A 57,671-nucleotide genomic window follows, 5' to 3' on the forward strand; every position below is an offset into this window, starting at 1 on the left:
AATTCCTGTAGGTGAGGGGAAAATACCTCCACCTAAGCGTCGCACTCCTTGTGAGTGCGTGGATTGAAATCTTTCCGGTCAGCTAAACTGACCTCAGAGAGATTTGTCGCACTCCTTGTGAGTGCGTGGATTGAAATCTCTTCCGGAGCCTGAACAATCTCTGAGATCGTGGGTCGCACTCCTTGTGAGTGCGTGGATTGAAATGATAAACTTAGGCAGCTCCCGCTCGATCTCTTTCGTCGCACTCCTCGTGAGTGCGTAGATCGAAACAGGAGCCGTACTCCGGATGACCGGATTCACTTGTTACTGATTACTCGGGAGTCAAAGTACAGACTGGTCATGGCATTTGTTTGCTTGTGCTCCGGTTGGGAGCGGCTGTTGGTTGATAATTTACAGGATCATAGTCTCGATGCAATGAATGGTCGCAAGTGTCTTTTTCCAAATAGGAAAAAAACTCCGCAAACGCATTGCGGGTATTGCGTGGATTTGTTGCAAAAGGGCGGCAGAATGGAGTGGGGGGCTGTAGATACTAGCCCCTGGAAAACATAGTTTCTTTCCGGAGGCTTTAAGCACCAAAATCTCTGACTTTTGATGCAAAAAGAACGAAATCTCCGAGGTGGTGATCAAGAATGGCCTGGACGATTTCGATTTGTATACTTCGATAATCGTGTACGGCTATGTTACGAAAACCAACCATGGCCTTCAGATTACGGTTAAGTTCTTTGTCAATCACTCCATTATCTAATAGAAGATCAAAAGCCTCCCGACTGCTCTGAGGGATTCCCCATTTATTTTCTGAGACCAGATGCATGGCTAAATCGATACAAGCTTCACAGGCCCGCTGTAGGTTCAAGATAATGGAATCCTGTTTGGTGTAATTTTCGAGGTTCTCTCGCTTTCCTTCATACTCTTCATGGATCCGTTTCAGGCAACGGTTGATCGTTTCTGTTTTGTTCGCTAGTATATCGCGGTTCAATTGGCTCCCCCTCTCTGGTAATTCTCCATGATTTCTTTGCGCTCGTCGTTAAGCAGGGCATATTCCTTGAGGGCTTGCATAAATGCGGTCTGCCGGACATAAGGCTCGACATCTTGCAATACCTCACCTGTTCCAATGATCTGTGCTTTGAAGACGGGATTCGCCTGGGGAAAATAAATCAGGTCTACCTCACGCCCTACCCGATTGGCTAGTTCAGAAGCAGCCATAAATAGTTCATACGCGGAGTGAGGTGGATCTTCAGAAATATAGGCAATATCTACATCGCTGTCTTGGCGCATCTCCCCCCTTGCTGCTGACCCGAATAATATCACGGTATGCGCATTGAAACGCTCGTTTAAATAATCGATTATGGCGGATATTTGTTGTGGTTCAAGTCTTGGATTAGGCATAAGACACCATCCATTCATTCTGTCAAATTGGAACCTTATCTTGAGCGTATCCAAATGTGCTTGAAAATACAAGTGTTTCGCAGATACGTACCACATGCGGCCACCGATTTTGCTATTCTTTTTTTTTCGATGCCATCCTTTCTGGAATCTCTCTACTACGGTCATCTCATCCCCGAGCAGATGGCCCCCAAAGACCCGCAATACCGCCAACTCAGCAACGCATTATCCGAAGCCAACAATGGCTTGGAGAGAGAAACGATCTGGTGAGGATTTTACCAAATTGAGGCGCTAATCGACTTACAGCAGCAAATTCAAGAGATGGAGATGGCAGCCGCGTTCGCGCAGGGTTTTAGGTTGGGTGTGGGGTTGATGATTGAGGTGCTGTTATTCGTGGAATGAAAAGAGGGGGCAATTTGCCCCTCCTAAAACACCCACAACACCACCCACAACCCCAACAACGTCGCAAACAAAATCGGGATCGTCAGCACGATGTCAACTTTGAAATACGTGCCCCAGGAGATGCGGACGCCCTTCTTGGCGAGGACATGGAGCCAGACGAGAGTGGCGAGTGAGCCGATGGGTGTGATCTTCGGGCCGAGGTCGGTGCCGATGACGTTGGCGTAGATCAGTGACTCGCGGATCGTGCCGGAGGTGGCCGTGTCGGCGATGCCGAGTACGCCGGTCATGACGGCCGGCAGGTTGTTCATGATCGACGATAGGAACGCCGAGATGTAGCCCATAGCCATCGTGGATACGAATAGGCCTTGATCTGCCACCGTTTGGAGGAGCTTGGCCAAGACTTCGGTCAGCCCGGCATTGCCGAGGCCGTACACGACAACGTACATCCCGATCGAGAAGACGACGATGTTCCATGGCGCGCCTTTCATGACGGCCTTCGTATCGACCGCTTGGCTTCGGCGGGCGATGGCCCAGTAGATCAAAGCCACGGTGTCGGCGAGCAAGGATACCGGAAGATGAAGGAACTCGCTCACGAGGTAGCCGATCAACAGGACTCCCATCACCACCCAAGATATGCGGAACAGGCGCTGGTCTTTGATGGCCTCAGATGGTGCTTTCAGCTTGGACGGGTCATAGGTGCGAGGAATACCTTTGCGAAAATAAAGCAGCAGCACCGCCACCGTTGCCCCGAGCGAGAACAGGTTTGGAACAATCATCCGAGCGGCATATTGCGCGAAGCCAATTCCGAAATAATCCGCTACACGAGGTTCACCAGGTTGCTGACAACCAGCGGTAAAGAGGTAGTGTCCGCGATAAACCCGCTCGCCATAATGAACGGGAAGATCATTTTCTCCTCAAAACTCAAATGGCGAACCATCGCCAGCACAATCGGCGTGAGGATTAAGGCTGCCCCATCATTGGCAAAAAACGCCGAGACCACCGCCTCCAGCAAGCTGACGTAAATGAACATGCGGATGCCGCTGTTTTTTGCAGCCCGGGCCATGTGCAGCGCTGCCCATTCGAACAAGCCGATCTCATCCAAGATCAGCGAAATGATGATGATTGCGATAAACGTTAGAGTGGCGTTCCACGTGATCTGCACGACTTCCCCCACATCGCCAAAGCCGACGACGCCGGCAAGCAGCGCCAACACCGCACCGCCGCACGCGGACCACCCGATATTCAGCCCCTTCGGCTGCCAAATCACAAAGGTTAAAGTCATTCCAAAAATAAGTGCTGCCGCAATGATGTCAAATCCCATCGGTTTCTCATCTTCCCCCAAAAATCTCTCTCTGTAAACAAGCCGTTTATCATTGTCTCACTGCTTTCCTTTTTTGTACATAGGGTGGAGGGGACTAGCGTCCCAATTCGGAGGATTTCTGATGTCAAATCAAATGAAATTTGGGATCGGCTTGAAGAGCCGGCGGCTGTTTTCTTTTGCTATAGAAGCCCCATTCGATCGAAGACGGAGCATCATTCCCAGCCAAGCCAGGACTAGCCGATGGTTGCTGGCTCTGTTTTACTTGTTATACATCGCATTTCCAAGGTACCGTTTTTTTGTGGTTTCAGTTTGTCCCCGATCCATCAACGACAAGTAATAACATCGTATGACTTCCCCCCTCTCGGCTTGTCACAAGGTGGCGGGTATTTTAAGATGAAAGTAGTTTTCTGAAAGGAACGGGGGGGCGAGAATGGAGTCTCATTTGCCGGGGTTGCCGGTGCAATCGTTGCGCGGGATACCCGAGTTGAAGTATGTCAATGCTGACAACGTGGTTCGCTACCGGGCGATCATGCGTTTTTTCTATCAGGAGTATAAAAGACTGCGGTATTGGCTGAAGCCGGAAGACGTCTTTGAAGCGGTCAAGGCTTGGAACGTGTGGCCGGATTATACACTTGAACTGTGCCAAGGCGACCTGGATCAATTGGTGGAGTGGCAAAACCTGACTGCCCGTCACGACGGTGGACGCTCCTCCACGCTGGAAGAGTATCTCAAAAAGAAGATGCAGTATTTGCTCCGCCCGTATTCCATCGAAATCGAACGGCTGCTGGAGACGCTGGAGAAGGTAACGGGGTATGGCGGTTCGCTGGAAGCTTCCTTATTCGACACGATTGCGGATAAACTGTTTGACATTCGTAGCCAGGTCGGAGAACTGGAGCCGGACGCGGCGCTGGAGCTGTGGAACGTCTTGTACCGTTCGTTTGTTAACCTCCATGAAAATGCGGCGGACTATATCGCTAGCCTGCATACGGCTCGGGCGGAAGAGATGATGGTGACGGAAGCTTTCTTGATCTTTAAGGAAAAGTTGACCGATTACCTGCAAAATTTCGTACAGGCGCTACAGCGGAGCGCTTATAAAATCGAAGGTAATTTGCAGCGAATTAACGATTCGGTACGGGATCTGTTTTTAGAGCAGGTCGTGGAAGGTGAGCTCCGAAAGCCGCGGCTGGAGGACGAACCGGATCGGGAGGAACTGCTGGAAGAACTTCGTCAAGGCTGGACGAATATCCGGCGCTGGTTTGTGGGCGAGGGGGCTGCGCCCAGCGAGCTCACCTTGCTGGAGCGGGCGACGAAGGATGCGATTGCCCGTATTGTACGCAGCGCGATTCGTATTCAGGAACGGAAGCGTTCGGGACTAAGCCGCAAAAAGGAGCTAGAGCACTTGGCCCGCTGGTTTGCTTCGATCGAAACGGTCGAGGAGGCGCACAGGTTGTCCGCATACGCTTTCGGATTGTTCCCGACGAGGCACTTGCAGGGCGAGGATCTGCGCGACTCGGACCGGGCGGACATGTCGTCCTGGGAGGAGCGGCCGATGGTGCGCATGCTGCGTTCGCGCAGCCGCAAGCGCGGAGAGCGTCAGCCGGCGGACGCGGTGCGTGACAACGAGCGGCGGAAGCAGCGGGAGCGGGAAGCGTTCAAACTGCGGCAGGCAGAGGAATGGCGGATGATCGCGGCGTTACTAGATCGGAGCTCCGTCAAAGTGTCGGAGCTCGGGCCGGTGACGGCCAAGGAGCGGCTACGGTTGCTGCAGTGGATCGGCCGGTGCATGACGACAGGAAATGGCCACTCGTTTGTTACGCCGGAAGGCGTGTTGATTCGGATGAGCAATCCGCGTACGGCGGAGCGGACAATCTTGCACGCGGAAGACGGCGAGTTGGAAATGGCAAACTACGAGCTGCATTTTAGGCTGACGGAAGCGGCGAATGGCTTGGCCGTGGGAACAGCCGCAAAGCAGGGGGCAAACGGGGCCGATATTGCCGCTGCGGAAGCGGCTGCGGCGGCCGATACGGCAGAAGTCGAGGGAGAAGCCGGATCAAGATTTGAATCGGAGGTCCGATCCGAAAACGAGGCGGAAAGGCAGGGGCGGTAGATGGCTGGAGGTGCGCTCAAAAGACTAAGCAAACGGGGAATAAACGCCGAGCAGGCGGCCGAACGAAAGCGCGCGTGCATGCACGCGCTCTTGAACCGTCCGTGGGTTGCAAAGGAGGAAGACCCGGACTTGTATTTTGCCATCCGGGACCATTACGAGGAGCTGCGCGACTGGTTTATGGATAAGGCAGGTTTTCCGCTGATTATGACCCGGACAATCGCCAAGCTGGACAAGACGCCTGTGAAGGCGCACCCGTGGATGGGTTTTCCTGAGTTTCGCGAAAAGCGGGACTACGTTTTTTTTACCTATGGACTGTGGTATTTGGAAGGAAAAACGGAGTTGGACCAGTTCCTGCTCACCGACATCGTGGAGGAAATCCGCGAGCAGATGCTGAGCGCGGGGCTGGAGGCCGACTGGCGGAATTACTATGACCGCTTGTCGATGGCCAGAGCGCTGAAGAAGCTGCGGGCGCTTGGCGTGCTGCACAGCGTCGACGGCGATGAGGGCCAGTGGGCGCAGGACGCGGAGCGCAATGCATTGTACGAGTGTTCGCCTTTGGCCCGATATGTGCTTCGGCGCTTTCCGCGCGATTTGACGGGCTGCTCGCGGCTGGAGGAGTTGGAAGACCCCATTCCGTACGCCGACACACAGGACGGGCAGTCGATGCGGCGGCGGCACCGGATATACCGCCGGCTGCTATTGGAGCCGGCGGTGGTGGACAGGCACTGGGATGAGGAAGATTTGAATTATGTGCTGTGGCAGCGGCGGGCGATCATCGATCAACTGGAAAATATGCTCGGCTGGACCGGGCGGCGTTACCGGGAAGGGCTGTGGTTTTTCCATCCCGAGCTGACCGGCGAGAGCGAGCTGTTTCCGACGATGTCGGCCGCTTCGGATTTGGCGCTGCTGCTTGCGAGCGAAATCCGCAAGGAACTGGCGGAGGGAGGCGTATTGTACGTGGAGGACAACGGCACGGTCCGGTTGACCAAGGCGGATATCGAGACGCTTCTGTACAGGCTACAGCTTAAACATAAAGAGTTTTGGAGCAAGGATCTTCGGGAAGCTGCCTCCCAGGAACTGGCGGAACTGTGTATGAACCATTTAGCCGAATGGGGGCTGGGAGAGTGGGAGGGCGAGACTTCGTTCCTGATCTCGCCCGTACTGGCTAGATGGAGTTCGGAATATGCAAATAACGATTTTGATACTTAGGTGTGATGGATCAACATCCAAACGGGAGGATTTAACTGATGGAACAGCAAATGGTGGAGCAGGAAAGCGGTCTGAGAGCGGACGGGGCTTCCGGTCAAGGCGGCCGAGCGGCCGCAAGGTGGCAGATGCATCGCGTCGGGATTTTGAATTTCTGGTATTACGATGAAGAGGAATTTCAACTCGAGGAAGGCCGGCTGATCTTGCGCGGCGCCAACGGGTCGGGCAAGTCGGTTACAATGCAAAGCTTCCTGCCGCTCGTGCTGGATGGCGACAAGCGGGCGCACCGGCTTGACCCGTTCGGTTCGCGGGACCGCCGCATCGAGTATTATTTGCTTGGCGAGGAGGACGGCGGTAAGACGGATACGACGGGCTACTTATGGATGGAATTCAAGCATGGTGCGACCGGAGCGTACAGAACGGTAGGCATCGGGCTGCGGGCGAGAAGAAACGCGGCCCAGGTGCAGTTCTGGGGGTTTTTGCTGGAGGATGGGCGGCGCATCGGGCGTGACTTCTGGCTTTACGACCGTAATGGATGGCTGGAGGACGGCGTACGCATTCCTCTCGACCGCAAGGAACTGGAAGCGAAGGTGGGAACGGGCGGCCAGGTCGTTTTGGATCAGAAATCGTATCAGGATATGGTGAACAAGCATATTTTCGGGTTCGCGGATACGGATGCTTATCAGGACTTGCTCCAACTCATGATTCAGTTGCGGAGTCCAAAGCTGTCCAAGGACTTCAAGCCTTCGGCGATCTATGAGATTCTCCATCAGGCGCTGCCGCCGTTGATGGAGGAGGAGCTGCGGCCGTTGTCAGAGGTGCTGGAGGACATGGACCAAATGACCGACCGGCTGGACGAACTGAAGCGGCATCGCGCCGAGATGGTGAAGCTGCAGGAGCGGTACGATTTTTACAACAAGCATGTGTTGTATACGAAATCTGAGGACATGTTGGAGGCCAAAGCTGCTTATGATGAAGTCGCTGCCAGAGTAAGAAGGTCCGAAGAGACGCTGGCGCAAGCGGAGGCGGAAAAGGCGGGGGCTGTGACAGAGCGCAGCGGCATCCAGAACCGGTTGCAGGAGATTGCCGTCGAGCGCGAATTGTTGGAGAAGCATGAAGCTATCGGCAAGCAACGGGAGTATGAGGCGGCCGCGGCGGCTTTGGCGGACACGGAAAAGCAGTTGGAACGCGCAAAGGAAAAAGCGGGCAAGGCCCGCATAAAGCAAGAGCAACTTGAGCGCGGGCTGCAGGAGGCCGAAGCCAAGCGGGACACCGCCGAACGGGAGCAACGGGAACTCCTGAACGAGTTGGAGGCGATTGCGGGCGACATGGAGTTTGCCGGGCATGTCGTATATCACCGGTATTGGACAGCGAACGTGCCGGTGGATGATCTGTGGAAAGAGGCGTGGCGAAAAGATCTGCGCACGCATCGCGATGCTGTGGAACGGGGCCTGGCCAAGGCGGCGGAGGAAAAAATGGCGGCTGCGCTGGTCAAGGAAAGCGAAATCGAGTTGGGTGAAGCGAGCCGAGCGCGGGATGAGGCGGAGCGCGAGCGCGGCGAGCGGGATAAGCGGTTTGCTGACAGCAAGGAGGCGTTTAAGGACGAGATTGTCGCCTGGCAAAGCGGGCTACGGCAACTGCCTTTTAATGAGGAGGCGCTGCGCGAGACGTTTGGGGCGCTACGCGAGTACGGACTGGAGCAGACCTCGCTGGAGCCGGTGCGGGGGCCGCTGCTGGACCGGTACGAAGCGGCCCGGGATCGTTTGGTGGCCCGCCGGCTCGATATGGAGAAGCAGCGGAGGGATTTGTTGGCGGAGCGCTCGAGCTTGCAGGAAGAGAAGCGCGGCTGGGAGCAAAGTCGGGAGCCGGAACCCGGGCGCAGCACAGCACGTGCGAAATTCCGCGAAGCTAATGCAGAGCGAGGCGGGGCGCCGCTCTTCGCTGCGTGCGATTTCCGGCCGCACGTAGGCGATGACACCAAGGCGCGGATCGAGGAAGCGCTGGAGCGTTCGGGGTTGCTTGATGCCTGGCTGTCCCCGGACGGCCGGGTGCAGGAGTGTGGCAATGACGATGAAGAAGCCTGGATCGTACCTCGTCCGCAGGAATTCGGCTATACGCTGGCGGACATGTTGGTTGCCGATCCACCAGAGGGAAGCGGGCTCACGGCCGCGGCGATCGATGCGGTACTGCGCAGCTTTTTGTGGGACGAGGAAGGCGGCCTACTGGATGACGGCGACTGGAGCGGCATGATCGCAGCCGACGGCTCTTACCGGCTTGGCCCGCTCGCCGGGAAGGCGGCGGTGAAGGAGCGGGCGGAGTATATCGGCAAGGAGACGCGCCGCCGTACCCGCATGATGGAAATTGCCCGGCTGGGCGAGGCGATCGCCAGATTGGACGCCGTGCTGCGAGAGCTGGACGAACGGCTTGCCGGTCAGGAGGCAGCGGAAAGGCAGTTGGCGGTAGAGCGTGAGCTTTTTCCCGGCGGGGCGGACCTGGCTGGAGCCCTGCGCGAACTACAGGCAGCGGATTATCGGCTGCAGGCTGCGGCCCGGCAGGAAGCGCAGGCCAATGAGCGGTTCAAGGCGAAGTCGGCGCAGTGGCGCGAACTGCAGCGAGAGTTGGTAGAGCTGACCGCGAACTGGACCCGGTTGAAACGCGAGCCGGATCTTGCGGCGGCGGTTAACGCCTTGCGCGATTATGAAGCGTCGCTTTCGGACCTGCATTCCGCCTGGCGGCAGTACAGGGACGCTCACGCGTCTTGGGAGCGGTTCAAGGATGAGTTGGACGCTTTGATCCTGGAACTGGAGGATGAAGAAGCACTGGCGGAAGAGCTCGGCGAGCGGCAGCGGGATCAGCGCGCTCAGGTGGATACGTTGCGGAGGCTGATCGAGGAGTTAGGGTTGGCCGATGTTGCGCGGAGGCTGGAGGAACTGAAGCGCGAGCAATCTGCGTTACTTGTCCGCGTCAAAGAACAGGAGCGGCTGCTCGATGCGGCCAAAGACAAGGCATCCCGGGCGGAAGCACAGCTGGTGCTGCTGCGGGAGCAGGCAGAAGTGCTGCACGTCGAGTTGGAACGAACGCTGGAGCAACTGCTAGCAGAGCTGCGCCAAGGTCTGGTTGACGAGTGGCGGAGCGTAGCGACTGAGGCGGATACAGCGAACGCGGCGAACTCGGGCGCAGCCACAACTCGGGCAGTTTTCCTGCAGGCCTCTGCCAAAGAAATTCTGCGGCAATACGAACCCTTGTTTACCGGGCGTAATGCCGAAAACATCGTTAACCGTTTGTTGGAGCAGTTTAATGCCGCGCGCATGCTGCTGACGGAGTATGTGCTGGAGACGGTTGCGGATGAAACAACCGGACGTTTGTTGCTGCTTTCCATGCGTAACCCCCGCCAGCCGCTGCCGCCGCAGGCGTTGCTGGAAGAACTCGAACAGCAGGAAGCGGAGCAAAGCGCTTTGTTAAGTGAGAAAGACCGCGAACTGTATGAGGAAATCATTCTCCGCAGTGTTGGCAAAGCGATCCGGCAGCGAATTCACCGTGCGGAGCAATGGGTGCGGGAAATGAACAAGCTAATGGAGGAGCGAGACACATCAAGCGGTCTTCGCTTGAAGCTTGAGTGGCAACCTAAAGTCGCGGCGGGGGAACAGCAACTCGATGTCTCCGACCTGGTCGAACTGTTGAAGCGGGATTCTCATAGGCTGCGCGAGGACGAAATCGACGCGATGATCGAGCATTTTCGTGGGCAAATCGTCAGCGCAAAACAGGCAGCCCAGGAGGAGCAGGAATCGCTGCGTCAACATCTCTACCAAGTGCTAGATTATCGCAACTGGTTCCAGTTTGAACTGAAATACAAAAAAGGTGAGCAGATTGGTTACCGTCCGCTCACCGATGCGCGCTTCAACGTGCTGAGCGGGGGCGAAAAGGCAATGGCCATGTATATTCCGCTGTTCGCCGCCACATGGTCGCGGTATTCCGACGCGAGAACCGACGCGCCGCGGCTTATTTCTCTTGACGAAGCGTTCGCGGGCGTGGATGAGGAGAACATGCGGGATATGTTCAAGCTGCTGACGGATATGGGCTTTGACTATATGATGACCTCCCAGGTGCTGTGGGGTTGCTACGATACGGTTCCAAAGCTGGCGATTTATGAGATTTACCGGCCGAAGGACGTCGATTTCGTTACCTTGTTCCGCTACCGTTGGAATGGCAAAATCAAGGAATATATAGAAAGCGGTGCAGAAGAATGAGCGGCGGGCGGATGAACGATCGTTCAGATCAGGCGGCCAAAGCCCGGGACTATTTTTCTCGTCCCGGGTTCAAGAGAATGCTCGAAGCCGTCTGGAAGCGATACGCCAGTCTGGAGAAGGCGGGCGGGCACGCCGTCATCAGTAGATCTACTGCAGCGGAATGCGAGGCGATCAATACCTTTTTTGGCTGGTACAAAAAACCGGGGGACGATATCCGAGTACCACTTGCGGATTTTGAACAGGAATTGCTGGAATCGGCATTTACCTTCACGATTACCGAACTTCATGAAGTCCTGACCGGCGAGCCGCTGCGAACCAAATCGGATCGGGAATTGCTGGCGATGCAGGAGTGGGGGAGGTTGTTTGAGACCCTGGAAGCCCAGTTTGCGGAGCAAGGAACGCCACTCCAGCCGGCTGTGGCGGAATGGTTAAGTGGTTTGCGCCACGGCCGTGCAGCCGGTTACCGCACCTTGCGTGAGCTGTGGCGCGCTGCTCCCGAGACGGCGCAAAGAGAGCTGGCGAGTGCCACATGCGCGTGGAACCTGCTGCTTGCGGGGGATGCAACAGCAGGTTTGGGCGAGAACGGTAGCCCACCATCAGCTGTCCGCCTACCGGTGCTGGCCGCGCAAACTACCGGCGATCCGCATGCGCTGGACCGGAACGTCCCGGCAGGGCGGCTGCTGTTCCAGGCCTTACGCTCCAAGGAGCTTGGGAAGCAGTTTGCCGAAACGGATCAAACTGACCCATCAGATCCCGAGGCGATACCCGGCTTGTCATCCGGAGTGGATACCTTGGAGGCGCGGGAGATTTACCGCAGCGCGGGAATTTTTGATGACGACATATCTTCTCTCGTTCATATTTATTGCCCTTGGGACGGCGGTAACGGGCCATATGTTTTATCGTTAAGGCAAGTTGAGATAACCAGCGTGCTTTCTCCGATCACCGATTTTTATGTGGTAGAGAATCCAGCGGTATTTTCCACTTTGGTTGATTTGAATGAAGCCAATGAATCCGCCTATACTGCGGGACCGATGCTAGTTTGCACCAGTGGACCGGCAAGCGCAGCGGCATTGCGCCTGATCGATCGTTATTTGGAGGAAAACCTGGTTTCCGGCCACCTATATTACTCTGGTGATTTTGATGTTAAAGGGATTTCGATCGGAAATGTTCTGGCTTCCCGTTATGGGGACCGATTTACCGCCTGGCGTTTTAACCGGGAAAGTTACATGGAGGGGTGTGCCTTGGCGCTTCCCAATGGCGTAACCTTATCAACAGAAGAGCGGCTTCGTTTGGCTAAGATGCAGGCCATTTGGGATAACTCGCTGTGCAACACGATGCGCGATGTAGGACGTAAGCTATTTCAAGAGCAAATAATCGTAAATTTGATCAATGATTGGCGAAAAGCGGTCATAGGAGGGGAGATCGGCGGCCGTTTGCATTCCAAATGAAGTGCGCAATATCATGCAACGGATGTACAGAATTAAGCTGGACATTTATGAGCGATATGACGTTAAAGTGAAAGCTGTAAATGTATTCTTCTTAAGACCGGTGCTGTGGTTCTGTCTAGGAGCTGCCTCGTGCTGGTCTTATTTTTGTTTTCTGTTCTTTATTCCCATTTCTCGCGCCAACCCTGCATTCCTGTCCATATCGAGCACAAAGGACGTTCTCATTTCGGCACCGATCCCGTATGCTTAAAGTAACTTTGGTGTGGACAAGGACGGAAAGGAAGGTGATCTGCTTGGGGAAGAACAAGATCAATCTGCTGACCAAGCTGTTGATTTCCTATTGGCTTGTGCTGCTGTTTCCGGTGCTGATCATTTTGTTCTATTATTATCCGCAGTCGGCGACGGCGGTGAGAGCGAAGGAAATGGATTGGAACGCTCATATCACGGAGCAGTTCATGACGTCGATGGACACGTTCACGCGATATGTGTACAATCTGCCGTTCGAGCTGGCGCAGAATCGGGAGTTCCGGCTGTACCAGGCGGAGGAGAGCGATTACCAGCGAGTGCTAATTGCGAATGAAATGAAAAAATACAACGCCACCGATGCCTTCATTTACAACACCCTGCTCTATGTGCGAAACATCGGCATGTTATTCTCCAAAACTGGAAGCGCATACAGTTTGGAGGATATGGCCACTCCCGGGATCGGCTTCACCTATGAGGATTGGCAACCCGCCTATATGAAGGAGACGTTGAACACGTTGGACGCGCCTCTCGTCCGGCCGGTGGAGGAGATCGTCATTCCCGGCAACAACCGGGTGCGGATGCTGACCTTTCTGCAGCCGTTGCCGGTCGGCGGGTCCCATTCCCCCGGCGTGGTGATGATCCTGGTTCGGGAGGATACGATTCTACGCATGATGCGATCGGTGTCCGAGCACTATCTCGGAGACTTTTTTATCCTCGACGGGCAGGGCCAGCCGTTGGTCGCTTCAAACGGTTCGCTGTACCGGAGCTCGGACGATCTGCCGAGTCTGGTGGAGCGAATGGAGCGGGAGAACGGCGGCGATCCCGTCTCCGGCATCCACCAAATCAACGGCACAACGTATATCGTCTCCTATGCGGTTTCGGACAAAAACGGCTGGAAATACGTCAGCCTGCTTCCGCTAACGGAATCGCTGCAGGATTTGCGCGCGATCCAGTTGAAAACCGCGCTGCTGGTCGGCTTCATCCTCCTGCTGGAGGTTATCGTGATTTACGTCTCGATCCGCAACAATTACCACCCGATCAAACGGCTGGTGGAGTTTGCCACCGGCTTGTTCGAGCCGCAGGAGCAAAAGCCGATGAACGAGCTCGAGACGCTCCGCTATACGCTTAGCGGCTTATCCGCCGCCAACAGCCGGCTGGACGAGGAAGTGAAGGGGACGCTTCCCTTGATGCGGGACAACCTGCTGCTCGAGCTGGTGAACGGACACTTCCTCGCTTGGGAGCCGTTCGCGAAGGAGGCGGCAAAGGTTGGGATCGGCCTGGACGGGCCGCTCCTTACGGTGGCCGTTATTTCCTGCGAAGCCGGGACGGAAGCGGCGGAGCGGATTTGGGGCGCTTGCCGAAGCGAAGAAGAGCGGTTTCCCGCAGGCGTGAAGGGGTATTTTTTCAAAAGCATCTATCACCACGAAATCGTGCTGGTCTGCGCCCATGGCGCGAATTTTGCACTCAAAGCGCATTTGGCGCGGCTGCAAGAGGAACTTCAGCGGCAGGCGGACGAAGTTGAAGATGATGGCGCCGGAGGAGGCCGGGCCATTATCGGCATCGGTCGTCCTGGCGAAGGGCGGAATCCCCAGGCCGCGCATGTTTCCTATTTGCAAGCGCAGCGCACAGCGGAGCAACTGAGGCTTCGCGGCGACAGCGCCTTGCTATGCTACGACGAGTTCGAAACGCCGTCAGCCGGGACGGTATCCTATTTCGCCGAGCTGCTGCAATCCCTGGAGCTGGCTATTCTGAAAAACGAAGCTGCCCAGGTGGAATCCCTGATTGAACGGCTCGCCGGTTACCTTAGCGGCAACGGGATGTCGCCGCACATGCTGCGCAGCGTGTACTTGAACACGGCAAGCGTGATCTTCAACGGGCTTCAGCGGTTCCGTCAGGACGACCAGAGTCTGCTGCGCCTGACCGACGCCGCGTTTGGGCCCCGCTACACGCTGGAGCAAATGGCCGGAATCTTGCGGGAGAGCGGGGACAAGCTGTGCGAGATGATCCGTGAGACGGTGCCCCAAAGCCGTATGGCTTCCCGGGAGGAATTGCTCGCAGCACTTGAAGAGATGGGCACGGACCCGAATTGTTCCCTGCAGCTAATGGCTGACTATTTCAGCATGTCGGCGTCTAACTTCAGCCATTATTTCAAGAAAACGGTAGGCCAGAACTTCAAGGAGACGCTCGACCGGCTGCGCATCCGGCAAGCTGCACGTTTATTACGGGAAAGCGAAGAGACCCTGGAGGCAATTGCTGCCCAGTGCGGATATACCAACCTCTCCAGCTTTATCCGCTCCTTCAAGAAGATTCTGGGCACCACCCCTGGCCAATATCGGCAAACCTACAAAGGCTAAGCATTCGTATCTATTTCTTTTTGAACTGGAGCCAGATCGGCGTTTTTTGAATATTTACAAAATTTGAATCGGGTTGAAAAGCCCGGTCCCGCAGTCTGGCTGATGATCCTAAAGTAATCGCTTTCAAAAAATGAAAATTGGTCCAAAACCGCCCGTTTACGCAGCTTGGCATTGCCCGTTAAAGTCTATGGTGCCTGGATTGGCCAGGCAAGGCAAAGACGGCGGCAGCCATCGTAGACGGAATCCGCGAAGAAATGTGAACGCTTTCGTACACGGCCGCCGCTCAAATCTAATTTGGGGGGAAAGGGAATGCGAAAAAAAGTAACCGTTTTCATGTCATCCGTGTTGGTCGTGGTGATGCTGCTGGCCGGATGCGGCTCGGGAGGAGGCAATGCTGGCAATACCTCGAGTACGCCGGATGGCGCAGCCGGTACGCCCGGGAACACCACCGGGGAGAAGGTGAAGCTGACGGCGATCATGACAAAGCACCCATTAACCAAGCCGCTCGCCGAAATGGAGTGGCTGCAACAGGTGGAGGACAAGGCCGGCGTGGACATTGAATGGCAGGAGATCACGGCGGATTGGGGGCAGAAGAAAGGAACGATGCTGGCGAGCGGGGATATCCCAGATCTGTTCATCGGGCCGAACGTAATCACCGACGCGGATTTCGCTCAGTTCCAGGGGTTGTTCCAAGACCTGTCCACGATGCTGGATCAGGCCCCGAACGTGCAGGCCATGTTCGAGGCCAAGCCGGAGACCCGGCTGATCGCTACTCAACCCGACGGCAAAATCTACGGTTTGCCGAAGTATCAGCGGTTTTGGCCGGCCGCGTCCACCAGACAATACATCAACCAGAAGTGGCTGGATCATCTGGGGCTTCAGATGCCGACGAACTGGGATGAGCTGTATGACGTGCTTGTGGCGTTCAAGGAGAAGGACGCGAACGGAAACGGCGACCCGAACGACGAAATCCCGATGGATTGGCCGGGTGGGATCGGCGGCTACTTCAACCCGGCCGTACTGCTTGGCAGCACGGGGATGACCTTGTCCGACGGGAACGCGGAAGGCTACTTCGTCGAGGACGGTCAGGTGAAGAATTACCTGATCGATGACCGGTATAAACAGATGGTTGCCTTCCTGAGCAAGCTGTACAAGGCCGGGTTAATCAACCGGGAAGTGTTCACTCACGATTACACGAAATACCAATCCGTCGCCCGCGGGGAAGGAGATACGGCCAAGGTCGGCTTTACCTGGGGCTGGGTGGCGTCGGACCGGTTCGGTGAGCAACTCGCTCCGCAATACACGTCCATGGCCCCGCTGAAAGTATCGGCCGCGGACACCGTAAAGCCCTCCTGGATGTACGATTACTACAACCTGAACTACGGCGTGAACCACATCGTCATGTCGGCCAAAGCGAAAAACAAGGAAGCCGCCATGCGCTTCATCAACGAGCTGTACGACCCCAAGGTCGGCATCCAGGTGTTGTTCGGCTCGATCGGCCCGAATATCCAGGACAACGGGGATGGTTCGTATAGCGTACTGCCGCCGGCCGATGCCAAGATGGACCCGGGTACGTGGAAATGGACGTCGACCATGGCGGACAACGGCGCTTTTTATATCTCGGACGATATGAAGCTGACCCTTGGCAAAGATATGCAAGAGGTGCTTGGCCAATCGGAACCGCTCAAGGAAGCGCTGCAGGTGGACCAGGAGAACGATATTTTCCCGGCGATGTTTATCAAATACTCTACGATGGACAACAACACGTTAAGCCTCAATAATACCAACATCATGAACCTCGCCAACGCTAATTTTGCCAAGTGGGTCACCAAAGGCGGCGTCGAGGCGGAATGGGACGCGTACGTGAAGGAAGCCCAGAAGGCCGGGATCACGCAGAATCTGGAGATCATGCAGAAATACTACGAGGAATACAAGAGCAAAAAGTAAGGGGGCCGAGTTGCATGCAGGTTCGCAAAGGGCTGCAGGCCCTCGTACGCGATTATCAATTATGGATCATGATCCTGCCCGCGATCGCCGTTATCCTCATCTTTAACTATATCCCGATGTACGGAATCCAGCTCGCTTTCCGCGACTACGATTTCAGCAAAGGGCTGACCGGGGGCGAGTGGCGGGGACTGGCCTACTTTCAGCAGTTTATCGACAGCTATCTGTTCACCGACCTGATGCGGAACACGTTTCTGATTAGCCTGGCGAGCATCGTGCTCGGCTTCCCGGCTCCAATCGTACTGGCGCTCATTTTGAACCAGATCCGGCGCAAAAAAATGAAGCAGCTCATGCAAACGACGGTGTATCTGCCGCATTTTATCTCGGTGATCGTGCTGGTCGGCATGCTGAATGTGCTGCTGTCCCCCGAAACCGGGGTGGTCGGCTATATGTTCAAATATCTGGGGCTCGGACATATTAATCTGCTGGCATCCACCGAGACTTTCATCCCGGTTTATGTGCTTTCGGACATTTGGCAGCACTGCGGCTGGAACAGTATCATTTACCTGGCTGCCTTGTCTACGGTCGATCCCCAGCTCTACGACGCGGCCAAAATCGACGGCGCCACCCGGTGGCAGACAGTTCGCTTTGTTGACTTGCCGGCGCTCGTGCCAACGATCATCATTTTATTCATTCTCAGCATGGGGAACATTCTCAGCACCGGATTTGAGAAGATTTTCCTGATGCAAAACGCGCTCAACCTCCCAGTTTCAGAAGTCATTGCCACCTACGTGTACAAAATCGGGATCGTGTCCAACCAGTTCAGCCTAGCTTCGGCCATCGGCTTGTTCAATACGCTGATTAACTTCGTGTTCCTGTTTGCCATGAACGCGATTTCGAAACGGGCCTCCCATAACAGCCTGTTCTAAAATCGGAAGGAAAGGAGGAGACGACAGGCATGGGCCAAATCGAAACGCAAATCGGGGGCAAGGGGCCTGCGGTGAGAACTGCCGGAGCGCGGTCGGGCGGCGGGGAGTTGGTGTTTAAAATCGTGCTCGGACTGGTCTGTACCGTCATTTTTCTGTTGATTGCTTATCCGCTGTATTTCATCGTCATCGCTTCGTTCAGCGACTCGACGCTCGTCTCGACGGGCAAGGTACTGTTCTTACCGAAAAACGTCAGCTTATTCGGCTACCGCGAGATTTTTCAGGACGGGCGAATTTGGACGGGGTACCGGAACACGCTGTTTTACACCTTTTTCGGCACGCTGGTCAACCTTCTGTTCACGCTGCCGGCAGCTTACGTGCTGTCCCGCAAGGAATTCAAGGCGAGACGGGTGATCATGTTCCTGTTCGTGGTCACGATGTTCTTCAATGGGGGACTGATCCCGACGTACCTGCTGATGAAAGACCTGCATCTGACCAATACGGTCTGGGTATTCATCGTGCCGTTTTGTGTGAACGTGTTCTACCTGATCATCGCGCGCACGTTCTTCGAAACCTCGTTGCCGCAGGAACTGCACGAGGCGGCAGTGATGGACGGGTGCTCGCATTTCACCTTTTTCGTGAAAGTGGCGCTGCCGCTGTCGAAGGCGCTGGTGTCCGTGATCGGCTTGTATTACCTCGTCGGGCATTGGAACGACTTCTTCACCGCGCTGATCTACATCCGGGACAACGACCTTCAGCCGCTGCAAATGGTCCTGCGGGACATCCTGCTGTCCAACCAGGTGTTCGCGAACGGGGCCGGCACGGGCGGCGACGCCGGCGGTTACGCGCAAAGGTATGCCGACCAGATCAAATATGGCGTTATCATCGTGTCCACGCTGCCGATCCTCGTGATTTATCCGTTCATTCAAAAATACTTCGAGAAAGGCGTGATGATCGGTTCGATCAAGGGGTGAGCGGCGGGTTGCCATGAGATTACGATTTGCAAGCCCGGGGGCGGAGGCCTTCCGGGCTTTTTTTGCATGAGCGTGCCGTAAGTAATAAAGGTAAAAAAGGGCCTTATTCGCTCCAAAGATAGAGTTTGGCTTGAAATAGCGGACATTTTTACCCTTATCTTTGAAAAATGGGCGGTGAAGAGGTGAGTTTGACGGGAGTTCAGGAAAATAAGGCCACAAAATTCCCTTATTCAACGCAAAAAGGGACCAAAAGGTGAAATAAGGCCATAAAAGTCTCTTATTTCCGCCTGGGGTGACAATGTGCATGATTATGATGATTTTAATAAACTTCGCCATCTCCATTAATCCGGCGTAAACAGTCAAAACCTATACTCTTCTTGGGTCGAAATCAACAGAAAAACATAGCGAACCCACAATAATCCACAGGGAGTGCATAGAAACCATGAAATTCGGATTAAAGAGGCAGTTAGCGCTGGGTCTGGTTTTATCCTTGTTTGTATTGATGCTGGCCGCTTGTGGTGCAGGGGGCAACGGAGGCAACGGGAGTAACGCAGCTGCAACGGATACAAGCGGGGCGGCGCAGGCGGAAGAGCTCTCGCTGGCCGATCTGGAAGCGAGGGCCAAAGAAGAAGGTTCCGTCGTGAGCGTTGGCATGCCGGACACATGGGCGAACTGGAAAGATACGTGGTCGGATCTGAAAACGAAGTATTCGTTGGATCACACGGATACGGATATGTCGAGCGCCGAAGAGATCGCCAAATTCGAAGCGGAGAAGGATAAGCCGACCGCGGACATCGGTGACGTCGGTATCGCATTTGGTCCGGTTGCGGTGGATAAGGGCGTAACTCAACCGTACAAAACCTCGTACTGGGACGAAATCCCGGATTGGGCCAAGGACAAGGACGGCCACTGGGTCGTAGGTTACCAAGGTTCCATCGCATTCTTCACGAACACGGACCTGGTCAAAAATCCGCCGCAAAGCTGGGAAGACCTGAAGAACGACGACTACAAAATCATCGTTGGCGATGTGACCAAAGCTGCGCAAGCGCAAATGGCCGTGCTGGCGGCCGCCATCGCCTACGGCGGGGACGAGACAAACATCGAGCCGGGGATTGCTTACTTCGAAGACTTGGCGAAAAAAGGCCGCTTGTCCAGTGCGGAAGCTTCGCTGGCCAACATCGAAAAGGGCGAAGTACAAGTGACCCTGTTCTGGGACTTCAATGCCCTGAACTACCGCGATCAACTGGGCGGCGCGGACAAGTTTAACGTGGCGATTCCGAAGGAAGGCAGCGTGGTCAGCGGCTACGCCACGATCATCAACAAATACGCGCCGCATCCGAATGCCGCCAAGCTGACGCGGGAATACATCTTGAGCGATGCCGGCCAAATCAACCTAGCGAAGGGCTATGCCCGTCCGATCCGCGATAGCGTGCAGCTTCCGGAAGACGTTGCTGCCAAGCTGCTGCCGGCTGAGGCCTATGCCAATGTGAAACCGGTCAGCGACTACAAGGCCTGGGAAGAAACGGCGAAGAAGCTGCCGCAGCTGTGGCAGGAGCGCGTGCTCGTTCATATGAACTAATCGGGCAAATCACGGGCCCGTGTTCAACCATTTGAAGGGGTGCGTCAAACGTCTTGGACGGGAGGCGCCCCTTTTTTTAACAAGGAGGGTGTGGCGTGAAGCGGAAAAATCGCCGGTATTTGCTTGGGCTCGTTCCTTTCGTCGTCATGGTGGCCCTGTTCCAGCTGGTGCCAATCGTGTCAATGATTACGGGAAGCGTCAGCCTGGAGGACGGCGCCGGAATGACGTTGGGGTATTACACCCGAATTTTTCAAAGCGAGTATTATCTCAAAGCGATTCAGAACAGCTTGCTGATTTCGGTCTTTTCAAGCGTGATCGGGATTGTCGTTGGATTGGCCTGCGCTTACGCGGTGACGCGATTTGCACCGAGGATGCGGGACCGTCTGATCATGGTGTCCAATATGACATCGAATTTCGCCGGCGTACCGCTCGCCTTCGCGTACATTATTCTGCTGGGGAGTAACGGGGTATTTACTTTGCTCTTTAAGCAGTGGGGCTGGGACGTGCTTGCCGGTTTTAACTTATACAGCTGGTCGGGGCTGGTGTTGGTGTATGTCTATTTCCAGGTTCCCCTGGCTTTATTGCTGCTGTACCCTTCGTTTTACGGCATTCGTGAGCAATGGAAAGAGGCGGCATCGCTGCTGGGTGCAAGTCCTTGGCAGTTTTGGAGAACGATCGGGATTCCGGTACTGCTGCCGGCCGTGTTCGGTACGCTGGGGATTTTATTCGCGAATGCCATGGGTGCTTACGCGACTGCTTATGCCCTCGTCGGAAGTAACTTCAACCTGCTCGCCGTACGGATTGGCAACCTGGTTTCCGGTGACGTTGTAACCGAGCCGCAGCTGGGGAATGCGCTGGCAGTAATCCTAGGCCTGTCGACGCTATTGGCGGTGTATCTGAACCACAAGATGACTCAGCGGCTGCACCGGTTCCAACCCGGCTCGGCGGAACAGAAGGTCCGCAATCAGCGAAAATGGACAAAGCTGAAGTCGCCTGCGCTGAAGGAGGAATTGTGATGCAGACTTCAAGCAAAAAAGCAGGCTGGGCCCCGCGCACCCTGATGTCGCTGCTCATGATTTACTTGCTGCTTCCCTTGCTGGCAACGATGATCTACGCGTTTGCGAAAGAGTGGCAAGCAACCCTTCTGCCGGAAAGCTGGACGCTGGAATGGTTTGGTGAGATGTTTCAGGATGCGCGTTTTCTGGATGCGTTATGGAAGTCGCTGTACCTCTGCGCGATCAGCATCGTGCTTAGCCTAGCCGTCATGCTGCCGGCAGTGTTCATTATCACCGTCTATTTGCCCCGGATGGAGAGCTTCATGAAGGGAATTGTCGTGCTTCCTTATGCTGTGCCCGGCGTCGTTGCCGCAGTGGGGCTGATCCGAGCGTATTCCTCCGGCCCGATGAATATTTCGGGGACCGCTTATATTTTGATCGGCGCGTATTTCGTCATCGTCCTGCCTTATATGTATCAGGGTATCCGCAACAGCCTGCTCACCGTATCGGCACCAGAGCTGCTGAATGCCGCGGAGATGCTGGGCGCCGGCCGCATAAAGGCGTTTGTGACCGTGATTTTGCCAAACATCTGGCCGGGGGTGGTGACGTCGACGCTGCTGTCTTTTTCCGTCCTCTTTGGGGAGTTTGTCATGACGAACATGCTGGTGGGCGGTCATATTCAGACGATCCAGGTGTATTTGTCGCGGCGGATGAATGAAAGCGGGCATTTGGCCAGCGCGATTGCGATTTCGTATTTTTTGTTTATTCTGGCGTTGTCCATGGTCTTGATGAAGCTCGGCAAACAAGTAAACAGGGGGATTTCGGAATGAAGCCATATCTGAAGCTGGAAGGGATCCGTAAGCAGTTCGGATCGGCGGCGGTGCTGAATCGTGTGAATTTAGATATCCGCGAAGGGGAGCTGGTTACGCTGCTCGGGCCTTCGGGTTGCGGAAAAAGCACGCTCTTGCGCTGCATCGCCGGCCTGACGGAGATCGACGAAGGGCAGATCTGGCTGGACGATAAGGACATCGTCAACCTGCCTCCCCGCAGTCGGGAGATCGGCATGGTGTTCCAATCGTACGCCTTGTTCCCGAATTTGACGGTCCGCGAAAATATCGAATACGGCATGCGGATGCGCGGCATGGCCAAGGAAGCACGCCGCCAGAGATCCAGCGAACTGCTCGAGCTCATCGATTTGACCGATAAGCGGGACGCTTATCCCGCACAGCTGTCGGGGGGACAGCAGCAGCGCGTAGCGCTCGCCCGTTCCCTGGCCGTCCGTCCGAAGGTGCTGCTGTTGGATGAGCCGCTCAGCGCGCTTGATGCGAAAATTCGCAAAAATCTGCGCACAGAAATCCGCGAGATTCAGAAGCAATTCAACATGACCACGATCTTCGTCACGCACGATCAGGAAGAAGCGTTAACCTTGTCCGACCGGGTCTGCCTGATGAACCAGGGGAATATCATACAGCAAGGGACCCCGGAGGAGTTGTACGCCAAGCCCGCAACGGAGTTCGTTGCGCGGTTCATGGGCAGCTATAACGTGCTGACGCGGGCCGAAGCGTTACGGCTATTCGGCACGGTGCCCGGCGATGCGGAGAGTTACGCCATCCGGCCGGAGGCGCTCTCGCTTATTGGACCGGAGCAAGCGGCTGACCCGGCCCATGCGGGCAAGCCCATCGTGGAGGGCAACGTTCACTCGGCATCGATCCTCGGCAACGTTATTCGTTACGCCATCGATGCCGCCGGCATCCGCCTGACGGTGGATGTGCTGAACGATGGACGCTCTCGGCGGTTCGAGGAGAACCGCCCTGTCACCCTCGTTATGGATCACGCGCAATTGCTGCAGCTAGAGAAGGAAGGGGCTTAGGCAAGTTGTCAATTTCATCTGAGGAGCGCAAGCGCGTCATTATGGAGCAGTTGAAGCAGGAGGGACAGGTGAAGGTCCCGGAGCTGTCGCATCGTTTTACCGTATCGGAGGAGACCGTGCGCCGCGATTTGATCCTGCTGGAGAAAGAAGGTTTGGCTAAAAGAGTCTACGGCGGTGCGGTCCTCCCCAAATTGACCAGCTACGAGCCGCCGTATTTGCAGCGCCAGAAGGACAAGGCGGAGGAGAAGGAGCGGATCGGCCGCGCTGCTGCCGAGCTGATCGAATCCGGGGACACCATCGCCATCGACATCGGGACGACAACGCTGGAGATGGCCAAGGCGATCGCCGGTCGGGAGCGGCTGACGATCCTGACGAACTCGCTGGCGGTGGCGTATCACCTGATGGAGTCGCTGAATGGCGGGAGGTTTTCCGGGAAGATTTTTGTGGTCGGCGGGGAATTAAATCCGGAGCAGCAGTCGTTATCGGGGACAATTGGCGAGCACATTCTGTCGCAATTCCGGGTCGACAAGGCGTTTATCTCCATTGGCGGAATATCCTTGGAGCGGGGGATCAGCGATTATGACGTCGATGAAACGGGCATGTCGCGCCGGATGATCGAGGCGGCATCCCGTACGATTGTGCTGGCTGATGCGTCAAAGCTGGGCAAGGAAGCATTCGTGGAGATCGTGCCGCTGAGCCAAGTACACGCCATTGTCAGCGACGTTGCCGCCCCGAAGGAATGGCTGCAGAAGCTGCGCGGCCATCGCATTCAATGGATCGAGGCCACTAACTGAAGGGAGAGAGAGATGGATGTCATTCGCAAAGGCAGAAGCAGAAGCCAAGAAGCTCGTTGTGGTTGTGCTGGATGGATTAAGATATGATGCGGCCCGCAAGTATCTCGGGTATATGGAGCATCTTGTAGAGCAAGGGGAGGCGGCCTGCTATCAAGTGCAGTCGCAGCTGCCGAGCCTATCGCGCCCGCTCTATGAAGTGCTGCTGACCGGTACGCCGGTGGCCCGAAACGGCATTACGGCGAACCATATCAGCAGGCTAAGCCGGGAGCAAAGCGTGTTTCACCTTGCCATCACCGCGGGATTACGAACGGCTGCCGCCGCGTACCACTGGGTTAGCGAGCTGTACAACCGTGCGCCGTTTAACCCGGTGACCGACCGGCATCAGCATGACGAGAAGCAGCCGATACAGCACGGGATTTTTTATTTCGAGGATCACTATCCGGACAGCCATCTGTTCCTTGATGCGGAGCATTTGCGCACAACGTACGACCCCAACTTCCTGTATATCCATTCGATGAACATCGACGATATGGGGCATAAGCACGGCGGGGAAAGCAAGCAGTATGAGGGCGCCGTCCGGACGGTGGATGGGATTCTGGCTACGCTGGTACCGCTGTGGAGATCGCAAGGGTATGAGATTATCGTCACATCCGATCACGGGATGAACGCGATGGGGCAACACGGCGGCACTCAGCCGGAGGAGCGCAACGTTCCGCTGTATGTGTTTGGTGAGCTGCCGATTCCTTCGCCGAAGCTCCAGGGCGATCAGGGGCTGTCACAGCTCTACTTGGCTCCGCTGATGTGCCATTATCTAGGAATCGAGCCTTCCGAGGCCATGGTGAAATGGGAGTAGACAGGAGGAGTTTGCGGATGAAGGTTGATATGCATTTTCATCTGGAGGAAGGTCCGTATTCCTTGCGCTGGCTTTCGCGTACACTGCAAGGGTTGGCGGCGACCGAGCCGGGGCCGGATCCGGCCTTGGGGCATCATACGATCGAATATGCCGAGGAAATGACAAAGCTGTTGTCCCGGCGGATGGAGAAGGGATGTTATAGCGAAGAGTGGTTGGATCGCTACTTGATCCGGGGACGCGAACGCGGAATTCAGGAGTTTGGCGTCGTTGATCATTTATACCGGTTCCGGGAGTGTCGGCCATATTACGAAAAACACATGCTGCTGGACGACAGCCGGGTTGGCAAGCTGCAACGGGCCTGGTTGGATCAGGTGTGCGTAGCTTCCATCCAGGATTTCGTTGACTTTGTGACGGAAGCGAAGAAGACGCGGCCCGATCTCGCGCTTGGCATCGAGGCGGATTTCTTCCCCGGCGGCGAAGCGGAGTTGGGCGAAATTTTGGCGGGTTATGATTGGGATTACGTGATTGGCTCGGTGCATTTCCTGGAAGGATGGGGGTTCGACAACCCGGAGGTCAAGACAGGCTTCGACGGCCGGGACCCCGTGCAAACGTACGCAGATTATTATGAATTGCTGCGGCAGGCCTGCGTCTCAGGGTTGTTTCACATCATCGCGCACCCGGATAACTTGAAGGTGTTTGGGTTCCGGCCGGCCGATGAGAAGAAGCTGCTGCCGTATTACCGGAGCATCGCCAAGGAAATGGCGCGAAGCGGCGTAGCCACGGAGATCAATACCGGTCTCGCATACCGCTATCCTATTGCGGAGAGTTGCCCAAGCCCATTGTTCCTGTCCGTATTAGCCCATTACGGGGTCCCGTTGACGTTATCCTCGGACGCTCATTTTCCGGACGATATCGGTACGCTGCTTGATACGGCCTTGGCCGATGCGATCGATCAGGGATACAAGGAGATGGCAGTGTTTCGAGACGGGAAGCGGCGGATGGTGCCGATCTTCGCAAATCACACAGCGGCCAAGTAGGGGGCTTGCCAACCTCGCCTGCATAGAACCACGCTTTTCCGCGCAAGTTACCTAAAAAACAGGGAGGAGCGTGCATCATGCAGCAAGATTACGTATTCACGGATCTGGAAGGCCGGGAGTCGTTAGTTCAGGAGATTCGGAAGCTGGAAGAAAAAATCGAGCAGTCCATCGGAGAGAAGGTCAATCTGATCGCATATTCCGAGAAAAAAGAGCAGCCAAATCACTAGAACGCCATTTGCGAATTTGAGGATCGGTTGATCCCATGGTTCATGCGGTCTGCGATAACGCTTGTACGGGATAACGCCCTTAGGGGCGTTTTTATTTTGCCCTGCCTTTGGTACCGCAATGAAACCAATCGGTTGGATCTGATGTATTATTAAGTAAGTGACCAACTGAAGGAGGGACGGGAAGTGGGGATGTTGTCGAGATTTAAAGATGTGATGCGGTCGAATCTTTCCGCCATGCTGGAGGGTTCGCAGGATCCGGCGGCGACGGTGGATGAATACCTGCGTCAATTACGGCTGGATTTAGGGCAGGTCAAGGCGGAGTCAGCTGCGGTTCAGGCGGCGGAAGACCGGGCGAAGCGCGCGCTGGACGAATGTGCCGAGGAAGTCCGGAAGCTGCAACGGTATGCGGAGAAGGCGGTGGAATCGGGCGATGAATCTGCCGCGCTAAAATTCCTGGAGCGGAAGGCGAAGCAGGCGGAACGGCTGCAGGAGCTGCAGACGGCCTATGAGCAAGCAGCGAATCAGGCCGCCCAGATGAAGCAGATGGAGGAGAGGCTGGTCTCCGATCTGCAGAAGCTGGAAGCGCGGCAAGCGACGCTTAAGAGCAAGCTGGCAGAGGCCGCTGCGTTGAACAAGGCCCAGGCTGCTGGGGGAACAGAAGCGGCGCTTCGCGAGCTGGAGGCGAAGGCCGATCAAGCGTTGAATGAAGCGATGGCTTTGGCGGAGCTTCGGGCGGGATCGCAGGAAGACGATCTGGACGCTATCTTCGCGGAGCTGGAGAAGAGCAATGCTGCGGGAGCGAAGCCGGAGGAAGCAACAGCATCGACTCCTGAAGATGAACTAGCGGCGCTCAAGGCGAAATTAAATAAATGAGCTACCTGAACTTGATTTTGGATGGATTGAGGTGAACGATTTGCCGGTCATTGAATACAAATGTCCGAGCTGCGGCAGCGGCATGACGTTTGACAGCACAACAGGTATGCTGTCCTGTCCAAGCTGCGGTCGCAAGGACAACATCGAACAACTTCCCGACCCATTGAAGCAACAGGTGTTCACGGAGGACGAGGTTCGGGAATACCACTGCGAAAGCTGCGGGGCGGTCATCGTAACGGAGCCGGAAACCAGCGCAACGACGTGCAGCTTTTGCGGTTCCGCTGTGGTGCTTAGCGATCGCCTGACCGGGAAGCTGGCGCCGCAGCAGGTGATCCCTTTTGCGATCAGCAAGGAAGAAGCGATGGCGGCTTTCAAGAAATGGTGCCGAAAAGGGCTGCTTACGCCCCGCGGCTTCATGACCGCGAACCGCATCCAGGGGATTACCGGAATGTACGTGCCGTTCTGGCTGTACGATTTGCTGAACAATATCGATGTTCGCGGCCGAGGAACGAAGGTAAGAAGCTATCGCCGAGGCGATTATCAATATACCGAAACGGATCATTACGAGTTTTACCGGAGAATTCGGCTGAATTATGTCCGGCTGCCGATCGATGCCTCGGCGAAGATGGACGATGAGCTGATGGATAAGCTGGAGCCTTTTCCCTACGACCAATTAAAGACGTTTAAGACGCCATATCTTGCGGGATACATTGCTGAAAAATACAACTATACCAGCGAGCAGCTTACCCCGAGAGCTCGGGAAAAAACGATGCCTTATATCGAATCCTATATTTCTTCAACCGTTTCCGAATACACGACGGTAAGCTACGTGGACAAACAGATCGACACGACGGTCAAACGAGCGAATTATGTGCTGCTTCCGGTCTGGATGGTCTATTACAACTACAAGGGGAAGCAGTACACGTTCGCGATGAACGGCCAAACAGGCAAAGTGGTCGGAAAGCCGCCGCTAAGCAAAGGGAAAATGGCGGCATGGTTTGCCGGCGTTTCGGCCCTCTCTTTTGTTGGACTTAAAATATTGGCCTGGCTGTGGGGAGGCGTATTCTTATGAACAAGCGATGGGTCGTGGTGTACTCGTTGCTGCTCTTGATCATGCTAAATATGCTGACCCCGTTAACGGCTCAGGCTGAATCGCCGCTTGCGAATAAGCAGCTGATTTATGACGAGGCCGAACTTCTCTCTCCGGGAGAAATTGAAGACCTAAACGCGTTGGCGAATGAATATGGGCCCAAAAGAGAGCTCGACATCATCATCTATACCACGGACAATCCTGAAGGCGAGGATGTTGTGAAGCTGACGGAGGATTTCTACGATGAACGGGCTCCGGGTTACGACAAACCGCATGGCAACGCCGTGATTTTGACGTTGGATATGCTGAACCGGGATCTATATCTGGCAGGGTTCTATAAAGGGGAGAAATACCTGGACGACAGCCGTTTGGACAAAATCCGCAACAAGATTACCCCGATGCTGTCCGCAGGCGATTATCACGGTGCGTTTGCAGAATACATACGCACGGCCTACCGGTACGCGGAGTTTCGGCCGGGGGTGAATCCGGATAACCCGCTGTTCAACACCGGCATTCAGCTTGTGATTGCACTGGTGATCGGGGCGGGGGTCGTCTTCATGATGGCGTTCCGAAGCGGCGGTCGGATCACGGTGAGCGGTCGAACCTATGAGGATTCGGCCAATTCTGGCGTCATTTGGCGACAAGACAATTATCTGCATACGACGGTAACGAAGACGAAGATTGAGAGCAGCAACAGCGGCGGCGGTGGCGGCAGTGGAGGTGGCGGCGGCGGTACAACCAGCGGCGGACACTCCCATAGCGGAAGCCGAGGATCATTTTAAAGGAAGGGGCAGGAAGAGCTGATGAGTTTTTTTAAGAGCCAATTTGCCAATGTCGTGGAATGGGAAGAATTCCGGGACGACATGATTTTCTGGAAATGGAGCAACCGTGAAATTAAAAAAGGGAGTAAGCTGATCATCCGCTCGGGGCAGGACGCGATTTTTATGAATAACGGGAAAATCGAGGGGATTTTTAAGGAGGAAGGCGAATATAACATTGCCTCGGAGATCGTGCCGTTTCTGTCCACGCTGAAGGGGTTTAAGTTTGGCTTCAACAGCGGGATGCGGGTTGAGGTGTTGTTCGTCAATACGAAGGAGTTTACCGTCCGGTGGGGCACGCAAAATCCGGTGTTAATCCCTACGCCGCAGCTCCCCGGCGGAATGCCGATTCGTGCGAACGGCACGTTTAACTTCAAGGTCAACGACTATGTGACTTTAATCGATAAGATTGCAGGCGTTAAGCAAAGCTATTTGGTGGAGGACGTCAAGCTTCGGATCACCTCCGTGCTCGATCAACTGCTAATGAAATGGATCAGCCGGGAAGGCAAAGATATGTTTAATCTGCAGGCCAACGCTGCAGAGATCGCGCGGGGCATCCGGGAAGACCTCGATATGCAGGTCATGGACGACGGGTTGGCCATCACAGGCTTCCAGGTGATGAGCTTCAGTTATCCGAAGGAAATTCAAGAGATGATCACGAAGACGGCGTCGCATGAAATGATCGGCAATTTAGCGAAATACCAGCAGGTCAGCATGACGGACGGCATCGCCTCAGGCAAGGTGCAAGGCGGCGGGGCCGCTTCGGATATGGCGGGGATGATGATGGGGATGAACCTGGCCAAGGAAATGATGAAAAACCTGAATCCGGAACCGGGTCAGGGGAAAGATCATCCGCAGCCGCAGTCCCAGTCGCAAAACTCGGGGGCGAGCCAACCGTCGCAACCTGCAGCGCCTTCCGCCTCGGAAGCGGACTCTAAGCGGCCGAACTTCTGTCCCAACTGCGGGAATAAGAACGAAGGCGCGAACTTCTGTCCGAATTGCGGGCAGAAGCTGGTGTAGGCGTCATACGAGAAAACCCGCCTGAGCGTAAACGGCTCGGGCGGGTTTTTTGGCTTCAAAGGAGTCACTTCTCCTCCAACGCTCTTTGCTTTAACAAATCACGGATTTCGGCCAGCAGCACCTCTTCTTTGGAAGGGGCGGGCGGCGCTTCGGACTTGGGCTCCTCTTTCTCTTTGCGTCTCAGTTTGTTGATACCCTTGACGAAGAGGAAGATGGAGAAGGAGACAATAAAGAAATCGATGACGGTTTGCAGGAAAGCTCCGTATTTCAACACCGTGTCTCCGTATTGAAACTGTAACTCTTTCAAGTTAATACCGCCTACCAGCAACCCGATAACCGGCATCAGCATGTCGTTGACCAGGGAAGTCACGATGTTTCCGAAGGCGGCACCAATAATCACCCCGATGGCCAGATCAAGCACGTTCCCTTTGAGCGCAAAGGCTTTAAATTCCTTCCACATGATGGAGTACCTCGCATTCGGCATAATATTAGCAGTATACCATAAGCGAACCGGAGGTAGTCCATAGGAGGGAAGGCAGGGTGTTCTAACGGACACTAGAGACGTTAATAGGGAGCCATCGGGGACTTCTGGAACGTAACGGACAGAGATGACGTTATTTCAGGGTAGTCACCGTGAATTGCAGCTCTCCAAGCCGAATAAGGCCCGTGAAGTCCGTTACACTGGGAAATACCCGGGAAATGTGCGAATAAGGTCATTACGGTCCGTTACGTGTTAAGGCAAGCAGTTACAGCAATAGCTACTGCGGCCAACTCGTTACGCGGCCCCTCACTCAGCCCCTCACTCGGCCCGATGCTCGCCTTGCCGAGGTCCCGCGCCTCACCCTACAGCTCGTCCGCCAAGCCAAGCAAGGCGATCCCCGCCAGCACGAGTACGATGACTGCATATTGCAGCCGGCTGAGCCGTTCTTTAAGGAACAGGCGGGATAAAATCACCGAGAAGACGCTGTACGAAGCGATCAGCGGAGCCGCCACGATGGCGTTGCTGGCCATAGCGAATACGTAGAAGAACTGGCCGGCCGTCTCGAAGATCGCGGCAACGCCTTTGACGCGTTCTCTCCAGAGGTTGAACCGCTGTTTTTTGACCGCAACCAAGTAGATATAGACCACCGCAGCACACAGGAAAAACGTGAACTCGTAAGCCAGAAGTGCAGCATCTTCCCCAATCAGCTTCAGCTCGTCCAGATAAATGCCGTCGGCAAACGTGCCTAAGCCGTCAAGCAGACAGTACAGCAGCGGAAAGGTGATCGCCATCACGCCGATTTGATATTTGGCGTTAAGGTTCTCAGTCCCGGATTTCAGAGCCATTCGCTCTTCCTGCTTCTCCAGAATGGCCAGCCCTACAACGCCGAAGGTAATGATCGCTACCCCTGTAATGTCCATCCATCCGAGATCATGGGGGAAGAACAGATACAGCAGGATCGCTGTCGCCGCCCCGGACGAGTTCTGTACCGGCGATGCGATGGAAAGCTCGATGTACCGGAGCCCGAAGTAGCCGATCGCCATCGATAAGATGTACAGCGCCGATACCGGCAAATAACGAATCATATCGATCGGATCAAAGGACAGCCCTTGGATCAACAGATAAGCTGTGCCGTGAATCCCCATCACCAGACCCACCATGACGACGATTTTCAGATGACTGAACGGGTCCCGGCTGTCGCTGCCTTTTTTATAGAACAGATCGGCACTCCCCCAAGCTAGAGACGTCAGTAGTGCAAATAGAAACCACATGTCTTTGCTCCTTCCATGAAAATAACAATCTTACTGATTATACAAACCAGCCTGCGGGGAGTGTCTATGAAAAAACTTACCGTGAGCCGGCCGCACCCCGTAAAAATGCAAACGCTCTCTACTTATGGTAAAATGCTACTAACATGAAATCATAGATTCGTTGAAAATAAAGGGGCAGGAGTGTCGCGGTATGAGAGGATATAACTTGTGGCGGCCGGTATTTTTGATCTTGATCGCGCTGCTGACCAACGGTTTGGTGACGAACCTTTGCATCTTGTTTGGAATGTCGACTGAAGCTGCCGGGAATATCGGATTCGTGGCGATGATGCTCGCCGCTTTGATCGTGTATACCCGATTTTCGAAGAACCGCCGCAAGTAATAGACAAAGAGACGCAGGATTTGCGTCTCTTTGTTGTTTGGAGCCATTCCTAATAGGTCAGACCATCAAGGCTTTGATGCCGTTAAACAACGGGATAATCGATTTGATGGCGTTATAGCCCATCTTCATCAGGGGCACGTATTTTTGCACTTTTTGCACCATTCCGAGAATGGCTGGCCGGCGGGGTCTTTCCAAAGGAGAGCTCTCCGTGTTCTGCTCCTGCGTTCCGCCGGAGCCCTCGCTTCCGCTTGATCCGCCAAAGCCAAACAGCCCGGGTCTGCGCGGACGCCCTGGCCCTCCAGCGAAGCCATAGCCATAAGGTCTGGGACCGGGTCTTCCCGGCATTCCGCTAAAGCCATAATAACCTTGAGGTCTTCCCCATCCTCCGTTAAAGCTTCCGCCATAGCTCAGTTCCCGGGGTCTACCCCAATTGCCGCCAGGGCCATATCCCATGGGCACGCCGCCTAAACCCCAGCCGACGCTGGGACGAATGCCCTCGACGAAGCGGGGATCCCTTGGGAAGCCACTGTCAAATGGCTGCTGGATGGCCGATGACCGTGCTTTTTTGCTGCGGGCTGCCGTTTTTTTCTTCGTTTTCTTCTTGCCGCGCGGGGGCACGGAGAGAAGCAGGCCGTTCGGATCCAGCCCGGCGATCCATCCGATATAAGAACGCCCGTCTTGCAATACCACGCGAACCGGCTGGCCCTTCAGCTGTTTCGCACGTTTGCGAATGTTTGCCGAACTTGCCATGCAAGGATCACCTCGGTGCTAAAATTTTTACGGTAGACGTTTTGCTCGATATATCTTACTTCCGAATTTGGTGCGCTGCCTGTGCTTGTTCCTCAGTTTTTGGCCCGTTTCGTGATATTTGCCGGCACCTGAATAAATTTTGGGCAACTTGGAAATTTAACTAATGAATAAAAAATTCGATCGAGGAGTTGGCCCGGAATGAAAACGTTAAACGCAATAGCGCTCGCACTACTGATTGTGGGCGGATTAAACTGGCTGTTGGTGGGGCTCTTTCAATATGACTTAGTGGCAGGCATTTTCGGCGGGCAAGATTCGACCATGTCGCGGATCATCTACACGCTCGTCGGCATTTGCGCCATCTATGCGTTTAAGTTCTTCAACGATGTCACGGACGATGAAGTCGCCAGATAAGCCGGGGAATCCGTGGAAGTATGCGGGAAGTCCGGGATGCGGGAGCATCCCGGCTATTTTTTCTTCGAAGACACATTGGTTTTAGGAAAAAGATAGGGCGCAAGGCCGCTCGCAATCACCCGATGCCCCCGATTGTTCGGATGAATCGGCAGCGTTCCGCCGAGGATGTCCTCCAATTGGCCTCCTCGGTACCCGTCGATCAGTTCTGCTTGCTTCCCTTCGAACCATTTGTGCGCCGGTGCGACTTTGGCGCCGTAAGCGGCGGCGATGCCATGAGTCGTCTGGTTCAGGCGGCCGATCCACTCGACGGCAAGTGAACTGCTCGGGAACGGGTTGTACTGCGTGCAGCATACGATCCGGGCGGAGCTGGTTTTGCGGATACGCTCCAGGATGGCGCTCAGATTCCGGCGGAATTGGAAGAGCAGCTCCATATTCGGAAACGGACCGCCATTCACAAGCGGCGTAATCGCCGAATTTGCCAAATCGACGCCGCCAATCCAGACCGATACGACAGAGGAGCTTCTAATCATGTCCGAGCCTTGCCACAGCACGGCGTCCAGCAGATTGCTGCTGGTCCAGCCGGACCGGGCTAATACATAACCCCGGATAGGCCGGGGGTTAGAGCGATTATAATCCGATACGATCAACTGAGGATAGGCCAGCCGCGGCGAGGAAGCGTTATCGCCATACGTAATGGAATCCCCAAGTGCGGTGTAAATCATCTCCAGGTCATCCACCTAAGATAGACTTTACAACTATAGTATTGCGAACAAGGTGGGGAGGTGCAGGTTATAAAAAAGGGCTGGCCCGATTCCATTCGGACCAGCCCTTAGGCATGATACCTGATAGATTTACCTGCGCGGCGCTAGCTGCTGCAACTCCACACGACCTTGCCGTGAGTGGCGTACCAGCTCCGCATAGTAGCCGCCGCGGGCCAGCAACGTTTCGTGCGTGCCCTGCTCGGCGATCCGACCGCTTTGGATCACGAGGATGCGGTCAGCGTGCTGGACGGTGGACAGCCGGTGCGCGATGACCAGCGTTGTCCGGCCAGCCGACACCACGCTTAAGGCATGCTGGATCAACAGCTCGGTTTGGGAATCCAGGTTCGCCGTCGCTTCATCGAGAATGAGGATTTTCGGACGGAAGACCAGGATCCGTGCGAAGGAGATCAACTGGCGCTCTCCGGCGGACAGTCCGCTGCCCCGATTGGACAACCGGGTGTCGTAGCCGTCCTTCAGCCGCGTGATCATGGGCTCTGCGCCGATGCGCCGGCAGGCTTCGATCACTTCTTCGCGGCTGATGTCTTCGCGGAAGAGGCGGACGTTGTCAATAATGGACCCGGCGAACAAGAACGGGTCCTGCTGCACCAGTCCGACGATGCGATGCAGCGAGGCTTGCGGCAGGCGGCGAATGTCCGTGCCGTCGATTTCGACGCTGCCATCGTCTACGTCATAGAACCGCGTCAGCAGGTTTACCAGGGAGCTCTTGCCTGCGCCGGTCGTGCCTACGATGCCGATGAACTCTCCTTCTCGCACATGAAGGTCGAGGCCATGCAGCACCTCCTGGCCTTCCGTGTATGAGAAGCGGATGTGATTGAAATCGATCCGCCCGCGAACCGCCTGGGCCGGCAACGTCTTGGCTTCCTCCGGCGCAGGGTCTTTCACCTCCGGCTCAGCGGAGAAGATTCGCCACAGGCGATCTACCGATACGATGGTGGACTGCAGCGTATTCCACTGCTGGGTAATCTGGTTGATCGGTTGAAAGAATTGGCGGATATAGCTGATGAAGGCGTACAGCACGCCAAATTCGATGCGATGGCCCAGCACCGCGAAGCCGCCGATCCAAACGACGAAGGCCACCGACAAATTGCCAAGCACATCAAAGGAACGGTTAAACAGGACCGTGGCCTGCACTTCCCGCAGATTCGCCTTCAAATAAGCGGTGTTCCGCTCCCCGAAGCGGGATGTTTGCTCCCCTTCTTGATGGAACGACTGAATCAAGCTCATCCCGCTCAGATTTTCGGCCGTAAACGCGATGAGCCGGGACAGCAGCGAGCGGGCCCGCTGATAGCTGGTGCGCAAATACTTGCGGAAGGCGATCGCAATGACCGTGATGATTGGAAAGAGAATTAAACAATATAAGGCCAGCTCGACATCTAGCGCAAACATAAAGACGACAACCAAGATGAGCGATAATCCGTCGCGGACCAGACTCAACAGCACCTGGGTAAAAAACTGGTTGATCGTCTCTGTATCACTTGACTCATTCGTGACGAGGCCGCCAGCCGAGTTGCGATCGAAGAAGGACATCGACTGCCTTGTGATCTGTTTAAACAGGTCTTTGCGCAGCAAGGCGACGATGCTTTGCCCGGCCCGTTGCAGCAGGTTTGCCTGCCAATAAGAGAACACGCCGCTCACCGCCTCAAGCGCGAGGTAGGCCAAAGCGAGGCCAAGCAGGATGCTTGGTCCGTGTACGCCAAACAGCACCTTCTCATCGATGGCATATTTGATCAGGAACGGCTGCAGCAAGTCAGCGGAAATGGCCAGAAATGCAAAGCCAAACACGGCGAGGAACGCTTTCCGGTGCGGTTTGGCATAGGCGAGCAGCGCCGCAAACGCCTTCCGCCGCTGCTCCGGAGTCACCTCGTATTTCCTGCGGGTATCGGCCGTTTCGGAATTAGTTGACATCGCGATCGTCTCCTTCCTGCAGGTGATGCAGGTCAGCGTACAAGCCCCCGGCTTGCAGCAGCTGCTCATGCGTTCCTTGCTCGGCAATCCGCCCGTTGTCCAGCACGAGAATGCGGTCGGCATGTTTCACCGCACTGATGCGGTGGGCGATGATCAGCGTTGTTTTTCCCTTACGGACTTCCTGCAGATTGGAGAGGATACGCGTCTCCGTTACGGAATCTACCGCACTGACGCTGTCGTCGAGCAGCAGGATCGGAGCGTCCTTGATCAGCCCTCGGGCCAAGCTGGTCCGCTGGCGCTGCCCGCCGGACAACGTCAAGCCGCGTTCGCCCAGCTCGGTATCAAACCGCTTCGGGAATTTTATAACGTTGTCATAGAGATCCGCCAGCCTTGAGGCATCCTCCACTTTGCGCAGCTCGGAGGTTCGGTCGAAGAAGGCGATGTTGTCGCGGAGCGTCGTGCTGAACAGGAAACCGTCCTGCGGCACGTAGGCAATCCGGGTACGCAGGCTCTCCAGCCTCAAGCTTCGGATATCGCGGCCGCCGATGAAGATCGTGCCGCGGGGAGGATCGTATACCCGCAGCAGCAGCTTGACGAGCGTCGTTTTACCGCTGCCGGTCCGGCCCACGATACCCAGCGTTTCTCCGGGGTTGAGCCGGAGATGAATGTCCTGCAGTGAGGCGCGGGCAGCGTCCGGATAGGTGAAGGTCAATCCGCGGATCTCGATGCTGAGGCTGCGCGGATCCTCCGGCAGCGGCAGGGCCCCGGTTTCATCGTAGATGTCCGGCTTCATAGACAGCAGGTGGTTCAGCCGGTCAAGTGAAGCACGCGCACGCTGCATGAAGTTAATCACGTTGCCGATGAGCCGAAGCGGGTTCATTATCATCCGCAGGTATAAGGTTAAGGCAACAAAATTGCCGAGCGACAGCTCGCCACGCGAGACGAGCAGGCCGCCGTAAGCGATGGCCACGGCCATGGAAACCGCGCCGGTAAACGGCAGCAGCACCTGAAATAGCGAGCTCATCCGGACCAGCGACAGCTGGCTGCTTAGGATGCGGTCCACGGTTTGCCCAAACCGGGCGCGGGCAATCTCTTCGGTCGCGAAGCTCTTCGTCACTTTGATGCCTTCAAATTGTTCTTCCGCGGCTTCCGTCATCGCTGCAAGCGACTCCTGCACCTTCCGCGAGTTATCGCGGATTTTGGGGCCGAATCCGCTTACGATAAACGGGATCGCAAGCAGCGGCAAAACACATACCACGATCAAAAGCGCCGGAATATCGCTGACTGTCATCATCGTAATGACGGAGATCAACAACACCGACGCATTGGTTAATTGGTTCAACCCGTTGGCGATCGACTCCCGCACGCCGGTGACGTCATTCATCACGTAGCTGAGCAGCTTGCCGATCCCGTGTTTCGAGAAGAACGCTTCGCTTAATTGAGTAAAATGCCGAAACAACTGGTTCCGGGCACGAAATTCGAACATTCGCCCCAGGCGATGATTCATGTACTGCCCGAATCCGAAGCACAGGCCATAAACGACGGCGATGGCAGCCAGAGTCAGCGCGTATCGGCCCACTCCGCTTCTCGTCAGCCCGCCTTGCTGGAGGTGATCCGTAAAATCCCCCAGGACCTTCGGGAAATACGAATACGTCACATTGGCGGCCGTCAGACATAGCGCAGCCGTCAAATACAGCGGAAAATGCGACTTCATGTGGCTAAGCAACAAGGTTTTTCCCCGCATCGGGCATCCCGTCCTTTCCGAGAAAAGGTTATTGTTATTCTTCGACCTCCTTGTATCTAGTCTCAGCTTTTTAATCATACTGCGAATTTCCAGATCCATCAAACCGTTGGACACGTTATTTTGTATATTTATGCATTGAAGATGCAGGTGTAGAGCGGGGAGGAAGAAGGTTAGGATAAAAGTAGGAGGCTATGCTACAATACGAAGGCAAATAACAAAGAAATAGCAGGAAGTTGTCAACAATCCCCCCTTTTCAAAGACATTCGATATGCTATGTTAGGTTCATATCCCCATGAATAAAGAAGGTCGTTTCCTATGAAAAGACTAAATGTTCCTTCCCGCTCGATTCGGGGGAAGATCTTGGTCTCTTTTTTTGTTTGCATCGTGATTCCAATCGTAACGATTTTTTATTACTACTATACGTCGTCGAGTCGTGTCGTCATGGACGAAGCCCGGAGCGGCAATGAAGAAGCGCTGCGTCAGGTGGTCGGCAATATGGACGATCTGAGTGAACGGGTGCTGAAGGCTTCCAACTTAATTATGAACGACCCGGAATTTAACGAATTTCTGGAGTCGGAGGCAGACTGGGAGACGAATTACATGTCCCTGCGACGTTATAACAACATTCAGCAAAAATTGGTTAATATTCGCGACATCCTGCTGGACAGCAATGCGATCATCGCGGTGATCGACGACCGGGGCTACGTGCATTCGACGGCTTACGGGCCCAATAACCGCAGTAGAAAGAAGGAGCTGCTCCATAAGCTAAGCGAAGAGTCGTGGGCGGAATTAACGAGGGCGCGCAAAGGCTGGCCAGTTTGGCAATATCCGTATACCGGGGAAATCAGCAAGCTGACCGACTTAAACGAGCCTTATTTCACGATGAGCCGCCGGATCATTGGGAGGCAGCAAGAAGGGGAGGACCTGCTCATGATTGGGATTCCCAGCTCGGCTTTTTTTGGGAATCTTCCGGCGCAGACGAAGGGCGGCGGGAGCTTCTTGCTGACGGATGGGGAAGGCCGCCTGCTTGGCGGAGCCTCGCCGCTAAACGATGAACAAACGACAAAGCTGCTGGAAAAGATTCGAAGTGCCGACACGCGTCAGGCTCAAGAGGGAGCGGCTTCGTTTGGCGATTACTCTGTAAACCGCGAGGAAATCCCTCGGCTGGGTTGGCAGGTGATCCAGCTCATTCCGCAGACGCTGTACCAGCAGAGGCTGGGCGGCCTGCGCAACCAATCGATCCTCTGGCTGATGGGCGCCTCGATTCTGTTTTCCATCGTGTTCATTTACTTTATGATTCGCTTCACGAAGCCTTTGCAACAGTTAGTCCGCTCGATGAACAAGCTAGGCGATGGCGACCTGCAGGCCTATGTGGAAGTGAATGGAGACGACGAAATTGCGATCGTTGGCAAGCACTATAATCGAATGCTAACGCGATTACAGCAGTTAATTGATCGGCTGTCCAAGGAGCAGCAACGCAAGGAGGAAGCTCGGTTTCAGGCGCTACAAGCGCAAATCAACCCGCATTTCCTGTTCAACACGCTCAACTCCATTAAGTGGATGGCCGCTTTGTCCGGCGCAGAGCATGTGGGCAAAATGATTACCAATTTGGGCCGACTGCTGGAATATACGATGAAAACACAGCAAGAGGTTGTCACCCTGGAGGAGGAATTAACCTATCTGAAGGTGTACCTTGATCTGCAAAAAATTCGCTTCCATGATAATGTCCAGTTCGAGGTGGATGTGCCGGATGAGCTCAGGTCCAACGCGATTCTGAAATTCACCCTGCAGCCGATCGTCGAAAATGCCATCATCCATGGCGGGCGGACGCCGCTTGCCATCGGCATTCAAGGCGAGGAGACGGAGCAAGGATTAGTGCTGACGGTCTCCGACAACGGCGTAGGGATCGCTGAGGCGAAACTGAAAGAACTGTCCAGTCAGTTGAACCAGGACCATTCGAGATACAGCGGTATTGGCATCTATAACGTGAATGAACGTATCAAGCTGCACTTCGGACAAGACTTCGGCCTGGAAATGAGCAGCATGATTGGGCAAGGAACTCGCGTCAAGATCCGGCTTCCGCGGTTGGATCGCCAGGCTCTTGCGGATCAGAATCCCTTCTCCCGCGATGCGGATCGAAAGGAGAACGATTGATGATTAAAGTATTGATTGTCGATGATGAAATCCTCGTGCGTATCGGGTTAAAGACGATCATTCCTTGGGAAGACAATGGATTTGAATTGATTGGGGAGGCCGCCAACGGGGAGGAAGCGCTAAGGCTGCTGAAAGACAATCCCTGCGACATCGTCCTGACTGATATCCGAATGCCCGGGTGTGACGGGCTGCAGCTGATGGAAGAGATCCGTAAGCTGTCGCCGCGAACGAAATGCTTGATTCTCTCCAACCACAACGATTTCGAATACGTCCAGAGGGCGTTGCGGCTTGGGGCGGCCGACTATATCCTCAAGCTAACGATGGAGCCCTCAGAATTAATGGATAAGCTCAACTCCATGAAGGAGATGATCCGCCAGGAAGCGGAGCAGTCGCTGGAGACTTCGCGATTGCAAGTCAAGGTCAGTAAATACAGCAGGGAAGCCAAGGAGAAGCGGCTGAGAGAACTCTTAATCAAACGGCAAGGCACGCGCGCCGAAGTGGAAGAAATGATGCAGGAGTTTGGCTTGCGTGCCTACGAGCCGCCGATTTACGTGATCAGCCTTCGGCTGGATCGGTATCCGAAGGTGCTGGAGGAGAACAATTTCCGCAGCGAGCACTTACTGCATTACACGGTTGCCAACATCCTCAGCGAGGTGTTCAAAAAATATTCCGATGGCGAACTGCTCGACATGGGAGACGGGCTGTTTACGATCCTGACCGACCGCTATCAGGAAGCGATGGTTCGGGAGATGCAGGATGCCGTGTCCACCTTCCTGAAGCTGTCAGCCAGCGTGGGGGTATCCAGTCCGTTTGAGGATATTCTGGACCTGCATCAAGCTTACGACCAAGCGGAGAAAGCCCTCGCATACCGTTTTTACGTCGGGACGGAAGCTTTGGTGTATTTTGACCGTATCCATTACGCCGAACCGGACGCCAGTTCAGCGCCGTGGCTTCAGGAGCAATGGGAGAAGTTGTTGGACATTCGCGACGAGGCAGCACTGTTGGATTATCTGGACCGGTGGTACCGTTCCGTTCTAGATGGTCCCAAATTGTCACCGGATGTCGAGCGGGAAAATTGGGTGCACTGGATCCATCTGATGGACGGCTTTGCCCGACGGCTTGGCGGGGACCTGTATTCGGCTCCGCTGCACGAGGAGATGTATCCGTATTCTGCCGTGCGCAGCCTGGAGACGTTGGAGGATATCTACTTGTGGTGCAGAGGCTGGCTGCCGATGTATCTCAATTATATTCGGTCGCTTTCCCATCAGCATGTCCGCCCGGAGATCCAGGTTGTTCTGGATGTCATCAGCAAGCAGTACAACCAGCCGCTGAAGGTATCAGAGCTGGCTAAGCTCGTCGGGTTTACGGAGAACTACCTGAGCATCCTGTTCAAGAAAGAGACCGGGCAAACGATCATGGACCATCTCACCCGAATCCGCATGGACCGGGCCCGGGAGCTGCTGAAGGACCAAACCTATAAAATCTATGAAATCTCCGAGATGGTCGGGTACGGGGATTCGAACTACTTCAGCAAGCAATTCAAGCGAATGGAGGGGGTGTATCCCCTCGAATTCCGCAGGTTGTATCTGGGGAAATAGATTCGATAAGAATTACCCTGTTTTGCCGAGGATTACGCCATGTTCTCCCCGGACAGGCTTTGTTACTTTATTCATAGCAAGAGAAACAATCCACAACCTGGGGGGACTTAGGAATGAAGCAATGGTTGAAAGGCGTTATGTCCTTGGCATTGGCAGCTACCATCGTAGTTACCGGTTGCTCCAATGGCAAGGAGAACGCAAATAGCAACACTGATGCAGGCGGCAATGGAGGCAGCAGCGGCGTCGTGAACTTGACTGTTTGGGGAGCGGTTCCAGAAGAGAATGGTCCGCAAACCGTCATCGACAAGTGGAACGCAGCTCATCCTGACATTCAAGTAAATTACGTGCGTTACATCAACGACGATTCCGGCAATACGAAGCTGGATACCGCACTGATGATGCAAAGCGACGCGCCTGATATTTTCTTCAGCTATGGGGAGAACAATCTGTTCCGCCGTGAAAATTCCGGTATGACAGCTCCGCTGGATGAGTTGATCAGCGCGCAAGGGTTTGACGTGGACGGCGTGATTGGCAGCGAAAACCTGCTGAAATACAATGATCAAATCCACTACCTGCCGGCTTATAAAAACATCGACTTCGTGGTGTTGAACAAATCAGCTTTGGATGAAATCGGCGAACCTGTACCAACGGACTGGACTTGGGACGATTTCGCTGACTTGGCCCTCAAGCTGAATAAGGACGGCCGTAAGGGCGCGTTTGTTACACCGGGTGCAGATTTGCTGATCGGCAAATTTACGCTGGTGTCCAGCCAACCGAAGGATTCCTTCTATAACGCGGAAGGTTTGTCGAACTTCAACAACCCGGCGATGAAGAAGGGCTTGGAAATTCAGAAGAAGCTGTATGATGAAGGCGCTATGGTGAGCTGGGGCGAAGGCATCGCCAACAAGCTGGATCCGGCAAACGAACTGCTGACGGGCAAGGCGGCGATGGTATACGGCGGCGCTTGGATGATGAGAAGCTTGAAGGATACGGACACTTGGCCGCGCGACTTCGCTGTAGCGTTCGCTCCGGCTCCGCAATACGAAAAAGGTACCAACGTCAACAACGGCGGCATGAACGATTTCATGTCCATCAATAACAACAGTGCCCATAAGGAAGAAGCGTTCCAATTCATCTCCTGGTATCTGCAAGAAGGCAATATGGACATGATTCCGGGCGGACGCATTCCGACGAACAAAACGGCAGATTTCGATCAAGTGACTCAGATGATCGTAGGCGACAAGCAGGACGTGATCGATCAGGAATCGTTGGGGAATGTGCTGAAGGCGAATTACACGTTTGCGGTTCGCGAGAAAGCGACGGCGTTCCCGCAAATCACCACGATCACTAAGGAAGAAGCGGAGAAATATTTCATGAATCAGCAATCGGTGGACGAGACGCTTAAAGCGATGCAAGAGCGCGCCGACAAAGTGATCCAATCCGAAAGCAAATAATTCATATCGCAAGACAAGACAAGGCAAGGAACCCCAACCGGGCTCCTTGTCTTTTTATATTTTAGGAGAGAATTCTTGACTTCCCCCTGCTATTTCTTTGGGCGCTCGTAAGTTCTTTGCGAAAGGAATCGGACGGAAAACGTCAAGTCCTGTCCATTCCGAGAGGGGGCGATTTTTCTTAGGATACGGTTATGAGAGAAGGGAGCTGAACCAACCGTGAAAAACGGAATCCGCAAAAACCGTTACAAGGATAATCTGGCGGGATATTTGTTTATTCTGCCGAATTTTTTGGGCGTCTTTATCTTCATCCTGTTTCCTCTATTGATCAGCTTAGCCATGGTGTTCATGGATTGGGACTATTTGCGAGGCTACGCCGGGATCGATTGGGTCGGGTTCGATAATTTTAAACAGTTGTTCCAGGACGAATATTTTTGGCAGTCGCTGAAAAATAACGTCATCTTCACCGGAGTCACCGTTCCGGCGGCGATGATCGTCGGGTTGATTGTGGCGGTCTTCCTGAATTCATTCGTCTATATGAAGAATTTCCTGCGAGTGTTGTTTTTCCTTCCGTACGTCAGCAGCATTGTGGCAATTTCCGTCGTATGGAGCGTCATGTACAACCCGTCGGAAGGACCGATTAACCAGTTTCTGCGGGGGCTTGGCCTCCATAACGTCCCGGGGTGGCTGGCCAGCCAGCATTGGGCGTTGCCGGCAATCATCATCATGGTCGCTTGGACTTACACCGGCTATACGATGGTTTTGTACATGGCCGGGATTCAGGGCATCCCTAAAGATTTGTACGAAGCGGCTGAGGTGGATGGGGCCTCCAGAATAAGACAATTTTTCAGCATTACGATCCCGCGGCTAAAACCGACAAGCTTCATGATCGCCATCACCTTGATCATTTCCACGTTCCAGGTTTTTGCTGCCGTATCCGTTATGACCAAGGGCGGGCCGCTGAATTCCACGATGGTGTTGTCCTACTACATCTACATTCAGGCCTTCCAATATTATAAGGTCGGCTACGCGGCAACCGTATCTTGGGCGCTCTTCCTGATCATCTTGCTAATCACGTTGGTGCAATGGAAGGGTCAAAAAAGATGGCAGGACGAGTTCTAAACAGGAGGGGACGAAAGAAATGACATTACAACGCAAGCTCATGAAGTGGGTTTTCACGATCGTGTTTGCCGCGCTGGCGGTCTGCATGATCCTGCCGTTCTTATGGATGACTTCGTCATCGTTTAAGCTGCAATCGGAAATGTTCCAGACGCCGATCGACTGGATTCCAAACACGTTCCATTTCGACAGCTATATCGAAGTGTGGGCCGGGAAATACCCGTTTGCCTTGTATTACTGGAACTCGATTAAAATTACAGCCATGACCGTGCTCGGAACGCTCGTGACCAGCGCTTTGGCCGGCTTTGCCTTCGCCAAGCTGGATTTCCGAGGTAAAGAAGTGATGTTCCTTCTTTACCTGTCGACGATGATCATTCCAACGCAAATTTTGCTCGTACCGCGATTCATTTTGTTTGACAAGCTGCATTTGGTGGACAGCCATTTGGCAATTATTCTGCCCGGCATGTTCTCTGTGCTTGGCACATTTATCATGAGGCAGTTCTTCAGTACCTTGCCGAACGAAATCTTGGAAGCGGCTAAGGTGGACGGCGCCGGTGTCTTCCGTACCTTCTGGCAAGTGTGTCTTCCTCTGACGAAACCGGCATTGGTCTCGTTGCTGATCCTTAGCTTCACCTGGCACTGGAACGAATACGAGGGACCATTGATTTTCCTGCGAACGAACGAGCTGTATACGCTGCCGCTGGCGCTGACGAACTTCGTGGACGAAAATACGACCAATTATACCGCGATCATGGCAGCTTCTGTTTCGGCTCTGCTGCCGCTGATTCTCCTGGTGGCGTTCTTTCAGCGCTGGTTCGTGGAGGGGATCGCCAGCTCGGCGGTCAAAGGCTGATTTAGGGCATATCGAAGCTGAAGCTTCAAGAAAGGGTGGTACTTTATGCATAGTATTTTAGAAGCGGATGTCGTTGTTGTTGGCGGCGGACCGGCGGGAATTAATGCCGCTTTGGCGGCGGGGCGGCAAGGGGCGCGAACCGTATTGGTCGAGCGCTACGGATTTCTTGGCGGCATGTCCACGATCGCGCTCGTCTATCCGTGGATGACGTTCCACACGATGGATGGCAAGCGGGTGATCGGCGGGATTGCTCAGGAGATCGTCGAACGGTTGGCGGCGCGAGGGGCTTCGCCCGGCCATGTCCGCGATACCTGCGGGTTCGTCCATACGGTGACGCCTTATCATCCGGAAGTGTACAAGCTGCTTGCGTTAGAGATGCTGCGGGAAGCCGGGGTCAAGGTGCTTGCCCATAGCTTCATGCACGAAGCGGTGAGCGAGACCGGAATTATTCGGGCGGTTCGTCTGGCGACCAAATCCGGGCCTGTAGAGTTGCGGGCCAAGCAGTTCGTTGATACGACGGGCGACGCCGACTTGGCCTTCTTTGCCGGTGTGCCGGTCCTGCAAGGCCGGGAGTCGGATGGCAAAACCCAGCCAATGACCATGAAATTCCGCATGAAGGGCGTAGATCTGCAGGCCGTTAAGCAGTACATGATCGAGCATCCGGACGAATTTTACCGTAAGACGCCGATTGACGAACTGGAGGAGCTTCCGTTGACGGCGGTGCAAGGCTTTTATAAGCACTGGAAGGAAGCCGGCCTGCCGATCAATCGCGATCAGGTGCTGTTCTTCACCGGTCCAGGCGAAGACGAAATCGTCGTGAACATGGTTCGCGTGCAAGGGCTGGACGGCACCGATGTGGAGCAATTGACCGAAGCGGAGGAGCTTGGGCGTCAGCAGGTCATGATGATCGCCGATTTCATGAAGCGGTGTCTCCCGGGCTTTGCCAAAGCCGAAATCACGCAGGTTGGTACGCAGATCGGCGTTCGGGAGACGCGCCGGGTCGTCGGCCGTTATGCACTGGCAATGGAGGATGTGGTAGAAGGACGCCGTTTCGAGGACGTGATCGCCCGCAGCGGGTATCCGATCGACATTCACGATCCGTCGGGCAAAGCGGTTCAAGCGGCTTGGATCAACGGAGACGGCGCCTACGACATCCCGTACCGCTGCTTGCTTCCAAAGGACATCGACAATCTTCTGATTGCGGGCCGTTGCATCTCTACAACGCATGAAGCGCTGGCTACAACCCGGTTGACGCCAAGCTGCATGGCAACCGGGCAAGCCGCAGGCACGGCCGCCGCAATGGCGGCAGCGCAGGGCATTTCGCCGGCAGAGGTGGATATCCGTTCGCTGCAGGAGACGTTAACCCAAAACGGGGCAATTTTGGTCTAGATCTAAGAGAGCCCGTCTTGGATGCGGGAGAAGGAGGAGAGAGAAACACATGCGGTCAGGACAAGTCATCTATCCATTTGAGCCTTGGACGGTAACGGAATCGTCATTTGATGTAGAGACGAATCAGCGGGATGAAACGGTATTTGCCGTTGGCAACGGTTATATCGGGATTCGCGGCAACTTCGAGGAGGGGTATGACGGCCCTCCGGGAACATCGTTGCACGGCACGTATCTGAACGGGTTTTACGATTCTTCTCCTATCGCCTACCCGAAGGCCCGGCATTATGGACATCCCCAGCTGCACCAGACGATGCTGAACGTGACGGACGGCAAAATTATCGAACTGTACGTGGACGGTGAGAAATTCAGTTTGTTCGCGGAGCGGATCAGCGATTACAGCCGCCGGCTGGACATGCGGAAAGGGACGGTCGTCCGGACGCAAGTGTGGGAAACGACGACGGGCAAACAGCTGCGCATTCGCATCGAGCGCTTTGCTGCCCTTAGCCGCAAGCATTTGGCAGCGATCCGTTATGAAGTGACACCGCTGAATTTCTCGGGAGAGATTCTGCTTGTGTCGGCGGTTGACGGGCGTGTGGCCAATCAGGCGGGGGGAGGTGACCCGCGTGCGGGCTCAGCCTTCAACGGGCAAGTGCTGCAGACGAAGGAATCGTATGAGCATCGGACGTTCTGTGCTTTGCTCCAATCGACGAGCATGACACATTTTGCGGTGCTGTGCGGCATCGAGCATGCTCTCAACCATGCTTACGAACTGGAAACGGTCGCGTTGGAGCAACGAATCGAGAAGCGCTTCCATGTACAGGCCGAGGAGAACGGCACCGTCGTCCTGGATAAATTCATAACTTACTTTACCTCCAAGGATGATCCGGAGGAGAAGCTGCTGCAGCTGGCCACGGATGAGCTGGAGGCTGCCATGACGATGGGATATGCCGAGTTGGCCGCCTCGCAACAAGCCTTCTTGGATGAGTATTGGAAGACCGCAGACATCCTGGTGCAGGGGGACGCCGAGCTGCAGCAGGCGCTGCGCTTCAACGCTTACCATCTGCTGCAATCCGTTGGACGGGACGGCCGGACCAACATCGGGGCGAAAGGCATCACAGGCGAAGGCTACGACGGTCACTATTTCTGGGATACGGAAACCTATATGCTCCCGTATTTCCTGTACATTCAACCGGAGATTAACAAGCAGCTGCTAAAATACCGGCATTACATTCTCCCTAAGGCCAAAGAACGGGCCCGGGAAATGGGCGAACAAGGTGCCCTTTACGCCTGGCGGACGATCGGCGGGGAGGAGACCTCGGCATACCCGTCCGCCAGCACGGCTCAAATCCATATCAATGCGGACATTTGCTATGCGTTGAAGAAGTACGTGGAAGTGACGGGAGACAAACCCTTCTTGTATGAGGAAGGGGCGGAAATCTTATTTGAAACGTCGCGTTACTTTGCTGGGGCGGGGGCGTGGATCGAAGGCCGCGGCTTCTGCTTTACCGGCGTAACCGGGCCGGATGAATATACAACGGTCATCGATAACAATACCTATACGAATCTGATGATCAAGGATCAGCTCGAATTTGCGGTGCGAGTTGCGACGGCATTGCGGGAGGAACGTCCGGAGCGCTGGGCGGAGCTGGTTGCTACCATGGGGATCAGTGAGGAAGAAGTGAACCGGTGGAACGAAGCGGCGGCCGGCATCTACATCCATCGCCAGAACGGGTTGATCGGGCAGGACGATTCCTTCCTGAATAAGCCGGTGTGGGACTTTAAAGCAACGCCAAAAGAGCACTACCCGCTGATGATGCACTATCATAGCTTGCGGATCAACCGCCACCAAGTCCTGAAGCAAGCAGACTTGGTTATGGCGATGTATACCCAAAGCCAGCGGTTTACGATGTGGGAGAAGCAGCGGAACTATAACTATTATGAGCCGCTGACAACGCATGACTCCTCCTTGTCCACCTGTATCCATGGGATCATTGGCGCGGAGCTCGGCTATATGGACAAAGCTTATGACTTCTTCCAGCAAACGGCTCGCGTCGATCTGGACGATTATCATCTTAACGTCAAGGACGGGATCCATACCGCTTCGATGGCTGGCAGCCGGCTGATGATCGTCGACGGCTTCGCCGGGATGCGGCAGGTGGAGGGGGAGCTGCATTTTGCACCAAACATCCCTGATCAATGGACGAGCTATGCGTTTAACTTGCGGGTGGCAGGCAGCATGTTGTCCGTTCAGGTGACGAAGGACAAAACCATCTACAGGCTGGTTGAAGGCAGCCCGCTGACGATCTGCCATTTGGGCAAGCGAGTTGAGATCGACGGCGAAGTTGCGCTGCCCAACCGGGAGCTGGAGGCGGTGATCTTCGATTTGGACGGAGTTCTGACCGATACGGCTGAATTTCATTACGAGGCATGGCTGGAATTGGCCAATGAACTGGGGATTCCATTTGATAAGGAGTACAATGAAAACCTGAAGGGCGTTGACCGCCGAACCTCGCTCGAATTTCTACTGAAACGTTCGGACCGCATCTATTCGGAAGCCGATAAAGAGCGATTCATGCAGCGCAAGAACGAGCGATACCAGGAGCTGATCCGCCGCATCCGTCCAGAGCATCTGCTCCCGGGGATCAAGGAACTGCTGGAGGAGCTGAAGGCTCGCGGCATCCGAATGGCCGTCGCATCGGCAAGCCGCAACGCCCCGGCTATTCTGCAATCGCTGGGCATTACCGGCTACTTCGACGAGATCGTAGATGCCGGCATTCTGGAACGGGGCAAACCCGATCCGGAAATCTTCCTGCGCGCAGCCGAGGCGCTGGGCGTTCCGCCGAGAAATTGTCTCGGCATCGAGGATGCATACTCCGGCATCGCCGCGATCCGGGATGCCAATATGGTAGCCATCGGCATTGGCGACCCCGGGAATCTGGGCAATGCCCACCGAGTGCTCGAATCCACAGGGCTGCTCAACTTCGAACTATTATCCGATACGTATCATTCCATCACTCATTAACGAAAACCGGCATCCTCCTCGGGTGCCGGTTTTTTGTATAAACCCCGCCATGCTGCGGAATCTTAAAGGAAAATGATTGAAATCGAGGGGATGTTTGTGAAGCATTCCGAAAAAAAGCTGGACCGGGGACAGGCGACCCTGGATCTAGCTTCAAACGGGGCAACGGCAGAGCAACAATACAGAGAATGAGTTTAGCATCATGGGACCGAAGCTTGGATTTGTGCTTTAGACAAGCGGTGATCCGCGCCGTCCCCTCTAGGATTTGAACCCGCCGGACAGGTGTTTCTCCGTCAGAATGGCCAGCATTTGGATGCCAACTTCGTTATGCCCGCCTTCGGGGATAATGAGGTCGGCATATTTTTTCGACGGCTCAATAAATGCTTCATGCATCGGCTTCACCGTTGCGAGGTACTGCTGGTGGATGGAATGGATCGAGCGGCCGCGTTCTTCCATGTCGCGCAGTACGCGCCGAAGGATGCGCACGTCGGAGTCAGTGTCCACGAACACCTTGATGTCGAGCATCTCCCGCAGCTTCTCGTCATACAGGACGAAGAGTCCCTCGACGATAATGATGTTATTGGGCAACAGCTTGATCGTCTTATCAGAACGGGTATGCTTCGTAAAATCGTACACCGGAGCATAGGCGGCTTGTCCGTTCTTGAGCTGGTTCAGATGCTCCACCAACAGCTCGTTATCGAAGGCGAAGGGATGGTCGTAGTTCGTCTTTTCCCGTTCGGCCATGCTGAGGTGCGATTGGTCTTTATAGTAGTTGTCTTGCGAAATAAACGTAACTTTATCGGTGTCCAGCTGGCCGATAACCGAGCGGGCCACCGTCGTTTTCCCGGACCCGGTGCCGCCGGCGATACCTATAATTAACATGAAATGAAATACCCTCCTAGAATGACATCCCTCTAAACGTTCCCGTTTAACATCTCAGTATTGTAGCATAGCCCGGGCTTTTTTTCATCTTCATGCAGCTTGCTCAGGGTCCTTCATATTATGGCAATTTTGTGGCGGGATATCGATGTGTACTGTTGCTTATTTTTTCTCATAATTTCCTGTGGATTCGGTTTACAATAATGGTAAGTTCATGTCTATCAAATTCAAGTAAAGAGGTGCTGCTGCATGTGGCATACAAAAACCCGGGAGGCCGTCCTGCAAGAGCTGCAGGTGGATCCCGCTGCCGGACTGTCTTCGGAAGAAGCCGGGAAGCGCCTGTCTAAGTACGGGCCAAATCAGATTAAAGGCAAGCCGAAGCCGGGCTTATGGTCGCTCTTCTTCGCTCAGTTGAGGGATATGCTGATTTATGTGCTGCTGGCTGCCGCCATCGTTACGCTGATTGTCGGAGAATACATGGATGCCATCATCATCTTGGCTGTTGTCCTGTTGAACGCGATCATCGGAGTCATTCAGGAACAGAAAGCGGAGAAAGCGATTGAGGCGCTGCAGCAAATGACCACCCCCAAAACGCTGGTAAGGCGTGACGGCAATGTGAAGGAGATCGATTCCGGGGAAATCGTTCCGGGCGATATCGTGATCCTGGATGCCGGACGATTCGTTCCAGCCGACCTGAGGCTGCTTGACAGCGCCAACCTGCAAATTGAGGAATCCGCGCTGACCGGCGAGTCTGTACCGTCGGATAAAAATGCGGAGGATGTGCATCAAGAAGCGCAAACGCCCATCGGGGACCAGAGCAACATGGCGTTTATGTCTACGCTCGTAACGTATGGCCGCGGCGAAGGGGTTGTCGTCGGGACGGCGATGAATACGGAGATGGGCAAAATCGCCAAAATTTTGGACGAAGATACGCAGGACTTGACTCCGCTGCAGAAAAAGCTCGAAGAGCTCGGCAAAATGCTTGGCTACATCGCCATTGGCATCTGCGTCGTGATCTTCGTGATCGGCCTCATCCAGGGACGGGATTTGTTCGAGCTGTTCCTGACGGCGATCAGCCTGGCGGTCGCAGCGATTCCAGAAGGGCTGCCAGCGATCGTAGCGATTGTACTCGCGCTTGGCGTTACCCGCATGTCCCGCGTCAACGCTATCGTCAAGAAGCTGCCGGCCGTTGAAACGCTGGGTTCGGTGAACATCATCTGCTCGGACAAAACCGGAACCCTAACCCAGAATAAAATGACGGTCGTCAAGCATTTTACCGCGGAGCCCTTGGGCGACGAGGCGCCGATCGAAATGATCAAGACGTTCGTGTTGTGTTCCGATGCCACTTACGAGAACGGCCAAGGGACCGGCGACCCGACGGAGATTGCCTTAGTCGCTTTCGGCGAACAGCACGGACTTTCGAAGAAATCGCTGGAGGCCGAATACAAACGGATCTCCGAGAAGCCGTTTGATTCGGACCGCAAGCTGATGTCCACGCTTAACCAGACGCGGGAGGGCTATCGCGTCCATACGAAAGGGGCAATTGACCAGCTGCTGCGGATTTCGAACAGCGCCGTGGTGAACGGGGAGGTCGTGCCGCTGACGGAGGAGCTGAAGCAACGCTTCATTGCAGCCGCCGAAGCGATGTCGGACGACGCGCTCCGGGTGCTGGGCGCTGCCTATAAGGATACGGACCGCATTCTGCCGCCGGAGGAAATGGAGCAGGATCTGACGATCCTTGGTTTCGTTGGCATGATCGATCCGCCGCGGTCCGAAGTGAAGGATTCGATCCGCGAGGCGAAAGCGGCGGGCATCACTCCGGTGATGATCACGGGCGACCATCGCAACACCGCTGTGGCCATCGCCAAAGAGCTGGAGATTGCCAGCTCCCTCGAGCAGAGCATGACCGGGGCGGAAATCGACGAGCTGTCGGAAGAGGCGTTTGCTGAGAAAATCAACGGCATCCGCGTATTTGCCCGCGTCTCGCCCGAGCATAAGGTGAAGATCGTCAAGGCCTTTAAGGCGAAGGGCAACATCGTCTCGATGACTGGGGATGGCGTCAACGACGCCCCTTCGCTGAAGACGGCGGACATCGGCGTGGCCATGGGGATTACCGGCACCGATGTGTCGAAGGGCGCCAGCGACATGATTCTGACCGACGATAATTTTACCACGATCGTCCAGGCGATTCGGGAAGGGCGGAACATCTACGCGAATATTCGCAAGACGGTGACGTTTCTACTGGCCTGCAATTTCGGGGAGATCGTGGCAATACTCGCTTCGATTCTGTTCTTCTGGCCGTTGCCGCTCCTAGCGACCCAGATCCTCTGGATCAATCTGGTCACCGATACGTTACCGGCGATTGCGCTGGGCGTTGATCCTGGCGAGAAGGACGTGATGAAGCGCAAGCCGCGCGATCCGAAGGAGAGCTTCTTTGCCGGGGGCGCGGCGTGGCAGGCGGTGCTTGGCGGGCTCTTGATCGGGTCGCTGACCTTGCTTGCATTTTACATAGGACTTCGCGAGCATGGGTATGGTTTGCGCTCCTTCGGCATTCCTGAGGATGTGATAACTTACGCGCGAACGATGGCCTTCGTCGTGCTGGCAGCGTCACAGTTGTTCTACGCTTTCTCGAAGCGTAGTGCGACCAAGTCGATCTTTACGATTGGTCTGTTCTCCAACCTGTTGCTCGTCGGAGCGGTTATCGCCGGATTGCTGCTGCAGTTCCTGTCGATCTCGATTCCGTTCCTGGCCGCAGCGTTTAAGGTGCAATATCTCAGCTTATCCGATTGGGGGCTCGTGATCCTATTGGCGTTAATCCCGCTGCTCTTGAATGAGATCATTAAGATCTTTATGCGGGCAGGTAAGGCGAGAGAGACCGCATAAATCTTCGGCTAAGTCTTAGATATGAGAATTTTGATAGAACAGAGGAGAATTTTGAATTCCCCTCCTGCCACGGTTTGATAGATGATACAAGTGAATAGACAAGAAGAACATAGGCCGCAGATGATTTGTCTGGCGGCCCTTGTTCGTTAGATCCAACCAAGGGGGGACAAAGATGGAGAATCAGGGGAAATCCTATGGAAAAGGAGCTAGAGGGCACGCGTTTTCGCTCGGCCGGAAGCTGACGGCGGCTTTTATCACGGTATCGCTGCTGGTGGGGGTCATTGCTGGAGTGGCCTACGTGTTCTTGAACCGGATGGATCAGAACTATTCCGAGCTGCTTGAGCAAAATACGGCGGCACGGGATCAAGCGGCCAAGCTGGAGATGGAGACGCAGCGTCAGAACAGTCTCTTGTTTAGTTATATCGTGGAGCCTTCGTCCGAGAAGGAACAGCTATTGACGGGAGCCAATGATGAATTGAATAGGATCATCGGCCAAATCGTAAGCGCTTCCGAAGGTGAAGAGCAGGGGGCGGTTGCTTCCTCGTTATCGGAATCCAATGCGACGTTTGCTCGCTTGCTGACGAAGGTTCGCGATTACGTACAATCGGGAAAGCCGGATTTGGCGAAAGCGGAAGCGTTGATGTGGGCGATTCCGACATCGGATACGATGATTCAAGGGGCGAGTGAATTGCGGACGCTGCAGGAGAGCGCGCTTCAGGCGAAATTGGCCGAGTTCAAGAAAGAATCGGCGATCACTTTGTGGATTTTAGTGATATGCGGGGCCATCGCGATCCTCTTCGCCGTCTTGACCGGTGTCCTGTTGTCCCGGCAAATCGTCAAACCGATGCGAGTGATGGTGAAGGGGGCCCGCGAGCTGGCAGACGGCGATTTAACCCTTGCAGAGATCGCTGTGAGAAACCGCGATGAGATTGGGGAATTGGCGGCTGCGTTTAACCATATGAGACGAAGCTGGCAGGAGATGATCCGCAATCTGGGGCGGCATGCCGGACGCGTTGCAACATCGGCGGATCAGCTGCGGCACCAGTCGGAGCAGTTCCGTGCCTCCTCCGGGGAAATTTCGGACATCATGGGCCAAATTTCGTCCGGAAGCGAGGAGCAGGTGCAAAGTGTCGAGCTGGGCGTGGCCCAAGTGACGATGATGGCTGCCGGAGCCCGGGAGATGGCAGGCCTCGCGGATGACGCCCGCCAGGAATCGGAGGCGGCGGTGCAAGAAACGCGGGCCGGCGAGGACATCGTCGCGTCAGCAGCGGCGCAGATGGCGTCGATCCAGCGGCAGATGGACGAGCTGCGCGCCTTCATCGAGCGGCTGGGCGTTCGCTCCGGCCAAATTGCGGAGGCTGCTGAGCTGATTGCCGGGATCGCCAAGCAGACGCAGATGCTGTCGCTGAACGCCTCCATCGAGGCGGCGCGGGCCGGGGAAGCCGGTAAAGGGTTCGCCGTGGTCGCCGGCGAGGTGCGCAAGCTGTCGGCGGAGACCGGGGCGGCGGCTGCAGGTGTAGCCGAGATGCTCGAAGGCGTGCGCAGCGAGATGGAGCTTGTGATTGAGGCGGGGCAAGCTGGTTCGCAGGAGGTCGCGGCCGGTATTGCCACAGTTCAGCAGGCCGGCGAGGTGTTCACGAGCATCCGTCAGGCGGTCGAGCAGGTGGCCGGCCGAATCAGCCGGGTGACCGGGCAGGCCGAGCAATTGTACTCCCAATCGGATGCTGTGGTTCAGGCGATCGCCACGATCGATCGGGTTGCGCAGCAGACCGCCAGCGGCTCCCGCGAGGTCTACGCGCACACCGAGGAGCAATACGCCGGCGTTGAAGAAATGATGGCTTCGATGGAGGGGCTCAGTCAGTTGTCTGAGGAATTGCAGGCGATGATCGGCAAGTTTAAAGTGTAAACGATAGCCAGGCCCCGATCGACAACAGCGCCGATACGATCAACATTGCAAACAGCGGACGCAGTGCTTTGGAGCGCAGCTCCCGCAGGTTGACGTTGAGCCCCAAGCCCACCATGGCCATCGTCATCAGAAAACTGGTCAAGGTGGACATGCCGTCGAGTACTGTAGAAGGTACCGGAATCCATGTTCCGAACGCATAGGTTCCGAGCATGCTGGCGGCGAGAAAGCCAAGCAGAAACCAAGGGAACGGGACAGTGGCCCGAGGACCGTCTGGGTATCCGGCCACCGCCCCTGGAGTCGCCTGGTTCCCTTCTGCCTTCCGCCCGGCTCGCTTCATGACGTACATCAGCAGGAAGCTGAGCGGAATCAGCAGGAACACGCGACCCAATTTGGCTAATAAAGCGACCGCCAGGGCATCCGGACCGGCTGGTTCGGCGGCGAGCGCCACATGGGCGATTTCGTGCAGGCTGACGCCGCTCCAAACCCCGTATTGAAGCGGGGACATTGGAAGCACCGGTCGAAGGAATGTATACGCCACAGAGAATAGCGTACCGATCAAAGCCACCATTCCTGCGCCGATGGCGGTATCGCCTTCTTTGGCTTTGAGGATCGGCGAGACGGCTGCGATCGCTGCTGCCCCGCACACCCCGGTGCCGATGCCCAGCAGCAGGGAAAGTGCGAAATCGGCCTTCAACCATTTGCCGATCAGCAGGGTGGCGAGAATGCTGAAAAAGATCGTTGCCGCGTCCCGCGCGAGCAGCGGCAGGCCCTGTTGCAGCACGATATTTAAGTTCAGTTTCAGCCCGAACAGAACAATCGCCAGCCGCAGCAGCTTTTGCGAAGTGAACTGGATCCCTGGTCGTAAGGTTTCCGGGTATCCGACGAATTGCCGATATAGAACGGCCAAAAGGATGGAACAAGCAAGCTGGCCGACCCGGTCGAAGCCCGGCAAACGGGCGAGTCCGAAGCCGAGCAATGCGATTACGATGGTAAAGCCGATGCCTCCGAGCAGGAGATCGGCTTTTTTTGCCGGTTGCGGCATTGCCGAAACCGTTTCGGATTGAGTTAAGGGAGTCTCCATTTGTATCCACCTCCGTTGATTTGCCTTTTCAGCATAATTCGGCTTTAATAATAAGTAAAATAAATCATTAATATAATAATGATAAGTATATGATTATGTAATGAGGATAATGGAAGAGGAGGAGGGAGCCGGATGGACCCGGCGTTGGAGGTATTCATTGCCGTAGTGGAGAAGCAAAGTTTTACCCGGGCTGCCGAAGCGCTTCATATGACGCAGCCGGCAGTCAGCCAATATATCCGTTCTCTGGAGCAGGTGCTGGGGACGAAGTTGCTTGATCGCAGTAATAAATACGTGCGTCTGAACCCGGCAGGACAAATCGTATATCACCATGCCCGGGAAATATCCGGATTGTATACGCGAATGCAGTATCTCATTGACGATATGAAACATGCGGCGCGGGGGAATTTGACCATTGGTGCCAGCTACACGTATGGAGAGTACGTTCTGCCGCATCTCTTGGCAGAGATGATGGTCGAGTACCCCGCGATCAAACCGGCGATCACGATCGGAAATTCCAAGGAGATCGAGGAACTGGTGGGAAGCGGCCGGCTGGATGTGGGGATCATCGAAGGAGAGTTTCGGGATGAGCGCTTTCGGATCGAGCCGATCGCTGATGACGCAATGTATGTAGTCGTACCGACCGGACACCGTTATACGGAGCGGAAGGGCCTTCGTCTTGCCGATTTGCGTGAGGAGACCTGGATCGTCCGGGAAGTCGGCTCGGGAACGCGCGAAGCGGCGAATCAGTTGTTTGACCTTCATCATTTTCATCCGGAGCGTTTGATGGAATTTGGCAGTACGCAAATCATCAAGGAATCGGTAGAGGCGGGGCTAGGGATTAGCCTGCTGTCCCAAACGGCGGTGCGGAAGGAACTCGCACTCGGGACGTTGCGGCTCCTGGAGGTGGAGGGGATGCCGTATTTCCGCCAATTTTCGCTTATTTCACAGGCTTCGCCCTTTTACACAAAAGCAATGGATGTGTTCATGGAACTAGCGCGGGGGCACCACCCTTTTTAGACAATCTTCGTAATCAAATGTTATAATGGCACTTTAATTCAAGGAGATGATATAACGATGAACGATGGAGAAGGCTTCTTGGACTTCTTCACACAGCTTGGATGGGTGAATACGGGGATCACCATCGGAATTATTGCGCTATTCGCCCTGTTTAACAAAGGATTCGTAAAATTGACTTTTACCCTGCTGAACCGCAGAAGAACTGCGGCGTTCGGCGGGAGGGAAGTATGGAGACAAGTGCTGGAGCGGCCTTTTCGGTGGTTATTCATTCTGATTGGCCTTGAAATAGGGTTGAAATATTTGCTGCCGCGCAATGTGGAAATCGCCGTAGGCCTGGATCCCTTATTCCGCAGCGGCGTCATCGCCTTGATCGGATGGGGGATGTACATCCTATCCGCCCAATCCTCGGTGATGCTGGAGGGATTAAGCCGCAAAATCCGATTAGACGATGCAAGCATGCTTATTCCGTTCTTATCGAAGGTCCTCCGGATCGTTGTGGTTATCATAACTGTAGCCTTAATTGGGGCGGAATGGGGATTTAGCATCAATGGACTGGTGGCCGGCATGGGGTTAGGCAGCTTAGCCGTAGCTTTGGCTGCCAAAGATACGTTAGGGAACATCTTTGGCGGCATTGTGATTATTTTGGAAAAGCCTTTTTCCAAAGGAGATTGGATTCTGACGCCCACCGCTGAAGGCACGGTGGAGGATATTACTTTTCGCAGCACGAAGATCCGCACCTTCGCTGATGCGGTGATTACCGTTCCCAATGCTCAACTGGCAGATCAGCCAATCACGAACTGGAGCAAAATGGGTAAGCGAAGAGTGACTTTTACACTTCCTGTGGCGCTGGACTCTGATCGGGAGCGGATGATGGCAGCCATCCATCGA

General features: G+C 55.0%; 44 protein-coding genes and 1 pseudogene (1 of these 45 cut by a window edge). 34 read left to right on the forward strand and 11 right to left on the reverse strand.

Annotated features, from left to right (window positions below):
* Window positions 1-565: 565 nt before the first annotated feature.
* A complete protein-coding gene (gene hepT, locus POTG_RS05285; RefSeq protein WP_009223779.1) occupies window positions 566-976 on the reverse strand; it encodes a type VII toxin-antitoxin system HepT family RNase toxin in 411 nt (136 codons plus the stop codon).
* Window positions 973-1,386: a type VII toxin-antitoxin system MntA family adenylyltransferase antitoxin gene (mntA, locus tag POTG_RS05290; protein WP_009223780.1), complete on the reverse strand. Its 414-nt coding sequence runs from the start codon at window positions 1,384-1,386 to the stop codon at window positions 973-975. The genes hepT and mntA overlap by 4 nt, the downstream gene beginning before the upstream one ends.
* 279 nt (window positions 1,387-1,665) lie before the next feature.
* On the opposite strand from mntA, the gene POTG_RS25240 reads away from it, so the two are divergent.
* On the forward strand, window positions 1,666-1,785 hold the full coding sequence (locus tag POTG_RS25240; RefSeq protein WP_323079171.1) for a DUF6809 family protein: 120 nt from the start codon (window positions 1,666-1,668) through the stop codon (window positions 1,783-1,785).
* 23 nt (window positions 1,786-1,808) lie between these two features.
* On the opposite strand, the pseudogene POTG_RS05295 reads toward POTG_RS25240, so the two are convergent.
* Window positions 1,809-3,106, reverse strand: a pseudogene (locus POTG_RS05295) (arsenic transporter).
* Window positions 3,107-3,536: 430 nt separating this feature from the next.
* Between POTG_RS05295 and POTG_RS05300 the strand changes: the two are divergent.
* From POTG_RS05300 to POTG_RS05395, 20 genes are all read left to right on the forward strand, one after another.
* The gene (locus POTG_RS05300; RefSeq protein ID WP_009223783.1) at window positions 3,537-5,213 is read left to right on the forward strand and encodes a TIGR02677 family protein; all 1,677 of its coding nucleotides are present in this window, start codon (window positions 3,537-3,539) and stop codon (window positions 5,211-5,213) included.
* Window positions 5,214-6,422, forward strand: a complete 1,209-nt coding sequence (locus POTG_RS05305) for a TIGR02678 family protein (protein WP_009223784.1) — start codon at window positions 5,214-5,216, stop codon at window positions 6,420-6,422. It begins immediately after the preceding gene.
* A 38-nt stretch (window positions 6,423-6,460) separates the two neighbouring features.
* Window positions 6,461-10,666, forward strand: a complete 4,206-nt coding sequence (locus tag POTG_RS05310; protein WP_009223785.1) for a TIGR02680 family protein — start codon at window positions 6,461-6,463, stop codon at window positions 10,664-10,666.
* A gap of 11 nt (window positions 10,667-10,677) precedes the next feature.
* Window positions 10,678-12,114, forward strand: a complete 1,437-nt coding sequence (locus tag POTG_RS05315) for a TIGR02679 domain-containing protein (RefSeq protein WP_164744097.1) — start codon at window positions 10,678-10,680, stop codon at window positions 12,112-12,114.
* Window positions 12,115-12,404: 290 nt separating this feature from the next.
* On the forward strand, window positions 12,405-14,711 hold the full coding sequence (locus POTG_RS05325) for an AraC family transcriptional regulator (RefSeq protein WP_009223787.1): 2,307 nt from the start codon (window positions 12,405-12,407) through the stop codon (window positions 14,709-14,711).
* A 309-nt stretch (window positions 14,712-15,020) separates the two neighbouring features.
* Window positions 15,021-16,658, forward strand: a complete 1,638-nt coding sequence (locus POTG_RS05330) for an ABC transporter substrate-binding protein (RefSeq protein WP_009223788.1) — start codon at window positions 15,021-15,023, stop codon at window positions 16,656-16,658.
* Window positions 16,659-16,672: 14 nt separating this feature from the next.
* A complete protein-coding gene (locus POTG_RS05335) occupies window positions 16,673-17,584 on the forward strand; it encodes an ABC transporter permease (protein WP_009223789.1) in 912 nt (303 codons plus the stop codon).
* 29 nt (window positions 17,585-17,613) lie between these two features.
* Window positions 17,614-18,555 (forward strand): carbohydrate ABC transporter permease, encoded by a 942-nt coding sequence (locus POTG_RS05340; RefSeq protein WP_009223790.1) that lies wholly within the window; start codon window positions 17,614-17,616, stop codon window positions 18,553-18,555.
* 442 nt (window positions 18,556-18,997) lie between these two features.
* Complete coding sequence (locus POTG_RS05345) at window positions 18,998-20,134, forward strand: ABC transporter substrate-binding protein (protein WP_009223791.1); 1,137 nt, start codon at window positions 18,998-19,000, stop codon at window positions 20,132-20,134.
* Between the two features lie 95 nt (window positions 20,135-20,229).
* Window positions 20,230-21,150, forward strand: coding sequence for an ABC transporter permease (locus POTG_RS05350; RefSeq protein WP_009223792.1), 921 nt, complete (start codon window positions 20,230-20,232; stop codon window positions 21,148-21,150).
* On the forward strand, window positions 21,150-21,959 hold the full coding sequence (locus tag POTG_RS05355; RefSeq protein WP_009223793.1) for an ABC transporter permease: 810 nt from the start codon (window positions 21,150-21,152) through the stop codon (window positions 21,957-21,959). The genes POTG_RS05350 and POTG_RS05355 overlap by 1 nt, the downstream gene beginning before the upstream one ends.
* On the forward strand, window positions 21,956-22,999 hold the full coding sequence (locus POTG_RS05360) for an ABC transporter ATP-binding protein (protein ID WP_009223794.1): 1,044 nt from the start codon (window positions 21,956-21,958) through the stop codon (window positions 22,997-22,999). The genes POTG_RS05355 and POTG_RS05360 overlap by 4 nt, the downstream gene beginning before the upstream one ends.
* Window positions 23,000-23,004: 5 nt before the next feature.
* Entirely contained in the window at window positions 23,005-23,793 is a 789-nt protein-coding gene (locus POTG_RS05365) for a DeoR/GlpR family DNA-binding transcription regulator (RefSeq protein ID WP_009223795.1), read from the forward strand.
* A gap of 16 nt (window positions 23,794-23,809) precedes the next feature.
* Complete coding sequence (locus POTG_RS05370; protein ID WP_009223796.1) at window positions 23,810-24,646, forward strand: alkaline phosphatase family protein; 837 nt, start codon at window positions 23,810-23,812, stop codon at window positions 24,644-24,646.
* 17 nt (window positions 24,647-24,663) lie between these two features.
* On the forward strand, window positions 24,664-25,683 hold the full coding sequence (locus POTG_RS05375; protein ID WP_009223797.1) for a PHP domain-containing protein: 1,020 nt from the start codon (window positions 24,664-24,666) through the stop codon (window positions 25,681-25,683).
* A gap of 77 nt (window positions 25,684-25,760) precedes the next feature.
* Window positions 25,761-25,910 (forward strand): hypothetical protein, encoded by a 150-nt coding sequence (locus POTG_RS23600; RefSeq protein ID WP_009223798.1) that lies wholly within the window; start codon window positions 25,761-25,763, stop codon window positions 25,908-25,910.
* 183 nt (window positions 25,911-26,093) lie between these two features.
* Window positions 26,094-26,783 (forward strand): PspA/IM30 family protein, encoded by a 690-nt coding sequence (locus POTG_RS05380; protein ID WP_009223799.1) that lies wholly within the window; start codon window positions 26,094-26,096, stop codon window positions 26,781-26,783.
* 40 nt (window positions 26,784-26,823) lie between these two features.
* The gene (locus POTG_RS05385; RefSeq protein ID WP_036644504.1) at window positions 26,824-27,855 is read left to right on the forward strand and encodes a hypothetical protein; all 1,032 of its coding nucleotides are present in this window, start codon (window positions 26,824-26,826) and stop codon (window positions 27,853-27,855) included.
* Window positions 27,852-28,655, forward strand: a complete 804-nt coding sequence (locus POTG_RS05390) for a TPM domain-containing protein (RefSeq protein ID WP_009223801.1) — start codon at window positions 27,852-27,854, stop codon at window positions 28,653-28,655. Before POTG_RS05385 ends, POTG_RS05390 begins: the two co-directional genes overlap by 4 nt.
* 21 nt (window positions 28,656-28,676) lie before the next feature.
* Entirely contained in the window at window positions 28,677-29,711 is a 1,035-nt protein-coding gene (locus tag POTG_RS05395) for an SPFH domain-containing protein (protein WP_009223802.1), read from the forward strand.
* A 64-nt stretch (window positions 29,712-29,775) separates the two neighbouring features.
* Here POTG_RS05395 and mscL read toward each other — a convergent pair whose 3' ends face one another.
* Together mscL and POTG_RS05405 are read right to left on the reverse strand one after the other, a co-directional pair.
* Window positions 29,776-30,171, reverse strand: coding sequence for a large conductance mechanosensitive channel protein MscL (gene mscL, locus POTG_RS05400; RefSeq protein WP_009223803.1), 396 nt, complete (start codon window positions 30,169-30,171; stop codon window positions 29,776-29,778).
* Between the two features lie 383 nt (window positions 30,172-30,554).
* On the reverse strand, window positions 30,555-31,463 hold the full coding sequence (locus POTG_RS05405) for an EamA family transporter (RefSeq protein ID WP_009223804.1): 909 nt from the start codon (window positions 31,461-31,463) through the stop codon (window positions 30,555-30,557).
* A 190-nt stretch (window positions 31,464-31,653) separates the two neighbouring features.
* On the opposite strand from POTG_RS05405, the gene POTG_RS05410 reads away from it, so the two are divergent.
* Complete coding sequence (locus POTG_RS05410) at window positions 31,654-31,842, forward strand: hypothetical protein (RefSeq protein WP_036644358.1); 189 nt, start codon at window positions 31,654-31,656, stop codon at window positions 31,840-31,842.
* Between the two features lie 57 nt (window positions 31,843-31,899).
* On the opposite strand, the gene POTG_RS05415 is transcribed toward POTG_RS05410, so the two are convergent.
* A complete protein-coding gene (locus tag POTG_RS05415; protein ID WP_009223805.1) occupies window positions 31,900-32,592 on the reverse strand; it encodes a hypothetical protein in 693 nt (230 codons plus the stop codon).
* Between the two features lie 198 nt (window positions 32,593-32,790).
* On the opposite strand from POTG_RS05415, the gene POTG_RS05420 reads away from it, so the two are divergent.
* Complete coding sequence (locus tag POTG_RS05420; RefSeq protein ID WP_009223806.1) at window positions 32,791-33,003, forward strand: DUF378 domain-containing protein; 213 nt, start codon at window positions 32,791-32,793, stop codon at window positions 33,001-33,003.
* A gap of 53 nt (window positions 33,004-33,056) precedes the next feature.
* On the opposite strand, the gene POTG_RS05425 is transcribed toward POTG_RS05420, so the two are convergent.
* The 3 genes from POTG_RS05425 to POTG_RS05435 form a co-directional block, all read right to left on the reverse strand.
* Window positions 33,057-33,725, reverse strand: coding sequence for an SGNH/GDSL hydrolase family protein (locus POTG_RS05425; protein WP_036644361.1), 669 nt, complete (start codon window positions 33,723-33,725; stop codon window positions 33,057-33,059).
* A gap of 129 nt (window positions 33,726-33,854) precedes the next feature.
* On the reverse strand, window positions 33,855-35,690 hold the full coding sequence (locus tag POTG_RS05430; protein WP_009223808.1) for an ABC transporter ATP-binding protein: 1,836 nt from the start codon (window positions 35,688-35,690) through the stop codon (window positions 33,855-33,857).
* Complete coding sequence (locus POTG_RS05435) at window positions 35,680-37,434, reverse strand: ABC transporter ATP-binding protein (protein WP_009223809.1); 1,755 nt, start codon at window positions 37,432-37,434, stop codon at window positions 35,680-35,682. The genes POTG_RS05430 and POTG_RS05435 overlap by 11 nt, the downstream gene beginning before the upstream one ends.
* A gap of 315 nt (window positions 37,435-37,749) precedes the next feature.
* Here POTG_RS05435 and POTG_RS05440 point away from each other — a divergent pair, with 315 nt between their 5' ends.
* From POTG_RS05440 to pgmB, 7 genes are all read left to right on the forward strand, one after another.
* Window positions 37,750-39,588 carry a cache domain-containing sensor histidine kinase gene (locus POTG_RS05440; RefSeq protein ID WP_009223810.1) on the forward strand — a complete coding sequence of 613 codons (1,839 nt, stop codon included), beginning with the start codon at window positions 37,750-37,752 and terminating at the stop codon, window positions 39,586-39,588.
* Entirely contained in the window at window positions 39,588-41,186 is a 1,599-nt protein-coding gene (locus POTG_RS05445) for a response regulator (RefSeq protein ID WP_036644364.1), read from the forward strand. The genes POTG_RS05440 and POTG_RS05445 overlap by 1 nt, the downstream gene beginning before the upstream one ends.
* Window positions 41,187-41,299: 113 nt before the next feature.
* Window positions 41,300-42,640: an ABC transporter substrate-binding protein gene (locus POTG_RS05450; RefSeq protein ID WP_009223812.1), complete on the forward strand. Its 1,341-nt coding sequence runs from the start codon at window positions 41,300-41,302 to the stop codon at window positions 42,638-42,640.
* Between the two features lie 216 nt (window positions 42,641-42,856).
* Complete coding sequence (locus tag POTG_RS05455) at window positions 42,857-43,759, forward strand: carbohydrate ABC transporter permease (protein WP_009223813.1); 903 nt, start codon at window positions 42,857-42,859, stop codon at window positions 43,757-43,759.
* Window positions 43,760-43,778: 19 nt separating this feature from the next.
* Window positions 43,779-44,609, forward strand: a complete 831-nt coding sequence (locus POTG_RS05460; protein ID WP_009223814.1) for a carbohydrate ABC transporter permease — start codon at window positions 43,779-43,781, stop codon at window positions 44,607-44,609.
* 45 nt (window positions 44,610-44,654) lie between these two features.
* Window positions 44,655-45,998, forward strand: coding sequence for an FAD-dependent oxidoreductase (locus POTG_RS05465; protein ID WP_009223815.1), 1,344 nt, complete (start codon window positions 44,655-44,657; stop codon window positions 45,996-45,998).
* Between the two features lie 49 nt (window positions 45,999-46,047).
* Window positions 46,048-49,020 (forward strand): beta-phosphoglucomutase, encoded by a 2,973-nt coding sequence (gene pgmB, locus POTG_RS05470; RefSeq protein WP_009223816.1) that lies wholly within the window; start codon window positions 46,048-46,050, stop codon window positions 49,018-49,020.
* Between the two features lie 255 nt (window positions 49,021-49,275).
* On the opposite strand, the gene udk is transcribed toward pgmB, so the two are convergent.
* The gene (gene udk, locus POTG_RS05475) at window positions 49,276-49,899 is read right to left on the reverse strand and encodes a uridine kinase (RefSeq protein WP_009223817.1); all 624 of its coding nucleotides are present in this window, start codon (window positions 49,897-49,899) and stop codon (window positions 49,276-49,278) included.
* 246 nt (window positions 49,900-50,145) lie between these two features.
* On the opposite strand from udk, the gene POTG_RS05480 reads away from it, so the two are divergent.
* Window positions 50,146-52,779, forward strand: a complete 2,634-nt coding sequence (locus tag POTG_RS05480; protein ID WP_009223818.1) for a calcium-translocating P-type ATPase, PMCA-type — start codon at window positions 50,146-50,148, stop codon at window positions 52,777-52,779.
* Window positions 52,780-52,951: 172 nt separating this feature from the next.
* Complete coding sequence (locus POTG_RS05485; RefSeq protein WP_009223819.1) at window positions 52,952-54,685, forward strand: methyl-accepting chemotaxis protein; 1,734 nt, start codon at window positions 52,952-52,954, stop codon at window positions 54,683-54,685.
* Here the strand turns inward: POTG_RS05485 and POTG_RS05490 are convergent.
* Window positions 54,675-55,766, reverse strand: coding sequence for a YeiH family protein (locus POTG_RS05490; protein ID WP_009223820.1), 1,092 nt, complete (start codon window positions 55,764-55,766; stop codon window positions 54,675-54,677). The genes POTG_RS05485 and POTG_RS05490 overlap by 11 nt on opposite strands.
* Window positions 55,767-55,898: 132 nt before the next feature.
* Between POTG_RS05490 and POTG_RS05495 the strand changes: the two genes are divergently transcribed.
* Window positions 55,899-56,783 carry a LysR family transcriptional regulator gene (locus POTG_RS05495; RefSeq protein ID WP_009223821.1) on the forward strand — a complete coding sequence of 295 codons (885 nt, stop codon included), beginning with the start codon at window positions 55,899-55,901 and terminating at the stop codon, window positions 56,781-56,783.
* A gap of 57 nt (window positions 56,784-56,840) precedes the next feature.
* Window positions 56,841-57,671 carry the 5' portion of a mechanosensitive ion channel family protein gene (locus POTG_RS05500; RefSeq protein WP_009223822.1) on the forward strand. The gene runs 288 nt beyond the window's last position, so 831 of the gene's 1,119 nt are visible here — the first part of the coding sequence; the start codon lies at window positions 56,841-56,843; its stop codon lies beyond the right edge, outside the window.

This window comes from Paenibacillus sp. oral taxon 786 str. D14 (genome assembly GCF_000159955.1).
In the GTDB taxonomy this organism is placed as follows: Bacteria; Bacillota; Bacilli; order Paenibacillales; family Paenibacillaceae; genus Fontibacillus; species Fontibacillus phoenicis.

What these genes read in the sequence shown, in the direction of transcription:
- POTG_RS05345 (WP_009223791.1), top strand. Translation starts at nt 18,998, where the DNA reads ATGAAATTCGGATTAAAGAGGCAGTTAGCGCTGGGTCTGGTTTTATCC.
- POTG_RS05415 (WP_009223805.1), bottom strand. Translation starts at nt 32,592, where the DNA reads ATGGCAAGTTCGGCAAACATTCGCAAACGTGCGAAACAGCTGAAGGGC.
- POTG_RS05355 (WP_009223793.1), top strand. Translation starts at nt 21,150, where the DNA reads ATGCAGACTTCAAGCAAAAAAGCAGGCTGGGCCCCGCGCACCCTGATG.
- POTG_RS05395 (WP_009223802.1), top strand. Translation starts at nt 28,677, where the DNA reads ATGAGTTTTTTTAAGAGCCAATTTGCCAATGTCGTGGAATGGGAAGAA.
- POTG_RS05375 (WP_009223797.1), top strand. Translation starts at nt 24,664, where the DNA reads ATGAAGGTTGATATGCATTTTCATCTGGAGGAAGGTCCGTATTCCTTG.
- POTG_RS05420 (WP_009223806.1), top strand. Translation starts at nt 32,791, where the DNA reads ATGAAAACGTTAAACGCAATAGCGCTCGCACTACTGATTGTGGGCGGA.
- POTG_RS05310 (WP_009223785.1), top strand. Translation starts at nt 6,461, where the DNA reads ATGGAACAGCAAATGGTGGAGCAGGAAAGCGGTCTGAGAGCGGACGGG.
- mscL (WP_009223803.1), bottom strand. Translation starts at nt 30,171, where the DNA reads ATGTGGAAGGAATTTAAAGCCTTTGCGCTCAAAGGGAACGTGCTTGAT.
- POTG_RS05330 (WP_009223788.1), top strand. Translation starts at nt 15,021, where the DNA reads ATGCGAAAAAAAGTAACCGTTTTCATGTCATCCGTGTTGGTCGTGGTG.
- POTG_RS05305 (WP_009223784.1), top strand. Translation starts at nt 5,214, where the DNA reads ATGGCTGGAGGTGCGCTCAAAAGACTAAGCAAACGGGGAATAAACGCC.
- POTG_RS05460 (WP_009223814.1), top strand. Translation starts at nt 43,779, where the DNA reads ATGACATTACAACGCAAGCTCATGAAGTGGGTTTTCACGATCGTGTTT.
- POTG_RS05490 (WP_009223820.1), bottom strand. Translation starts at nt 55,766, where the DNA reads ATGGAGACTCCCTTAACTCAATCCGAAACGGTTTCGGCAATGCCGCAA.
- POTG_RS05435 (WP_009223809.1), bottom strand. Translation starts at nt 37,434, where the DNA reads ATGCGGGGAAAAACCTTGTTGCTTAGCCACATGAAGTCGCATTTTCCG.
- udk (WP_009223817.1), bottom strand. Translation starts at nt 49,899, where the DNA reads ATGTTAATTATAGGTATCGCCGGCGGCACCGGGTCCGGGAAAACGACG.
- POTG_RS05485 (WP_009223819.1), top strand. Translation starts at nt 52,952, where the DNA reads ATGGAGAATCAGGGGAAATCCTATGGAAAAGGAGCTAGAGGGCACGCG.
- mntA (WP_009223780.1), bottom strand. Translation starts at nt 1,386, where the DNA reads ATGCCTAATCCAAGACTTGAACCACAACAAATATCCGCCATAATCGAT.
- POTG_RS05480 (WP_009223818.1), top strand. Translation starts at nt 50,146, where the DNA reads ATGTGGCATACAAAAACCCGGGAGGCCGTCCTGCAAGAGCTGCAGGTG.
- POTG_RS05425 (WP_036644361.1), bottom strand. Translation starts at nt 33,725, where the DNA reads ATGATTTACACCGCACTTGGGGATTCCATTACGTATGGCGATAACGCT.
- POTG_RS05360 (WP_009223794.1), top strand. Translation starts at nt 21,956, where the DNA reads ATGAAGCCATATCTGAAGCTGGAAGGGATCCGTAAGCAGTTCGGATCG.
- POTG_RS05495 (WP_009223821.1), top strand. Translation starts at nt 55,899, where the DNA reads ATGGACCCGGCGTTGGAGGTATTCATTGCCGTAGTGGAGAAGCAAAGT.
- POTG_RS05465 (WP_009223815.1), top strand. Translation starts at nt 44,655, where the DNA reads ATGCATAGTATTTTAGAAGCGGATGTCGTTGTTGTTGGCGGCGGACCG.
- pgmB (WP_009223816.1), top strand. Translation starts at nt 46,048, where the DNA reads ATGCGGTCAGGACAAGTCATCTATCCATTTGAGCCTTGGACGGTAACG.
- POTG_RS05405 (WP_009223804.1), bottom strand. Translation starts at nt 31,463, where the DNA reads ATGTGGTTTCTATTTGCACTACTGACGTCTCTAGCTTGGGGGAGTGCC.
- POTG_RS05335 (WP_009223789.1), top strand. Translation starts at nt 16,673, where the DNA reads ATGCAGGTTCGCAAAGGGCTGCAGGCCCTCGTACGCGATTATCAATTA.
- POTG_RS23600 (WP_009223798.1), top strand. Translation starts at nt 25,761, where the DNA reads ATGCAGCAAGATTACGTATTCACGGATCTGGAAGGCCGGGAGTCGTTA.
- POTG_RS05430 (WP_009223808.1), bottom strand. Translation starts at nt 35,690, where the DNA reads ATGTCAACTAATTCCGAAACGGCCGATACCCGCAGGAAATACGAGGTG.
- POTG_RS05300 (WP_009223783.1), top strand. Translation starts at nt 3,537, where the DNA reads ATGGAGTCTCATTTGCCGGGGTTGCCGGTGCAATCGTTGCGCGGGATA.
- POTG_RS05445 (WP_036644364.1), top strand. Translation starts at nt 39,588, where the DNA reads ATGATTAAAGTATTGATTGTCGATGATGAAATCCTCGTGCGTATCGGG.
- POTG_RS05315 (WP_164744097.1), top strand. Translation starts at nt 10,678, where the DNA reads ATGAACGATCGTTCAGATCAGGCGGCCAAAGCCCGGGACTATTTTTCT.
- POTG_RS05450 (WP_009223812.1), top strand. Translation starts at nt 41,300, where the DNA reads ATGAAGCAATGGTTGAAAGGCGTTATGTCCTTGGCATTGGCAGCTACC.
- POTG_RS05340 (WP_009223790.1), top strand. Translation starts at nt 17,614, where the DNA reads ATGGGCCAAATCGAAACGCAAATCGGGGGCAAGGGGCCTGCGGTGAGA.
- POTG_RS05440 (WP_009223810.1), top strand. Translation starts at nt 37,750, where the DNA reads ATGAAAAGACTAAATGTTCCTTCCCGCTCGATTCGGGGGAAGATCTTG.
- POTG_RS05390 (WP_009223801.1), top strand. Translation starts at nt 27,852, where the DNA reads ATGAACAAGCGATGGGTCGTGGTGTACTCGTTGCTGCTCTTGATCATG.
- POTG_RS05410 (WP_036644358.1), top strand. Translation starts at nt 31,654, where the DNA reads ATGAGAGGATATAACTTGTGGCGGCCGGTATTTTTGATCTTGATCGCG.
- POTG_RS05370 (WP_009223796.1), top strand. Translation starts at nt 23,810, where the DNA reads ATGTCATTCGCAAAGGCAGAAGCAGAAGCCAAGAAGCTCGTTGTGGTT.